This window comes from Pseudoalteromonas pernae (genome assembly GCF_039831865.1).
Taxonomy (GTDB): Bacteria; Pseudomonadota; Gammaproteobacteria; order Enterobacterales; family Alteromonadaceae; genus Pseudoalteromonas; species Pseudoalteromonas pernae.
Window position 1 is genome coordinate 57,672 of sequence record NZ_JBDODM010000008.1, and the last position, 57,671, is coordinate 115,342.

The window sequence follows — 57,671 nt, forward strand, 5'->3', positions numbered from 1 at the left end:
TCTTCAGCTTTCAGGTTGGGATTGCCCAACTCAAGCGAGTTGACGGTGATTTCAGTGCCATCGCCCATACAATATAAATCTGATACTGCTTGGTTAGCACCGCAGTCGAATGTTGACGTTGTAGTGCGTAATTTGACGCCTGCTTGGGTCAGTGACGGCGCTCTGAACGACGTGGACCAAGAGCCTCGCATAACCAAAGAGTCTGTAGGACGATATGTGATGCCCACTTTAGGATTAAAAGTACTGCCGAAATCGCTGAAATGATCATAACGCCCAGCTGCTTGAAAATCGATTTGCTCACTTAAAGGAATATTGAACTCAGCAAACGCCGCATACTGTGTTCGAGAAGCTTCCGACACTGAAGAGCCGAACCCGAATACGTCGACCAGATAGTCGTTATCCGCGCGAGCGCGTGCATTCAATGACGGAATATCCGAGAGTTCTTCGCGGCGAACTTCCACACCAAAGGCGGCCGCAACAAATCCTGATGAGAGCTCCATCAGTTCACCATTGATATTTGCATCCCAGCCATACACCGTGCTTTCGCCTTCACGAGTCGGCTGCTCCTGGGTGAGTGCTAAAATACCATCATTTTCAGCATCACCTACTAAGAATGGGTTGTAGAAGTTGAGTAGTTCCGAGCCTGAGCACGTTAAAGCAGAGCCATCGTAACTGGCTATCTCGCCATTGTTACAAAGTTCACCCGTGAGTGCGGCATGGACTTTGTATCGGTTGTAAACGCCGGCAATCGCTTCTTGCTCCGAAGTAGAGCGAGAAAGCGTGATGCCAGATTGCCAAAGCCAATCACCTATATCACCTTCTAACGAACTGACAAGGCGGATATTTTCAGATTCCACCTCAACTGTGCGCGGTGAGTTAAAGCGAGCGTCGAAGGCAAAGCCCCAGACTTCACGGCCATTCACGGTGTCAAAAGGGTCGATGTAGAGAGAATCGAGTAACGCATTAGAGCCATCTGCTTGGTCAAAAATAAACAAGGCATCTTCGAGAACATAAGGGCCATCGCTGTCGTCGATTTGATTGATTGGCGCTGGTGAAGAAAAGGCTTGGGACTTGGTTTTACTGTAGAAAAAGTCATTTTTCCATTTTAAGTCGCCTAGGGGTTGGCTATAAATGAATCCGGCTGATGCGCTTTCAAACGGCGTTTCAAGATAGTCGTCTTCATTGCCATAATAAGCGCAAATAAGTTCTCCATACTCTGTTTCCACCAATTCTGTTTTACAGCCTGGTGCTGGTTGTTCGTTACCATCACGTGAGCTGTAGTAATAGATATTCGGTGTGTTTTCTAACTTAGGTAAGTAAGAGTATGAGTTAATCAAAGGTGCGTTTGCGGTGTAACTACGGTCACTAGCCTTAAAAGCATTACGGTCGTATAGGTCAGCAAACACAGTAAGATGACCCTCACCTACTGGCGTACCGTATACGAGGTTAAGTTGTTTTTTACTTTCGTCGTGGCTGGCAAAGCTATCTTCAAAGGAGACATTCACTTCGCCGCCTTGATAATCCTCTTTGAGGATGTAGTTAATGACACCTGCGACAGCATCTGCTCCATAGATAGCCGATGCGCCTGTTGCGAGTATTTCGATGCGCTCAATCGCGGCTAATGGAATGGCATTTACATCGACAAAGTTTTCGGTACCAGCTGCAAACGAGCTCGGTGCAACGCGGCGCCCATTCACTAAAGTGAGGGTCGCTGATGGCCCCATACCACGCAGGCTTGCGGCTGCTTGTCCGGCAGGAGTGGAGTTTGATGTACCACCACTTTCTGAGGTGGAAAACGTACCGCTGCCACCTTTTAACTGGGATAAATCTTTAAGTAAATCATGAATCGTGTTCGCACCTGAGCGAGATATCGCATCTTGGTCTAACACAGTTAAGGGCTGTGCCCCCTCGAGATCAACGCCTTTTAAACGCGTTCCTGTCACATCGATTTTTTCAATTTCTTGTAGCTCAGCGCTTGGCTCAGCAGCATACACATGGGGATTAGCTACCAGTGCCGCGTAAACGGCGCTCGCAGTTGTTAACTTACGAAACATCACTTCACCTAGTTGTCTAAATAGATTGGTTGTGACATCGGGATACAGTTATGCCGATAGGCATAGTCCAGCCGATGCTTGAGTTTTTATTGTTTTTAGACGGGGGTTGGGTTGTTAGACACAGCAACGCCCTTACCTGCAACAGGTAAGAGGGCTACTCGTCAAACCACTCCGATAAGTAGTGAGGCGAGTAGAAATATGTCGTAAGCGAAGGAGCTTTTTTTAACATTTTTCCACCTTGGTTTTTGACAAGGGTATGAGCCAGTGTTAGCTTTACCCGCGTTCATAGTCGCTCAAATTTATAGCAGTCTAAAAATCTAACTGCAATATTTTTTAATCATTTTTTTACATGAGTCGACGTCATGATACAGTTTTGTACCTTTTTTAAAGGTTTTCCATTTTCGAAGAAGTTAGCTTCTTTTTTCTGTTTTTTATCTACATTTTCTTTATCTTTACATGCCAAAGAAATACCCAATAGCACCTTGTTAATTGGTGGCAGTTTACACACTTGCTCAAGCATGAGTGACCGATATTGCGTTGGCGGCATCCCTCCATTTGGCAAAGAGAATGCACTTTATTTGCTCAGTAAAGAGCGCATAGAGACAATTGACGCTAACTGGCCTGCAAACAGGGCGGAAAAAGAGAATGTTATCGCGCTGCTCACCCAACTCAGTACTGTGTTGCCAAATGCAGTCTCTCTCAAAACCTTAAAGCAACATTGGTTTCGCCAAGCAGAGGTGATGTATTACTCATTGTCAGATGATGTCTACTATTTTGTACTCGACAACTTAGAAATACAGCAGATAGACAGTGAGGGTGAACGTCTTAGGGAGTCAGTTGATACTTCAAACAATAAGAGTGAAGCGAGCAACCGTATTCTCAAAGTTATCGAGAATGCAGCTAAGCGTCATGCAAAACCGCTTATATTGAGCGTCACAGCGTCCAGCCGAGATCCTTATGAATCTGCTGATTTTTATGAGGGATTGCTGAGTTTTAAGGGCGTCCAAAGCGAGTGGTTGGCGTTAACGCCGGCTTCAGCAAAGGCGCTAGCAAATAGCGATTGTGACAATCTTCGCGCATATAGAGTGGCTGCGAATACGTATAACCGGGAAGACGTTTATCCGGATAGAACGTTTGCCGAGCAGAGATTGTGCCGCGCAGGCATTGATGCGCTCAAAGAAAAGCTCGATAAGGCCAGCGTGATTATGTTTAACGGCGGTGACCAAAGCTTAACTCGACAAGTCTTTTTTGATGATAACAATCACGCCTACCCTTGGACTCAACACATTCTCAATATACCTATGATTGTTGGCACGAGTGCGGGCACGGCTGTGCAAAGTGGCGGAAGTAACCAGTTTGGAACCGTACCCATGATCAGTAATGGAACGAGCATTCAGGCACTCGTGTTGGGTGCTTTAGACAAATCCCCACCCAGTGCGCGATGCTCTCAGGGCGCAGCATGTAAAGCATCAGTGCCTTCTGATGCGCTAACCTATGAACCAAAAGGAGGTCTGGGGCGTTTCAATTTAGGCGTCTTAGATACTCACTTTAGCGAGCGCGGACGTACCCTGCGCTTGTTCACCTTGCTTAAGGATACCCATCAAAAACTTGGGTTTGGCATCGATGAAACAACCGCATTATTGGTCAGTGACACCAGTACAGCCCCTCAATTTGCCGTCATTGGTAAGTCTGGGGTTGTTGTGATCGAAGCAATAGATGAGTCTTCTTTTTATTATTCGTATTGGCCTCAGGGAGTAACGGTCACAAGCCAGTTGCAACAACAAGGTGTGAGCTTTGCATTTTCGACGGGTATGAGTGAGGTTAAGCCTACCAGTGTGGTGCCTTCACCTTCGATGGTTGATGATTTACTGAATAACAGCCGACTTCGCACCGTGACGCAACAGATGTGTCAACGTGGTGGGCATCACATGATAAGCAACATCCAACTCGATGAGAGGCAATGGCGAATTGAATTTAAAAAATCCGAAAAGACCCGCTTTTATACATCTCATCACAGTGAACAGCATTGCGCTATCAACCAACTCAAGGTATCTATAAAAGCGAATTAAAAAGTCTAAATACACTGCCTAGCACGCAAAAGAGATGCCGGGCAGTTCACTTCCTGATTGCAGACAGTTTGGTAGTTTTTGCAACAACTGTCGCAAAATGCATCAAATTGTCCTATTTGTTCCCACCTAATTGCACGTAGTTGAATAAAACATAACCATCGATGAGGGGAAGCCAACTTATAACAACAAATCGGCTTCATTATACAAAAATAAAATAACACCGAAGGTTAAGTATGTTTAACTTGAAGAAAGTCTCCTTTATGGTGGCTTCAGCCTTATACATCGGTAGCTCTGCTGCAAGCGCAGTGAATGTAGCGGCCGATGAATGGGTTGCACCATCATCAGACTATGCGCCAAAACCAATGATGGAAGAAATGCATTGGTCTGGCGACGTAGCTCAAACAATTAAGAAGCAGGGAAAGATCTTCCGAGCGGAAGAAGGCGTGCATGGTGAGCACACATATATCGTTGAACTAGAGGATGCCCCTCTATCTGCATACGACGGTAACATTAAAGGTTTGGCTGAAACAAAATCAGTTGTAACCAATGCGCGTACTCAGCAAGGTCAACCCCTGAACTTAAACACTCAGGAGCTTTCTGGTTATAACAATTACTTGAACACACAGCGTCAAAACTTCATTGCGCAAGCCAGCACATTGCAAGGCTTAAGCGTAAATGTTGAGCGTGCCTACTCAGTTGCGATTAACGCGTTCACCACCACAATGACCCAAGACGATGCTATGCGTCTGGCGAAAGTGCCTGGTGTAAAACGCATCACTCGCTCAAAAGTTTACTCATTATCAACGTTTAACACCATAGAACAAACAGGTGCGAAGCAAATGTGGGCTAACGCTTTTGGTGGCGGCTCTAACAAAGGCGAAGGCATGGTTGTTGGTGTAATTGATACAGGTATCAATTCAGATCATCCTTCATTTGCTGAAGTGGGTGGCGACGGTTATGTTCATGAAAATCCACTAGGTGACACATTCCTAGGTGACTGTGCGACGGCTGCATTCTCAGACAAGTGTAATAACAAGCTCATTGGTATTTACTCTTATCCTGAAATCACCGATACATACTCAGACGCTGCGTTTGCCCAAACGCGCCCTGCTTATGGTGAAGACTACAACAGCCACGGCTCACACGTTGCGGGTACGGCAGCTGGTAACATTCTTTATGATGTACCGTTTAAGTTAGCTGATGCCGAAGCGCAATCGACGGGTGTTGAGACTGACTTGGTATTCAATGAAGTATCAGGTATGGCACCTCACGCTAATATCATTTCTTACCAAGTATGTTGGCCAGGTGGTTCAGGTGACCCTTACGCGGGCTGTCCTACTACGACTATTCTTGCTGCAATTGAGCAATCTATCATCGACAATGTTGATGTACTAAATGCCTCATTAGGTGGTTTAGAAGAAGATCCATGGATTGACCCAATCGAGCAAGCATTCTTCAATGCTGCCAACGCAGGCGTATTCGTAGCTGTTGCTGCCGGTAACTCAGGCCCAGAATTAAGCACAGCTGATCACTCTTCACCTTGGGTAACAACCGTTGCTGCGCATTCTCCATCTTCGATAGTGGATTACGGTGTTAAATCACTGGAAAACATGTCTGGTGGCGATACAGCGGCGCCTGCGGCTATCAAAGGTTACTCTTCAACATTTGATGAAGTAACTGGCCTTATCGTTAAGGCAGAAAACTTTGAGAACCCGGGTACCAATGCTTACAACATCATGGACTGTGATCAACCATTCCCTGCAGGTACATTTGATTTAGCGGATGACCCAGCAACAGCAGATATTGATGAAAGCGCTCAAGACGTGATTGTTACGTGTCGTCGCAGTTCACGTCCGCTGTATGAAAAAGCAAATAACGTAGCGGCGGGTGGTGCTGAAGGCGTCATCATTTATAACCGCTTTAGTTTCCAAGACAGCGCGGCAATCCCTGTAATTCCACATCCACTTCCGGCGATCCATATCACTAACGAAGACAGTGTAGATCTTATGGCGTGGTTGGACTCAGGTTCTGCACACATGGGTACTATGACTGGCGCGCAAAGTGAGATTGTGCCGGTAGATAAAGAGCGCGTTGCTTACTTCTCAGGCCGTGGTCCTTCGTACTTCGGTATCGATACTATGCTAGTAGATATCGCTGCTCCGGGTGTTGATATCTATGCACCTAGCTCGGATGATCAACCATTCACTAACAACCCACGCACAGCAGACTGGCAATCAATGTCAGGTACGTCAATGGCGAGCCCTCACGTTGCGGGTGCCGCTGCGTTGCTACAACAATCACACCCTGAATGGTCTGTATCACAGGTACAATCAGCATTGATGTTGACTGCAGGTAATGATTTAACTAACTCTCGCTTCCTAAGCAACTATAAAGACGACGGCATTAAGTCGAGCTTACAAGACATGGGTGCGGGTCGTATGCGTGTTGAGTTAGCGGATAAAGCTGGCCTAACGCTGCATCAAGACATTGCGGGTATGGTAGATGCGAATCCATCAACAGGTGGCCATGCTGAAGACCTCAACACTGCTTATGTTGTTGATAACACTTGTCCTACTACATGTACGTTTGTTCGTGAATTTACGGCAACAGAAGACGCAAGTTGGACAGTGCACACTGAAGAGTGGATTGGCGCGTTCGAACTGAAAGCTGAGCCTGCGCAGTTTGATATCAAAGCCGGTGAAACACAGCAAATCGTGATCACGGCAACCAGCAAGCCACACTCAAGTGCAGCAAGCTACATCGACTTAAGCGGTAACCAAGGTCAAGTAACATTGGTATCAAGCAACAGTGCTTCACCAGTACTTGAGTTACCAGTATGGACATTTACTGGAGACCGTGGTCTTCCTCCTTATGTGAAAGTTGAAGCGCATCGTACTTCTGCATCTATCGAAGTGGGTCCGTTCAACACCGCAGAAGTAACTGACTTCACAGCCCGTACTTACGGTATGGTTAAAGGCGATGCCAAGACTGTTAAGATGTTCTCTGATCCAACAGCAGGCGACCCGTTCGATCTTCATGACGAAGATGGTGAAATGGTTAACATCAACCACACTGAGTGGACTGCCGTACCTGAAGGCAGCAAGATGTACAGCGCCAGTGTCATTGGTAAAGGTATCACAGAGCGCGTGATCCTATTCACAGGTCACGACGCCAATGGCGATGGCATGGCAAGCATGGATGAAGTGCTATGTATGTCAACCAACTACAATATCAACAACTTCTGTAACATCGTTGAGCCGAATGCAGGTGATTACTTCACTGTGTTCATGAGCACAGCTTACATTCCTTACGGTGAAGTTGACGAAGGTCGTGATATTAATATCGCAACTGGCGTAGTCGGTCAGGATAATGGCGGTTTAGTGGTTTCTGCTGAGCAGCAAATCGCTGGCTACGAGCAATACAACGTAAATCTAGCGTACAACCTGCCAGAAATGGAAATTGGTGATATTTACTTCGGTGGTTTCGACCTTGGTTCAAACCCAGAAGACGCAGGTAATCTTGGTTTTGTGCCAGTACTTGTGACGCAAATTGATGATGATGTTACTTTCACGGCTGACAAGCACAAAGCGAGTCCTGGTGATGTTGTTAACTTCACCGTTGATGTGATTGCTAACAATGAAACGCAAGCTCGTAACTTTGCGTTGACGACTGAATTCCCAGAAGGTATTCAGATTATCGCTGACAGCATTGTAACGACAGCATCTACACCTGTGGCTCCAGAAGTAACAGACAATGTGTTGTCACTTGTGGGTGTGCAGGACACGACAAAAGATGTTGTTCGTAACTACATCATCACGACTAATGTGACAGATCAAAGCTGTTCACTAACTGCTGGTAACTCACCTTACCCAGATTACCTCAATTTACGTGACCTAGGTTGGCGTACGCTTGAGGGTGTGGAAGGTCGTTACTACAACGAACATAAATACTCGTTTAAAGAATTGATGCAAACCGATATGGACGTGAAGTTCCCATTCTTTAACAAGTATCACTTCGACTCAATCAAGCTAAACCCTGCGGGTCTAGTCACCTTCGGTGATACAGGTCGTACAACGCCGTTCCACGTTGAGTTCCCACGTGCTGCGAGCATGCCGCCTCCGCCACCTTACATCATTGCACCTTTCTGGGTGGGTGATAACACAATTCCTGAGCGTATCGATGCAAGTTCACGTACACCTGGCGATCCAAATGCCGGTATTACTCCAACCTTTACTTACTCTCGTGAGTGGTTAGTACTGGAATGGGATAACGTAGAGCGTTATCGCACAGATGGTCAAAGTGTCGACTTCGAAATGTTCATGCGTATGGGTATCAACTATGAGCCAGGCGAGTACGAGCTGATGTTTGCTTATGACAACGTCAACCTTGTTGATAACCAAGGTACTATCGGCTTTAAAGCTGCTGACGGTCGTATCCTAGTCAATGGTGACATTCCAATGGATGTAAACATCGGTGATGGTTTTGCCTATGACAACCTTGATCAAGTAGTTGAAGACGGCCTAGTGGTTTGTATGGACTACACAGGTCCTGAAATCTCTAAATTCAGCGTGAGCTTCGATGCTTATGTATCTGAAAAAGCGGCGAACCAAGTTCATACGCTTTACGTGAACAATGGCCTTGAAGGTTCAGATACAGAACGTCTTAGTCTTGATCTTGAAGTAATGGGTAACATTACTCTACTTGACCTTGATGATCTGACTGTGGCTGAAAACGGCGCTATTAGCTTCGACGTTATCTACGCAGACAAAAATGGCGTAAGTAATGAAATTGAAGTAATGGGTGACAACGTAGCAATCGAAATCAGTGGTCATGACTCTGGTTCAACAGTGACGTTAACACCTGCAGCTCACTTCCACGGTGAAACGCAAATCACTGTGATGGTTAAAGACAGTGTTAATGCAACCGACATGGCATCACAAAGCTTCATGTTAATGGTTGAATCTGATGGTGAAGAGTTAGGTTGTACTGACCCTGCTGCAACTAACTACGATGCATCAGCAAACACTGATGATGGTAGCTGTACTTATCCAGTCCAAGTAACCCCTGAAGAAAAAGTTAAATCTTCAAGTGGTTCAATGGCTTGGATGTTACTACTGTTCATGCCTTTAGCTTTCATTCGCAAAGCTAAAAAAGCGTAACACTTTTCCCTAACGACGATAAAAGCCAATTGGAAACAGTTGGCTTTTTTTCCTTTTAAACATGAGATTAATTTTATTAATAGAGTGTCCAAATTGTTACAAAAGTGTACATTAATTGATTTGACTGATCTTGCCCCAAGAGGGATGCTGCTGTCTCAAATTAATCGAGTTTTTCCATTAACGAGAGTCGGTAACACAGTGTTCAAGGCCAAGTTATTACTGATTGCTGCGCTTTTTAGCGCGATGGCAAGTGCAGACGAGCAAAGCATTTATGCTGCACAATCAGGATGGCAGTTTGGACTTAGTACCGGGTATGGAAAAATCGACAATCCTGTACATAATTCCGACGACATTCCTTTGTATGTCATTCCTAATATTGAAGCTTTTTATGGTGATTTTGCATTTACCAATTTTGAGCTTTCATGGACGCCACTGAGCTATGACCATCATCAGTTGTCTTTCGTAGCGAAAATGAACCGTGATGGTTTGTATTTTATTGATAGTCTTGCAAGTAGTTCCGTCCTCGCATCTTTGACGACATCGGCCTTGCCGGGCGCTCCTCGTCCACCGAGTGCACAGACGCAACCAAACGCCCGAAAGCGAGTCGGTAACATTCAGAACATTGGCGAGCGTGAGCTGTCATTTTTAGGTGGTGCACAGTATTTGTTTGACTGGCAGCAATGGCGTGTTAGTGCCAGTGTGTTTAGCGAGCTTACTCACTACTACCATGGCCAACAGGCTGAGTTAGCTTTGTCTCGCTATCAGCAATGGAACAAACATTTAGTCGTTGCCAGTGTGCAGATGCAATATCAGAGTAATGAACTGACCAAGTACTATTATGGCAGTCAGCGCCCTGAGCTTGCGGCGGGGTTTTCTTATTATCAACCGCAACATGCATTTAACACCAGTGTACAACTGACCTATCAATATCAATTGGACGAAAAGTGGCGAATCATCTCCGACATAAAGTGGCAAACGCTGGACGATGAAATCGCTGATAGCCCATTAGTATCTAAGCAGCATCTGCTGTCTTACTACGCAGGGGTGGCTTGGAGTTACTGATGAGCCGACGCGTAGGATTTCTATTGATACTAGCTAGCAGCTTGCTACCAGCACACGGTAACGAGAGCAAGTTGCTTGATAAACATTACATCAAAGCTAAACCAGAAATCTGCGTAACGACACAAGACAAGTGTCAGGTTGACTTATATCTAAGCTGGCAGGGCGAACCTGCCTCCAGCTATTGCCTCGAAATTGAAACCACCGAATTAGAACGAATTTGTGACATTCCCAATCGCGCTCACCAATTCAAACTCTCATTGGAAGTTGCTTCCGACGTGAAAATTTACCTTGTTCGTCTGCAAGACGTGCAGCGTGTCGCAAACGTCTCCATAGACGTTCAAAGGCACTCGTTAAATCAGAAACGTCGCAAAGTGGCTTGGAGTATTTTTTAATGAACGAACAAAAAAAATCCATTCTATACGTTGAAGATGACCTTAAACTCGCGGATCTAATTACCAGTTTCTTAACCAGTAATGGTCTTTCGGTTACCCATATCAGCTCGCCACATGTTGCGGCATTTGAAATGCTGAAAAAGCGTTATGACTTAGTGTTACTTGATATTGGCTTACCCGAAAGTGATGGCTTTAAGGTCTTTGAAGAACTCCAGCGCCAATATTCGGTGCCGGTCATCTTCTTGACTGCACGCCAAAGTCACGTTGACCATATTCATGCCTTAGAGTTGGGTGCTGAAGATTATCTGACCAAGCCAATTACGCCGTCTATTTTATTGGCGCGTATTAATCACTGTTTGCGCCGCAACGAATTAAAGTATTGTGCAAAGAATGCAGCACAGTCACAAACTTTGACCATAGGTAATCTGGTGATCAACCGTTATCAACGCCAAGCCAGCCTAAATGGTGATCGTTTGGAGCTCACCACGGGTGAATTTGATTTGCTAGAGAAGCTCGCCTTCAATGCCGGTCAAGTGGTGAGCCGTGAACACTTATTCGAAGCGGCAATAGGCCGAAAATATGATGGTCAAAACCGTACTATTGATGGTCGAGTGAGCCGCTTACGTAAAAAGTTAGGTGACGCTGATGAGCAGCCGAGCCGTATTATTACCGTTTGGGGTAAAGGCTATATTCTATCGCCGGATGCTTGGGTTTAAGCCGAGTGTTCAAGGTTTACGCCTATCTTTTTAGCGCGCTGGTGATTTGCTTAGGGGCCAGTGCCTGGGTCATTAATACCCAGCTTAATGAGGCCCCTATTGCCACTGCGGCTGAAACAGCTTTGGCTCGTGTTGTATTACAACCTAATAATGAACAACAGCATGAGTTGGCAAACTTAGTCACCTCAAAGCCCGCCGCTTCATTTCATTTCAGTGAAGGCATTCAAAGGCGTTTAGCGAATGCTGAAGTAGTGGCGATGCTCAATGAAGATCAGCACCTTTATTTTTACTACTTAGACTCTGCCCAAGACCAAGTTCGAGTGCTTGGGCCCTTGCCAAGAGATGCGCGCGATCCGCAGCAAGCTTTTATTAGTATGCTTTTTTATGCCAGCGTTGCACTCGCCGTGTTACTTGTCAGTTGGCCGTTGTTGCGTGACTTAAATCGTTTGCGTCAGGCTAGTAAAACCATATCGAAAGGGGATTTTTCGGCGCAAGCCAGGCTCACAAAGTTCAGCGTTATCTATGGAATAGGTGAAGCATTTGATGAAATGGCCAGAGCCCTTAGAGATCAAAATGATTATCAGCGTCAGCTGATTAACGCGGTATCACACGACTTCCTAACGCCAATTAGCCGAGCGAAATTTGCCTTAGAAATTCACCGAGAAATGCCAGATTCAAACTTGAATGGTGACAGTGTGTTGCAGGATATCACTGAGCTAGAAATGCTGGTGGAAGAGTTTTTAACTTATGCCGAACTCAATCAGTGTCGCCCAGCCATTCGGCCCACAGTCCATAACGCGCAAGATTTACTTGAGCAAGCCTGTGATAAATTCAAAATTTACAGTGATATAGAAATTGAGATTCATTGCCAATGCGATGCCATTGAAGTTGATAGACGCAGTTTCTTACGCATTTTGCAAAACCTCATGAGTAATTCAGTGCGTTTTGCCAAGACTAAAATTCATGTGCATCTAACTGACAATCCTCATGGTATTGAACTGCGAGTAGAAGATGATGGCCCAGGGTTCAGTGAAAAGTTGAGCCCTGAATTGTTGCAGGCGTTTGTGAAAAACCACCAAGTGGCGCAGCGAGAACAAACCGGAGTCGGTTTGGGATTATCCATCGTCAGTAAGCTATGCGCGTGGAATGATGCCGATATTCAATTAGATAAAAGTGCCTCTTTGCATGGTGCCTGTGTGCGAATAGTGTTCTAGCTCACTTGCTAAAAATGACCGCGCCTGTAACTATAGTTCGGTAACGTCACAGGGAACAAAGCACAAAAATGACAAGCCAACACATCGTAGTGATTGAAGATGAGCGCACCATCGCCGATACCTTGATACATGTGATTGAACAAGCCGGGTTTAGCGTAAGTTGGTGTGCGACGGCACAGCAAGGTTTAGCAGCGCTGCATAGTCAGCATACAGATTTGGTGTTGTTAGATATTGGTTTGCCTGATGGCAATGGCTTTGAGCTTTGCAAACAGATCCGCAGCTTTAGCTCTGTGCCGATAATCTTTCTCAGTGCCAGAAACGATGAAATTGACCGTGTGGTTGGTTTAGAAATCGGTGCTGATGATTACGTTACCAAGCCATTCAGCCCCCGCGAAGTGTTGGCCCGTATTAAGCTTCGTATTGCCAAGGTACAACCCCAGCCCACACCCGTGGGACACGTTACAGAGATGGGCCTACATCCGCAGCAATATGACTTTTTTGTTGGCACGCAAGCATTGCAGTTAACCGCGCTTGAATACAAGCTGCTCAATAAGCTATTTAGCCACCCTAAACACGTTTTTAGTCGAGAGCAGCTAATGCAGGCGAGTGACATGGCTAATGGCACACATTATGAGCGCAATATCGACTCTCATATTAAAGCGGTTCGACAGAAATTGAAGGCGCATGATTTAGCGGATGTGATCCACACTAAACGTGGCTTTGGGTATTTCTATGAGCCTAAATAACTCACCTGGCTCACGCATCGATAAACTATTTCAATGGCCAAAAATCCCCTTGGGATTCAGGCTGTTTTTACTTTATGTGGTGGTGGTGATCCTGACGACGTATGTTGTCAGTTCCACGGTGATACGAGAAATTAAACCGACCGTGCGTCAAGTTAGCGAAGAAACCTTGGTTGATATGGCGAACTTACTGGCCACTTTAGCAACCCCTTATATGCAGCAAGGAAATTTAGCGAGCAGTGAATTCTCAAAGCTGCTTGTTCATTTTGGTAAACGTGATCCGCAGGCCGCTATTTGGGGCATGGACAAAAGCAGCATTAATCATCGAATTTATATTACAGACGCTGACGGTATTGTGCTGGTGGACTCGTGGCAACAAGATGTAGGCGCGGATTTTTCGCGCTGGAACGATGTGTACCTGACATTACGCGGTGAATATGGCGCGCGCTCAAGCGCGCAATCAGCCGATGATCCCAATTCAACCGTGATGCATGTAGCCGCCCCCATTAAAGTCGGCGATAACATCATCGGCAGTGTTACTGTGGCTAAAGCTAATCGTTCCGTGCAACCCTTTATCGACAATGCCAAATATCGAGTTTTAACTTGGCTGGTAGTGATGAGTGTGGTGGCCTTGCTGTTGGGGGCGTTGATTGCTTGGCGGATTAATCGCGCCTTGGAAAAATTGGCTGACTATGCAGCCAAAATGGGCCGTGGAGAAAAAGCGAAAAAGCCGGTATTTCGAATCTTTTATGAATACGCCCAACTGAGCGATGCGCTTGGGGATATGCGCGCCAAACTTGATGGTAAAAATTATGTTGAGCAATATGTGCAAACCCTTACTCATGAACTCAAAAGTCCGCTAAGTGCAATTAAAGGTGCGAGCGAGTTACTGCAAACGCCATTATCAGAGCAAAAGTTACACCTATTTGCGGGCAATATTGAGAAAGAAAGCGAGCGTATGCAGGATCTAATCGACAACTTGCTGCAACTTGCGCGGCTGGAAAAACAGCCACAGCTGCAATCTCGCGAGCAGGTCTTACTGGCACCTATGATCACCCAAATTTGTGACTCCATGCTGGCGCGAGTGACCAGAACAGGGGCGTCCTTGAGTCTTGACTGCGATGAACACAGTTATGTGCTTGGCGATGCATTTTTAGTCCAACAAGCGCTCTACAATTTAGTTGAAAACGCGTTTGACTTTGTTGCCGCAGATAGTGATGTGCAGATAATTGTTACCCAAGAGCTGCATGAAACACGTGTTGCGGTGCGCAACCAGGGCCCGCACATACCCGATTACGCACTTGATAAAGTTCGAGAGCGCTTTTACTCCCTGCCAAGAGCTGATGGCCACAAAAGTACAGGCTTAGGGCTGACATTTGTAGAGCAGATCATGCAGCTACATCATGGGCAGCTACATATAGAAAATACCCCAGACGGCGTGTGTGTAACGCTAATTTTTAAAACTCCATAAAGTCTCCACACCCCCTACACCTGAACTCCAAATTAGAGGAATAGGCTTATGCCTATATCATCACATGGAGTTAAATAAATGAGACAAAAATTAGGTAATAAATTACTCATTATCGCGGGATTAACCTTGGTGTTGCTGGTGCCAATAATGTTGATCAAGGGGCTTATCTTTGAACGCTCCGCACGCCTGAGCGAAGTACAACAAGAAATAGCTCGTAGCAGTAGCGGCGAACAAACGGTGATTGGTCCGTTTTTGTATGTGGAGTCATTAGTACAAAAAAATAACGACCAAGGTCAGAGCTACACCATCGTTAACAAGCAGGTGATTTTGCCAGATGAATTAACGTGGCAAGCGGACCTCACTACCTTTGAAAAATACCGTGGTATATACAAAGCTAACCTGTATCGCTCTCAAAACAGCATCAATGCCACCTTCTCAACCAAGATGCTACAAACCTATGCAGACATGAATGTGACCAAAGTAAATTTGGTGATGGCGGTTGAAGATATCCGCGGTATTGGTGTTGGCAGTGAGGTGAAATTAGCCGGTGAGCAGCGCAGCTTCCTACCTGGCACTCAATTAAAGCAACTCGCCGATGGTGTGCATGTGCCATTGGAAATGAGCGCTCTGCTAGAGCTGGAAACGCTCACCACGCAAGTGACTCTGAATCTGCAAGGTATGACACGATTTGCCATCGCGCCTATCGGTGAAGAAACACATTTTTCCATGAACGCAGATTGGCCGCACCCTAGTTTTGTTGGTGATTACTTACCAATCGCAACGGACATAGAAAATAATGGCTTCACAGCAAATTGGCAAACCAGCTTTTTTGCTACGAACATGCAGGATATGTTTGCTAATTGTATGAGTAGTAAGGGCATTTGTAATGACTTACGGGAACGAAACCTGGGTGTAAATTTGGTGGATGGAGTCGATCACTATTTAAAAAGTCATCGTGCGACTAACTATGCCACCTTGGTGTTGTTTTTAGTATTTTCGAGCTTTTTCTTGCTGGAGATTTTGCGCAAAGAGGCTATTCACCCTGTGCAATATGGATTTGTTGGCTTGGCAATAGCGGTATTTTATCTCTTGTTAGTGTCGCTTAGTGAGCACTTTGGGTTTAATTTAGCGTATGGCTTATCAGCGCTGGCATCAGGGGTGTTGCTCAGTATTTATGTGGCTGGCATGCTGCGCAGCAGCAAACAAGGAGGTCTATTCTTCATCGGCATTAGTATGTTGTATGGCGTGCTGTTTAGTCTGTTGTCGGCCGAAGACTATGCCTTGTTGATGGGCGCGATATTGGTGTTCGCAGTATTGAGTCTCATTATGATGCTAACCCGCAAATTCAATTGGTACGGATCCAACGAATAAACCTAACCAATGGCACCTATCTCTGCGTCGAGATAGGTGCGAAATAAACTGCAGTCTTAAATGAACTTAGTCGCCTGCATCAAGGTCTTTAGTACACCATGTGTGTCGAAGACATAAGGACATGTTTTTTAGAACGATTCTCATCTCATTGCTGCTGCATTTAATCGTGCTGTGGTTGTTATTGCGCACGCCGACCCCTGCGGTCATGCACACCATGGATGTGGCGCAAAAAAACCTCAAGGTGGTGATGATCACGCTTCCTACACCGCAGCCTGTGGCTGCCGATACTCCTCGCTCCGAGGTTGAGATTATTGAGCCAGAGGTGAATGTTCCTGAGTTACAAAATGAATCGGGGGAAACATCGTCATTGGCACAAGTTGGTGAGCGTCAGTCTTCACCTAAACCCCTGAGCAATTTGGCAACTGAGCCTCAAGACCAAGCATTACCAGCGTCGCAAATTAAGACCATCGATATTTACACTAATTTGGAGCAACGTGTGGCAAGTGCCTACGCACAATCTCAAGTTCAGGTTGGCCAATATAAAGCACTTGATCAACTGCCTCATAACGCGACAACGGTGCCTAAAGGTGTGTTAAATAATTCCCAACAAATGAAGGTATTGGCCGGTGATGTAGTGTCAGGAAACTATCGATTTGAACAAAATGGTCGTTGTTTCGTGATGCTGGCTTCCTCGCCTATGTCAGATTCGGATATGCCTGCGGGTGAAGTGCCCTGTGCCGATGCTAAGGGTAAAAAACAGGCCGCATTGAATGCGGCCATGGATAAGTGGTTAAAGTAATTTACGAGCGCGACAAGAAGACTTTTAATTTGTCGCCAATGCGCAACGTTTCTCTAGATAAGTTATTCCACTGCTTAAGTTTGGTCACAGTGACATCATAGCGGCGCGCTATCTTCCACAGGCTTTCACCTGATGCCACCTTATGCTCGATTTGCTCGTCCGCCAGCACGGGTAAAATAAGCTTATCACCTACACGAATGCGGTCTGACTTAAGATTATTAAACGCTTTTAGTTGGCTCGTAGTGAGCTCATAACGTTTGGCTATCACACTTAAGCTATCGCCTTTGGCAATGGTGTAATGATGCCACTGGCTGTAATCACTGCTTTGTTGCTTCGCGATAATATCTTGCCATTGCGCTTTTTCATTGGCAGGAACAACTAAATGCGGCGCATCAATTACCGCAGGAAAGCGGATCACCCCATGATTGAGGTTCTCTAACTGCTGCCACTGCGATCTCTGTGCCAATATAACAGCACCTTTAACAGGTAAAGTGGCGATCGCTGGGCTGTTTTCAATCGGTGGGAACACCATTTTTTGATGTTTTAACAAATGCACTGCGGCAAGGAGTTTTGGCACGTAATGACGCGTTTGCTTTGGTAAGTCTAAGGCAAAAAAGTCAGTGCTCTTCCCCGCTTTTTTATTCTTTTCAATGGCTTTGAGAACGCGACCTTCGCCGACGTTATATGCGGCAATAGTGTGATACCAGTCACCATCAAAACGCTTGTGGAGATACTCAAGAAAATCTAAAGCTGCATCGGTACTGTTGATCACATCTTGTCGACCATCGTACCAAGGGCTAATTTTTACTTTAAAGTACTGCGCCAAAGACGGCGTTAACTGCCATAAACCGGATGCGTGCTTGTGCGAGTATGCACTAGCATCAAAATCGCTTTCGATGAGTGGCATCAAAGCCAATTCAATTGGCAAGTTACGTTTTTCTACTTCGGTAACGATATGATAGAGGTATGGCTGCGCACGGCGGCTGATCTCTTCCATATAGTTAGGGTGTGCCAAATACCAATCTACGCGTTTTTGCACGTCTTTATGTTGGCTCTCGGGGAAACTTAATTGCATGCGCACACGCTGCCACACATCATCCACTTGTTGTGGCGATTTAGTTTCTTTGATAACAGCAACGCTAGGTTCAGCGGTCGCAACAGGTTGTTGCGTTACAGTGGATATGGTTTCTTGCTCTTGCGCTGTCTCTTTTGCTGCTGATGAAGGCGGCTGCGGCGTGTTTTGACAAGCAGCAAGCAAGGCAGCGAGAGAAATAATTAAAACTCGATACATAGAAATTCGGTACTCAATTTTACGACTAATGTTTGCTACAAGGTGATAGCACGAAGTGTGAGAGCTTAATCAGTGCACCTGAATACAAAGTGAGCAAAAAATGACCACCAGCTTAAGTCTCTGAGCGACACCTTAATTTATTTTCCACTGAGCCTGTATTTTTGCGACAACTGACCGCACGTTTGCTCATGGATTTTGTTGTTATTAACCCGTTTTCGACCACCAAAATGCCGATTGGTTCACGCAACGCTTAGCAGAAGGTTGCACTTTTTTTAATCGATTTGTTTCATTGATCCGTTAAAAGTAGATGAATCTAATTGAGGAGCCAACCCATGCAAGCAAACGAACTCAAAGCAGCCCTAGCAGACGACCAATACCGAGCAATTATTCTGAGCTATGCCGATGCGAATCATTACCTCGCAGGTGCCCTAGACCCACAGGGAAATTACCACATTTTAGGTGACGCTCGACAAGCATTGAAACCCTTTAATTCATTGCGCGAAGCAGAGCAGGCGCTGGCCAGTTTGGGAGCAAAACAAGCACTCCTCAAAATGCATTCGGCTTACGAAGAAATTGGCCCCAATGATGGGTTGGCGGATCATACCTGCGATATGGAAATTCGTAGCCTTAGCTAGTAACTTGCTCGAGGCGGCAATAGCAGCCTCGAGTGTCACTGACGCGTAAATCACCTTTAAAGCCTTTGCTGTAGTTCGCGATCACGGTGTCAATAATGCCGTCACTAATTGCACACGACAACCCAACCGACAAAGGACCCGCATACATAACCTCCTGATTTTCATCAAGCAATATGGCGGCAGGCACTGCAGGTAGGAGATTACGCAGGTGTGCTGTAACGTCTAGCTGCACTACCGCTATGCCGTATCGTTCAGCATCCGCCTTCACTTTGGTCTGGTGCGGGCGCGAGGTCTCATTGCACTTACAGCCCTTATCCGTAAGCAAGTAGAGTGTGGGTTTACTATGTTCTTGAGGTAATTGCGCGCGTGCTAATTGTGGCCAATTTGGGCCTTGCAGCATGGCCTTAGGGTCAAATGCTATAGCGCGTTGATCAGTTAAAAACCACAGTCCTGCAACAGTACAAATCAGCCAAACAAGGGCGGCAACGGCGCGGCTTGTATTGCTAAGCGCCATGGGTTGAGAATCGAGTGATATGGGCTTTCATCTCTTCTACAGCATCAAGCATACTGCTGATTTGCACGTCAAGCTGAGCGATATTCTGTGCGTCGTGCTCAAAATCCGTTTTCATATGGTTGCTGTAGGTCGCAATATGCTGGGTGTTCTGTGCTTGCTGCGCGACGATGTCATTTACTGCGTCAGATTCGTTGCGAATGTGCTCCATTGTAGTCGCAACCGATGATATCGCGCGGTGCACGCTCGAGCTCAGTGATTCGACAGTGCCAATTTTATCAATGCACTCATCCATCGATTGCACTGAGTTGTTGCTGTTGCTGATGAGCTCTTTGAGTGTCATGGCTATTTTGTCTGTGGCTTGCTTTGAGGTATTCGCAAGCGATCGCACTTCATCAGCGACTACAGCAAAACCCCTTCCTTGTTCCCCTGCTCTTGCGGCTTCGATGGCTGCATTGAGTGCTAACAGGTTCGTCTGTTCTGCAATGGCATTTATGTCATTTAATAAATTTGAAATAAGACCGCAGCTGGTGTCGAGTTCTTTGACCTGTTGCTGGGTATTTTGCAATAACTTGCCGAGTGCGTGGCTCTCATTATCTGTTTGTTGCACCTGTGTCATCGCGCTACTGAGTTCGTTGGTTATTTGGTTGTATTGTGTTACGACTCGATCACTTTGGTCGTGTACTTGTGTGAAACCCTCTGCAACACGCTCACCTGCACTGGCGATTTGCTCATTTTGTTCTCTTTTATGCGCCACGCGCTGTGTCAGATTCGCTTGCAATTCAGCGAGCTGTTGCGCGCTGTTATGCACGGTATGATGCTCTTTTTGTAACGTGAGCAAGGCGTCGTTTAAGGTGTTTAGCAGCTCGTTGAATTGTTGCAGTGCTCTGCTGTTCTTTGCCTCAACACGGACCGATAAATCAAGCTTCATTGGATCTTTGGCGATATCATGAACGGCATCTTCAAGCGCTTTTGCACCGCGATATTCAAGTTGCAGCATGTAAGCAATATAAGCCGCAATTGCCGCTTCAGCAGTTGCGTAAACAGCATGGATGATAACGGTTGAGAAGGCTAAGCGGTCAGGGTCAAACACATACACGGCTATCTGGTTTGTTTGCATAAAATAAAAACTCAAATGATGAGCAGCCACCAGCACAAGGGCGGTGATAAAAATCTTCCAATTGGTAAAGACGACCAATATTGCCATAAGGATAAAGATCTCAAAGTGTACTTCGATCAACCCAAAGCTCTGATGGATATGCAGAAACGAAAATAACATTAGTGCCGCAGCACCAATGTGGTGAGTGAGCCTACTGTACGGTGCTGTCTTTAATAAATACAGTGGTAAGGACGCAATTAAAGCGCCTAGAATGAACCCTTGAACCAGGTTGTTGTAATACAGACCAAGCGCAATGGATTCAATAAAAAGAACAATGAGTAAAGACGATATCAACGAGGATGGTTTAACCACAGAAGCTCCCCACTTAATGCATAAATAGCTATGTTATTGAACTTAGTCAGGGTTCTCTAACAGTGCAACTTTGCGTTGTTAAAAACGAAGTGCTTCTTACGCGGTGTGGTGATGTCGGGATCACCAACGTGACTTATTAGCTTTCTTCCGGCAAGCCCACATGAGCGTGACCAAGCTTGTAGTCGATAGTGACCACGAAATGTTTGAGAATATCGTAGCCGAGAATACCTTCAACTTTGGCAGACTTTATGCGGGTGCCCGTGGTCGAAAATTGGTTTTCCAAATTCGCTGATTGCCCTTCACCGGGAACGCTAACAAGCACATTTTCCAACGTGTACGGGCCAAATGCGAGCTCATCAATGCGCACAGATTGAGTGGTAGCAAAGGTATTGACCCCACGGCTTAGATTTGTGCTGATGTCTTTGTTGTCTAACCATCCTAGGCTGGTTGCAACAGAGCGTTTAATCATTATGCCGCCAGAACTGCCTGTATCTAAGAGTAACCAAGCACTGCGATCGGCTCCCAATGCTACTTTTACGATTGGTCGCCCTGTTCCTCGTTGCGCGCGCATCTCGATGTTTTCGACATTTCCAAGATCTAGGCTGTCTCGGGTAATTAAGCGCATACGGCTGTTGGGGTAGTCTAGCTGCACAATAAACTTATCGAAAAAGCCGGCTCCTAGCAGCAATCCATTAGTATGAAAGCCCAGCTGTGCAGCAACTAATCCATCTATTTTAGTTTCGAAGCCAAACAAGCTTACATTAACCTTGTTGTACGTCTTTTTGTCTTCAATTCCATATACACCTTTGACTCGCGTTTTTCCTGCTGCCACTAAGTTGAGCTTATTCTTTAAGATAAAGGCGCTGTTGATGCCATGTATTTGTGCCCCTGTATCTAGGATTGCTTGAGTTTCAATACCTTCTACTATGACAGGGATTTTTATATGGCCACTCTCTTGGCTAAACTGCACCCAGTTGGATATTGCAGCGTGTGCATGAAAATTAAATAAGATCAGAGTGATGAATAATAGAAAGCGCATAGTATTTACGTCCTTGTATACTAATTTATTACATTTAAAAGAGTACCCAAAATCTTCACTGATGTAAAAATAATCAAGTTATTACATAAAGTCGGAACACAAGTTGTTGAGATCCGCATAAAGTTTCGACTATACTGCGCATCTTTCGAATCGAAACTTATTTCTTTCAGATGACCAAACGCAACACACAGCAGCGCCGCCATACTATTTTGTCTCAAGTTAATGAACTGGGCGAAGTATCAGTAGAGGCCTTGGCTGAGCAATTACAAACATCTGAAGTTACGATTCGAAAGGATTTGGCATCCCTTGAACAAAGTGGTCTTTTATTACGTCGCTACGGTGGCGCTATTTCACTGCCAAGTGAGATTGTTGCTTCTGAGCCGCGGGACTCAGCGCGCAAGGTGGCTATCGCCAAGGCGGCGGCAAATCTGATTAAAGACCATCACCGCATTATTATTGATAGCGGCAGAACCACAGCGGCGATGATCCCAGAACTTGCAACAAAACGTGGCCTAGTGGTGATGACTAATGCCATCAATGTAGCCAGTCGCTTATTGGCGCTCGAGAATGAACCAACATTATTGATGACCGGCGGCACGTGGGATCCCCATTCAGAATCGTTTCAAGGGCAGGTTGCAGAGCAGGTGTTACGCTCTTATGATTTCGATACCCTATTCATCGGCGCTGATGGTATCGATGTTGCCCGAGGCACAACCACCTTCAATGAGCTTATTGGCCTTAGCCAAGTAATGGCTGAAGCCGCTCGAGACGTGGTGGTCTTAGTTGAATCAGAAAAAATCGGCCGCCGAATCCCTAATTTAGAATTACCTTGGCAACGTGTGAGCACGCTAATCACCGACAACAACTTGGCTGCTAATTTGCGCCAAGAAATAGAAGCTCATGGCATCACCGTGATCTGTGCCGAGGTTAACGAATAACGCCTGGCCGACAACACCAGGTAGTAATTTAACTGTACACATACTGTGCAAATGGAGATTTTATGTGTGGAATCGTAGGGGCTGTTGCAGAGCGCCCAGTAAATAGAATATTAGTTGAAGGCTTGAAACGCCTTGAATACCGCGGCTATGACTCAGCGGGTGTAGCGCTTTTACAAGGCAACACACTAAACAGTGTGAAATCTGTAGGCAAAGTGGCGGCGCTTGAAAGTGCATTAAATGAAGCCAATGTATCGGGCACAACAGGTATTGCGCACACACGTTGGGCAACACACGGTGGTGTAACCGAAGCAAACGCGCACCCTCACCTATCAAACAACGAATTAGCACTCGTTCACAACGGTATTATTGAAAACCACGCAAGCCTGCGCGAAGCGCTTAAAGGTGATGGTTATACGTTTGTATCAGAAACTGATACGGAAGTTATGGTGCACTTGATCCATCAGCTGCGTCAGCAACATGATTCATTACTTAGTGCCGTGCAAGCGGCGGTTAAGCAACTGGAAGGTGCTTACGGAACGGTTGTATTTGATAAAGCTAACGATAATGAAATCGTGGTTGCGCGCTCTGGCAGCCCACTTGTAATCGGCCTTGGTTTAGGCGAAAACTTTATCGCGTCAGATCAGTTGGCACTTCTGCCTGTAACGCGTAGCTTTATCTTCCTAGAAGAAGGTGATGTAGCGCGCATTACTCGTAACAGCGTAGAAATTTTCGATGTAAATGGCCAGGCTGTTGAGCGTGAAGTGGTTGAATCAAACATTACCCAAGATGCCTCGGGTAAAGGTGAATATCGCCATTACATGCTTAAAGAAATTTATGAGCAACCTATGGCGGTACGCAACACTCTTGAAGGCCGTTTGCAAGATGACCGCGTTGCGGTAGATGCCTTTGGTGAGAGCGCCACGCAAATCTTCAAAGATGTGAAGCATGTGCAAATCATCGCCTGTGGTACGTCGTATCACTCAGGTATGGTAGCGCGCTACTGGCTAGAGCAATACGCAGGCGTTAGCTGTAATGTCGAGATTGCTTCTGAATTCCGTTACCGTGATTCATTCGTACATGAAAACAGCTTGTTAGTCACTATTTCACAATCAGGTGAAACCGCTGATACACTAGCTGCCTTGCGCTTAGCTAAAGAGCAAGGTTACATGGCATCGATGACCATCTGTAACGTCCCTGGTTCGTCATTGGTACGTGAATCTGACTTGGCATTTATGACCAAAGCAGGCGCTGAAATCGGTGTAGCATCAACCAAAGCATTCACCACGCAACTTGTGGGTTTATTGATGCTAACCGCGTCAATTGCGCAGGAAAAAGGCCTTAACCAGCAAGAAATCGTTAACGCGATTAAAACCTTGCCAAACAAGCTAGAAGAAGCGCTGCAACTCGCTAGCGGCATCGAGCACTTAGCTGAGGAGTTTGCCGATAAGCACCATTCATTGTTCCTAGGTCGTGGTTCGCAATACCCAATCGCAATGGAAGGTGCGCTGAAACTTAAAGAGATCTCTTACATTCACGCTGAAGCATATGCTGCAGGTGAATTGAAGCACGGTCCACTGGCGCTGATTGATGCAGACATGCCTATCATCGTTGTTGCACCAAACAACGAGCTGTTAGAAAAGCTCAAATCAAATGTTGAAGAAGTGCGTGCTCGTGGCGGTATCATCTATGTATTCGCTGACAAAGACTCACACTTTGAATCTGATGAAACAATGCGTGTAATCAACGTTAATCACGTAGAAAATGTGATCGCGCCAGTTGTCTATACAATCCCATTGCAGCTGCTTTCATACTACGTAGCGGTAATTAAAGGCACGGACGTTGACCAACCTCGTAACCTAGCAAAGTCGGTTACGGTGGAGTAAGTTAAGTTCATATTGAAAAGGCGCATTACGCGCCTTTTTTTGTGCCTATAAGGTCAGAAGTTTAGTGCTTTTCCTCTGCTTCTTGTGCCGCAACCTTAGCTTTAGCTTGCTCTAGCAAGGTTTGAATTCGCTGTTGGTTATAAGCCTTGCCACGGCTGAATACTGTGGCGATATCGCGGGTGTTGTTGATGTCTTCCAGCGGATTGCTGTTTAACAGTAACAAGTCTGCTTTTTTACCTGATGCCACCGCACCATATTGCGCTGATTTACCCAACCATTTCGGCCCAGTGAGCACGGCGCTTTGTAAAGCTTGCAGTGGTGTTAACCCACCTTGCACGTATATGGCTAGCTCGTCGTGCAGCGCTTTACCAGGGTAAATGTAAGAGTTGAGGTAACCTGTGTCGGTACCTGCCATGATGGTTACATTGGCTTGAGCCAGTAGCGGCAGTAAATCTCGGGTAGCAGCGAACCGTGCTTTGCGCTCGGTCACTTCATTTGGGTCAGCTGCAGCTTTTTGCTCAGCACGTTCCACTCGCCAGCTGTAGGTAGCCTTTAATCCAGAGCCTAGCAGTGCAAGTTCAGGGTCGCTTTGGTGGTTGTCTTCATCGATATGGGCAATGATTTGGCTGCCGATCAGAGTGGGTACAACGGCGGTGTCGTTTTCTGCCAATACGCGGTATTTGCTGAGCGCGACTTGCTCATCAAAATTGGCGCGGATGATTGGCAGTGCGCTCCAATAACCTAATTCTCCGCTTTTCACTTTTGCGGAAATTTCCGCTTCGTTACTGGCACCGGCTTTGAGTAGGTACGGCATGTGTTCAATACCATCTAACCCAGCTTCTGAAACATCGGTAACAGACAGCGCAAAAGGAATATGGCCACTAATGGGTAAGCCGCGCTTTTTCACTTCTTTCACGGCTTTAAGATAAAGCTCTGGCGTCAGTGCGCTGTCTGTGATCTTAATAAAGTCCACATTCATTGCTTGCAGCTGATCGAGTGCTGCATTCATTTCTTCTTCGGTCTCAACTTCAAGGTCACCAGCCCAAATAGACCCTTTCCCTTCAAGCTTGGGGCCAGACGTATACAAAGTTGGACCAACAAGAGTGTTGTTGTTGATTTGTTCGCGCCACTGTAACACCGACTCACTGATATCTGCCGCGGCATCGCGCACTGTGGTTACGCCGTATGCGAGATACAATGGCAATAAGTCGCGGTTCTCTGCGATGAGTTTTTCGCCGCCACCAAAGTGCACATGCATGTCCCACAAGCCCGGCATAATATATTGATCAGTGCCATCTAGGGTTTTGAGTGCTTGGATATGCTCGGCGTTGTCGCCAACCCAAATAATCTCTTCACCACGAATAGCGACGTATTGATCTGGGCGTATTTCGCCACTTTGCACGTCAATGATATCGACGTCGGTGATAAGTGTGTCGGCGGTAACAGAATCTAACGTACTCGAGCAGGCTGCTATCATCAGCGAAGCGCCCAGCACAGGGAAAAGTTTTGTCATGTGTGTCTCCTCATTTTTTTCGAGACTACCAATGAAGCGCAGGCGCAGATACCGTGTTGCGGCCAAGTGCAAAAAGATGAGCTAAAGCGATTTACCTGTCTAGAAAACTAATGAAAAAGTGTGAAACACTAACCTTTTTGCTTCTTTATGTGCGCCATGACTGAGCGAACATGTCCTTCAATACTTTGTGTATCCTCAGGAATACTTAATGCGCCACTGGCCGTGGTTAGGAGCCGCTCCGTCACCTTGACGGGGATACGACCATCATTCTGTGGCGTGGGTTTAAACTTTTCGTATGCGTAACGGCTGTTTTCTAGGTCTTCTTGGGTGATTAAGTTATCTGGAATGGTTTGTAGTAGCTTGAGGTTGTGTGCGTTACCGTTGGAATCTATTTCATACTCAAAAATGACCACACTGAGGTTTTTGGTTATGAGTTTTTTTCTGGCACTTTTAGTTTTCGTAGAAAGAGTATTCTTCCCTTTTATAGGGTCCCAGTAGTCAAACTTTCCAAAGTAACCCACATCAACAATGGGTTGGGCATAATAAGGTTCATCGGGCACTGATTTACAGGCACTTAAGGCACAGAGTGCGCCAAGGAGTATGGCTTTTTTTATCATATTATTTTTATTATTTATCGTTTTGGGTGGAATATGCATCGCCAATTATTAGCAATGCATACAAGGCTTATAGGTGACGATTAACTGCATTCGGCTTGAGACTGTTTTAAGCACATTTCTACCACTTCACTGCGACTAGCTACTTCTTCAAGGCAGTAATCAAGGCGCATAGTGAGCTCGATTTCTTGCTCCTGCTCAGGCCATTGCCAATCACGTAGTAGCTGTTTGGTCGCTTGTCTTAAAGCGCGCGAATAGCGTTTTGGATCGGTAGCTTGGATATCGAAATCTTTGGCCATGCCGCTTTGTGAAATCGTAAAGCGTGTTATCGCGCAGCCTTTGCCCTCTACATTTAATAACTCTAGCGGGTAAGCACGATTAGGAATACTCTGTAAACGCAGCCAGTTTCCCTGCGGGTCTAAAATTTGAGCCTGAATATCGCCAGTTGGGCGTTTGTCAGAGATGTCGGTATTGTTTGCTTGCGCAGTGGCGGCTACCAACATTAATGCGCACCCTAGAATCTTTTTCATACACTTCCTTGTTATTTTGTGTGACAAGTTACTTAACCATAAAGACTACACGGCACTAACTCAAGCCTAAAAATTGTACCAAAGTGTCTGCCCGGTTTTTCCATAACACTTGATGTTGAAACGAATTTAGTATTTAAAATAGGGAATTAATGATGTTGCGCAAAGCAAAATCAATTTCTTCTACTAGCATTAGTAGAAACACTAAAAAGAGCAACAAAAGGAAAACAATATGCGCATAAATCAAGCAATGGTTGATGAGATGGAATTGCTGGCTAAATTTCCTCGAGCTAGCCACATGCAAGGGATCAAAGTGCATAGCGATGCTGATGACGCGATGCGTGAAGCAGCCATGCGTTTGTTTGAAAAAGGCATTACTGACAGCCCAGACGGCGGCTACTTAACAGACCTAGGTCTTGATCTCGTTACTCACCTCGACACCCTTCATTCAGCGCTGAGCTGATCCCATAAAAAGGCAACTCCTAGAGGTTGCCTTAAATAATTTATCTCGCCTACTTGCCTTGGAGCCAGCTCCAAGGTTTATGCTGTACGGAGTTTGATTCACCTAATGAGGAAGTAATGAACTTCACACAGGCTATTAAATTCTCGGTGCTCAGAGAGCTGAGTAAGGCACGTAAAGCAGAAAAAAGTGGGTTTTGGGCGGCGCAATTCAGTCATTATGAGAATGCCCATATTCTTGGGCAGGGATCTACATACTGGCACACCTACACACATTGGCTGATGCTGTGTTGGGGCTGGCAGCACAGGGTTTATCCTGAGGTTGCTGGGCAGATTTTACGAATTGTCGGTGCTGTCACCAAAACCGCAATCGGTTTATTACCGCACGGCAACACGGGGGCGCTAACGTGAGCCCATTTAAACCTATGGCGCTTTCTCGTGCACACAAGCGCGCTATCTTGAGCGCTAATCGCAAGATGGTTAGAGAGCGATAAATAACTTAGTGAATAAAGTAAAAGCTAGCAAAAGTAATAGCCAATTCATGACCTTAACAAACTTTTTAGTGTCAAATCGCTGTTGAATACGCACTCCCAACCAGTTGCCAAGGATGGCGATGGGTGTGAACGCCAATGCAGTGAGCAATATATCCCAAGTAAAGAAGCCTTGAGAGACGAATGCTACCAACTTAATGGCATTCATAAATGCGAATAACGCCGCAGCGGTTGCAACATAGTGTAAAGGTTTAAGTTGTTTGGCACTAAAATACATGATTAAGGGAGGGCCACCCGCATGCACCAAAGTGCTGGCAATGCCAGAGAGTAAAGCCATTGACCTGGCGCCCCAGTTGCTTGCCAATAAGGGGTATTGAGCATTGCCCAAGAACAAGCTGCGAACAGCAAATAAAATACTAAAGGTGGCGATTGCCGCGGTGAGCATGGTGGGTGAAAGAACCGTTATAAACCACTGAGCGACGACGACCCCAATAAAAATGCCCGGCATAAGCAAACGCACCAGCTCGGGTCGCCATTGACGCCAATAGCTTCTGAGGCTAAACACATCAGCAATAATCAGAATGGGTAACATCAAAGCGATAGCATCGATAGCGGGCATCACCAGCAGCAATAAGGGAACTGCAAATACCCCTAAGGCACCGGCAAATCCCGACTTGGATATGCCCGTGAGCAATACCACAAGAGCTATTACTGCAATGGTAGTAAGCGTCATTATGCTAACTCAAACCATAATGCGACAAGGTGTTCGCGAGCACGCAAAGTGACAGTCTCCTGTGCATCGATGGCGAATGCATCCCCGCTTGAGAATGTCTCTTCAGCAGCATCTGCCGAGCCAGAAATGATATGCAAATATCCTGTCCCTGACGCCACTTCAAGATCAAGCTTTTGACCTTGCTCTAGCACTACACGCGAGAGCTTTGCATCTTGGTTTATGCTCAGCGTACCTTCTCCACCCGTTGGCGTGACCAGTGGCGTAACAACTTCTTTTTGCGCAATTGAAAGCTGCTCATAGCTAGGGGTAATACCTCGGAATTTCGGCTGAATCCATATTTGTAAAAAATGCGCAGCTTCTTCAGTCGAAGCATTGTATTCACTGTGCATAATACCGCTGCCAGCGCTCATGCGCTGTACGTCTCCCGCTTTAACAACAAATTCATTGCCGCGGCTGTCTTTGTGTTTCAGCGCGCCGCTCAACACGACCGAGATAATTTCCATATCGCGGTGGCCATGGGTGTCAAAACCCATACCCGGTTGTACTTTATCTTCATTGATCACTCTTAAGGTGGAAACACCCATATGTTTTGGGTCGTAATAATGGCCAAATGAAAAACTATGTTGGCTGTGCAACCAACCCAAGTCCACGGTGCCACGTTCGTTTGCTCTGCGAATATATTTCATGGTTTAGCTCCTAGGGTCTGTTGACCTTTGAAGTATGAATTTTGTTCAAATCAAAGGCGTTCAATGCAAGGAATGGGTTATGTTGCATAGTGAACTATGTTAATAGCCCATGACAGAGCAGTGTAAGCCTTTGGTTGAACCCTTTGGGCAGCGCCATTGGGGTATTTTTTCGGCGTTATCACCTGACTTACATAGAATGACTATGTGACGCAGGCTCTGCCTTGCCAAAATACCCCGATGACTGCAGCAAAAACACACAGCAAAGGTCAACAGACCCTATTAATCGATGAAACAAGTTTAATAGCCTGCAAGGTAGAACAAAATGAGTAAAAAAAGGACATAACATTCCATTAAAGCGAATGAATCTGCGTACCTTTACACTCGGCTACGTAGCTCACCCAATAAAGTACGCGCCGCTGGACCAAGGTTATCTCCATCTTTAAACAGTAAATAAAGCGGATGTGTACGCTGAGTTCCTGAGACCAGAGGCAACGCTTTGAGCGATCCTTGGCTAAGATGCTCAGTAATGGCATGTTTGGGTAACCAAGCGAAGCCAAGACCGTTGGCAATCATATCGATTGAGGTATTGATTTGGCTCACTGTCCAACGTTGATCTGCCCCTAACCAGCCAGCGTCTTGCTTGTCTTGTTGTGCCGAGTCGCGGATGACAATTTGCCGATGGGCCTTTAAATCCTCTGGTGTGAGTTCGCGTCCCATGTGATGAAGTGCATGCTGAGGATGAGCTACCGCAATAAACTCTATGCTACACAGTTGCTCACTGAATCCTTCTCCTGAAAAGGGCGAAATAGCGAGTTCAACTTGGTTTTTAGTCAGTAACTCATTAGCGCCTTTGAGCACAGACTCAACGAGTTCTATGCGCAGCAGAGGATACTGTGCGCTGGTGGCATCGAGCACATCGTAAAGAAGCGTTTTTGGCAGCGTTTGGTCTATTGCGATACGCAGTTGTGTTTCTACACCTTCCCCTAGCGTGTTACCAATGGCCTCTATTTTTGCGGCTTCTTCTAATAAGTACTCTGCTCGGCGCAACATCATTTCGCCAGCTTCAGTTAGATGAGTGCGCCTACCTTCAACATGAAACAACTTCACCCCTAAAGAGGATTCAATTTTGGCCACCGCGCTGTGAATACTGGATTGGCTTTTGTGCACGCCTTGCGCGGCTTGGTTAAATCCACCGTATTCAACAACGGCACGGAACATGCGCCATTGTTCTAACGTGATGCGTAGCATGGGACTTCCTCAAATCAATGTGATGACAACAGTGTACTCTTTGCGCCTTGAGTGGCAAAGAAACGCAAAAAAGCGACCTCATTGTTGAGGCCGCTTTATGTATTTGTTTAGCTTAGGCTTTGTTACGACTTAGTAGCCATTGGTCAAGGCTAAACTTGCCTGCGCCTGATGCCGCAAGGGCTAGGAAACCACCGGCAATGGCTATGTTTTTATAGAACATTAAAAACTGAGTTTGGTCGTCCAATTGGAAGTGGAACAACAAGGCGCTTACGACGCTGAATCCGGCAAAAGCAAGAGCCGTTAAGCGGGTAAACAAACCGGCGATAATCATGATGCCGCCAAGTACTTCAAGCAGGATCACCAAAGGTAATAACATGCCGGGTACGCCAACCGACGCCATATATTGTGCGGTTGCATCGTAGTATTCAATTTTGCTCAAGCCTGTTAGTACAAACAGTGCGCTTAAACCAAAGCGAGCAAGAAGCGCGCTGATGTTAGAAAGAGTGTCGTTGCTAGAGATTAGGTTAGTTAAGTTCATTTTCATTTCCTCAAATTAGGCTGCTGTATCGCTGACAAGGAAATAGTAGTATCAATCTAGAAGAATAAAAATTAGCAAAAATCGCACTTATCATTCTTTAAAATAGAATGATAAGTTGCGTTGTTGTCCCTAAAGAGTGAGTTTAGTTGCAGCTATGCAGCTACCGGCCTTCTTGCTCGATAAAAATCTTGCTCGCTTGCGTGCGATTGCTGACACCTAATTTCGCAAAAATGGCGGAAATATGATTTTTGACCGTCTTCTCTGAGATATTCAACGCAGACGCTATTTGTTTGTTGGCATCGCCATTAGCCATCAAATGCAGCACCTTAAACTGTGACGGGGTAAGACTTGCTAGTAGCTCGTAATGTTTTTGCTGAGAAGAAGGTATAGAAGCAGTGCTAAAAGGGGTTGGAAATTGATAATCACCGGCAAAGATGCGAGTCAGGCTCGAAACCAACTCATTGATGTCTACCGACTTTGACAAAAACTCGGATGCACCCGCTTGTAAGCATTCTTGGCGCACGTCTTGAGTATCATGGGCGCTCAACACTACGATGGGCAGCTCGGGGTAAGTTTGACGCAGAAAGTAGATACCGCTGGCACCGGTGGCACCGGGCATGTTCAGATCCATAATCACTAAATCTAACTCGCCATCGTCTTCTTGCAGTTTGGAGAAAAGTGCGAGGTAACTGTCGGCACATTCGATGTAAGTGTCTTGCAGGCGGTTCAGCAATGCGCCTTTGAGGCCAGCTAAAAAAAGCGGGTGATCATCGGCAATAAGAATTTTATTCATTGTTTGGTCCGTCTCCGAGCTGCTGGATAAGCCATGATAAGCGGCTGTATTTTATTGGTTTATTTAAAAATCGATAACCGAAGTTTAGTTTTATTTGATCTCTCACGCGGATGTCTTCCGACATGATGATGATGTTGTTTTGCGACAGTGAGAAGCGCTCTGCCAGTTGCCCCGCGATGTCGCTGCCCAATAACCCATTATCGAGGTGATAGTCACTGATAATGAGTTCTGGCTTCAAACCATTGTATGCCAATGCCTGTTCGCTACTGAGTGCAACTTCAGCTTTTAAGCCTCTTCGCTTAACCATATTGGCAACATCATTGGCGTAATTCGGGTCGTCATCAATGATCAGCACGGTTCTGGATGCCAGTGCTGCCATGGCGTTATCTTGGCGCTGGCTATTGTTTGGCATTGTCAGCGTAAACGTGCAGCCTGAAGACGTGTTTTCTAGTTGTATAGACAACTGTAGTATGGTGCAAATTTGGTGCACTATGGTGAGCCCTAAGCCGCTTCCTGCGTAGCTTCCTGTGCCGCGCACAAAGCTATTAAATACTTTCTCTTTCAGTGCTTCATCAATGCCTGCTCCTGAGTCTTTAATCGCGAGCGTATAGTGATCATCAGCCGCACAGAGAATCACATCTATGTGGCCGTTCTCGGGGGTGTTTTTTATGGCATTGTCGATAAGGTTGTTAATTACCCGAGCCAGTAAAAATGGGTCGGTATGGACCCAAGCGTCAGCTATATCAGTTTTGAGCGCCAAGCACTGTGCTTTGCGATTGGCCATGTCGCTAAAGCGTTGCAAGCTTTGCGTAATGAGTGTGCACAGTTCCACATCTGAGTTCGCAGGTTTCACCATGTTGGCGTCAAATTTGGATAGGCTCACAATTGAGTCAACGAGCTGATCAAGCAAAGTAATTTCGCCTAATATCGCATCGCTGTTAGGGCTGTGAGCAGGCAGAATATCGAGTAACTTCAAGCGAATCGCGTTCAATGGCGCCCGTAAATCGTGACTGGCAGAGGCAATGAAGCGGGTCTTGTCCAAGTTGGCTTTAACCGCTATTTGTTGTTGTTCTTTGTACAACTGAGTTTTGGCTTCAACTTGCTGAGCCAGTTCTTGTGCGTATGACTTTTGCTCTTGGTGTTTGAGCTCTGAAACCGCTAATTCAGCGTTTTTCAAACGCAGTTTAAAGGCAAACCCAAGCGCCACGGCAATAAATGCCAGTGTGATGTAGATAGCTATCATTGATGGGCGCAAGTAAAAAGGCGGCTGTACGTGAAAATGAGAGTCAACGTACGCTTTTTGTGCGCCATCATAGCCAATGACTTTGGCTTGAATCGTGTACTTCCCTGGCTTGGGCTTGATTAAAGTGACGTATCGCGAGCGGCTCGGTAACCATTGCGATGATTTTGACTGTGTACCTTGTAATCGATAAAGCAAAATGTCGCTGTCGGCGGGGGGTAATGCCGTACTCATCGTAAATTCGACAAGGCTCGGATCCGTTATCTCTATGCCATCGTGCAAAGCAGCTGATGCGCCATCTATGGTCAGGTTGGTAAGCGTTAATGACGTTTGGGCATTGTGATGATTGAGGCTGTTAGGGTCGGCCATCAGCAAGTCTTCACTATTGGCGAAATAAACTAATTGCCCAAGTCGACCGCAATAGTCGGTAGCAGGAATAGCCCCCAAACCATTGGCACCGGTGTAGCTATGCAGTGTTTGCTGTGCTGGTGAAAATACACTGACGCCATGACGAGAGCTTATCCAAATACGTTTAGCAGCATCCTCAGTAATGCAATTCGCCGAAGGTATAAATTCACCATGAGGCAGTGACAATGGCACCATTGATGGCTGCTTTGCTTGGGTATCAAGGGTATAAATACCCTCATCGAGGGTTGTAATCCATAGTTGTTGTTGGCTATCTAAAAACAGACTGGTGACCGCTTGGGCACCAGCGAGGGTTTGTAGTTCAGCCGTATTGCCTTGATTAAATTGTGCAGCGGACAGGGCCATCACCCCATGGCGCTGACTGGATATATAAAGCTGGCCGTTGGCATACGCTGTATCAACCACGGATGCCAACTCGAGCGGTATGCTCAATTGGGTAAGCAAAGCCCCCTCTTGTGAACGTGCAAGATGTAGGTGCTTGTCGTCAACAAGTACAAACAGGTCGATGGCTTCAATGTAAGCTGAGTAGGTAATGGGCGCACTTGAATCAGGGCGACCGACCACCGAATAAGATTGCTTAGCTTCATTGAGTAAGATTACTTCACCAAAGTTTTTTACCGAGTTTGCTTGCCCTGGGAAATAACGCATACCCGCAGTGGCAGTCTTGTTTTGCTGTGTCCGCCAGCCATGAGAGTCAGAAAATCGCAGTTGCTGTGTGGGAGTTAGAATGACTAACTCATCCTTGTCGATAAATTGCGTCAGAATTGGCGGTGCGAATTTGGGGATTTGTTGGCTGAGAGAGTGAAATTCGTAAGCCAGAGGCGATACATGGTAAAAGCCGTTGGTGGTGCCAATGAATAACTCATTATCTTCTCCGACCTCGGCTGATAAAGCCATATTTGCTTGTCGATAGTTATTGTTGACGCTGGTGGGGGATACGCGTTGGAGAGGTCTAGCCGATACGCTATCTAAGATCATCACACCTTGCTGAGTAACAGCAAAAACACGGTCACCTTTTACTTGTAAATTGGAGACCATGTTTGAAGGAAGCGTGTTTGTTTGTTCATTTAAATGCGCTTTGAGGCGATTTTGTTTGTCGAATACATACACTCCCTTGTTGAAGATACTGAGCCATACGTTTTGGTTAGCTAAATCCACTGTAATTGCGCGTATATCCTCTTTACCTCGTGCTAAGTTTTCTAAATTGAACAGTCGATGCTTATGCTGTTGCCAGTTATAGAGCACAAAGCCATTTGAGGTCATTAGTAATAGGTGTTCTTGGTCGTAGCGAGCGAACGAATTAACTTGCGCGCCCTGATAGAGTTCGCTGGTAACATGACTTAAGGTATTGTTTGTTAAGTCAATTCTGACAAGCTGTCTATTGGCGATGGCGTAGGCCAAAGAGTCATTGATAAACAGCATGTTAGTAACGCGCTGCAAGAGGTTGTTAGGATCAGGAAAAGGTGTTGCTTTAAGGCTTCTCGGGTCTACGAGTTCGATGCCTCCAAGCCCCAATAACCAAACGGTTTGTTTGTGGGCATGAATCTGTGTAACAGGATTAAAGCGGATCCCTTGGCCTTTGTGGGTGCTTTTTTTAAGTTGAATTACGCCCAAACCGTCGACAATACTCACACCGCCTGGACTGGCTAACCATAATCGCCCAAATTCATCTTTTTCTATATCGTATACACTATTGTGAGCGAGACCTTTAGTTGAGTCCCAATGGCTTGCATAGGGAGTGAGCTGCTCAATTCCTTGAACATGGCAGACCCAAAATAAACATAACAGCAGTAGGCGAGACGACATAAGCAAATGAGCTCCCCAGCGGGGAGCTCCAGAAGGGTTTAAATAAACTTTCGTCTAACTATGACTGGCGCCATCAGAATTAGCAACCAAATGAGACTACCGGACGATGAGCGGTTCGCCACTTCCACATTCACTGTTGAAGTTGAGGTGAATTCACCATCACTCACTGACACTTGGAATACCAGCGTTGCATCACGTTCAACGTCAGGCGTATCCAAAGTAAGTTGCAATCCAGAAGTGGTTGATGTCATCGCCGCAGGGCCTTGCAGTTGCTGCCACACCACTTGGAGTTGGTCTCCATCTGGGTCAGAGCTTTGGCTAGCGTCCAAGGTAAAGTTTTGACCCTCTTCAACACTGATGGTCGCATTGGCTATTGTCGCTGTTGGTGCATGGTTCGGGTTAACGTGAACCAATTGACCAGTGTGTTTATCGCCTTTTGAGTTCGTTAGTTCAAATTGATGGGTGAACTCACCTTCTAACGGCGTTGCTAGTGTTACAGTCACAGGGATTGTCAGTGGCTCTGTGGTCTGCGCACTTTGCACTGCGCTCACAGTGATGGTGTTATCAGTTACTTGCACCATGGCATCATCTGAGCTGGCAGTAAAGCTATGTGCCAGTGTTACCTTCGCCTGATAGCTAACATCCTCGTTAAGCGGATTTGGCGCCACAGTTAGCGTCAGTGTTGTTGGTAGTCCAGTCGTCACTTCAGTGCTCTGGGCCGCTATCGCCATAGCGTCAGATAGTTGGTTGATGATCAGGCTGGTTGAGCCATGAGAAACTGACATACCTGTGTATTTATCTTGTTCAAACACTTCGATGCTGCCGTAATAGTTGGTGTTGGCATCTAGTTGTTTGTCCCACAAGATGTTGAAAGGCATGCTGCTAAAGGCGGCGCTGCTGGTGTCAGGCAACACGTTCATCGATACACGATTTTCAGGTGTATTACGTACCACATCTACAGCAATCGTGTCTTGCTCCTTGCCAGAGCCCTCATAGTTCCAAGCCATTACCCAGTATTCACCTGGGGCATCACCTGATAGCGTACATTGCTCACCGACGTTACGCGTTGAAGCGGCAACACACACACGCTCGACAGCTTGAGGCTGACCGTCACCATTGGTGTCTAAACCAACGAATAAATCGGCATCAATAGCCTCTGAGCGACCGATAATAATATCCAGTGGCTCGCCTTCCGTTACTTCCAACATGAAGAATCCAGCACCTTGGTCAAAGCTATCGAACGGCGTGTTGTTGTCATCCGCTGATACCTGTAACTCGGTTGTCAGACCTTTTACGAGCGGGCTATGTGTTACATAAATTTGCTCTGGGCGGCGAAATGCATAGTCAGTGATATCGAAGCCCGCTTGTTGCCAATAGTACTCTTGAGCATGTGCAACCGGCACCTGAGCAACCAAGGGTTTGATGCGCAGCGGCAAGGTTAGTTCAGGTTGCTGCGCTTGCCCTGAGGTCACGCGCACATTGCCATCAATCCACTCGTCAGCAGCCCATTCACTGATGGTTGCAGAGATAGTAACGGCAACTTCTTCACCGGCTTCTAGGGTAACTTCTGCTGGCGAAAAGCTCATATCACTGAGGTAATAGTTGTAGCCTTTTTGACTAAAACGATACGTGCCCGCTTGTGTCGCTTTGAAAGTACGTTCCCATGTACAGGTTCCTGGGCAGTTGCTGTCAATTAGGTAAGGTACGTTCAATGCTTTTACATCGCCTTGAATAGCAGGGTTTGCCGCCAGGAAAGCTTCTGTTGTGACTGGCAGCACCAAGCCTGCATTGGCTGCTTTATCGACTTGGATCATGCCAGCACCGCGGTCCCAAATATTTGCTACTTGACCATCTTCCGCGCGTGTCATCAGGCTGTTGGCTGTCATCATCAAGGCTGATTGAATTTCCGCAGCACTCCACTGTGGATTAAGCTGCTTCAATAGCGCAGCGGCACCTGCAACATGCGGGGATGCCATCGACGTGCCCGATAAGAAACTAAAGTCACTCGGCGCCGGATTAGCGCTAAATGGTTGCTCATCTGAATACGCCGCGTAAATATCCGTGCCCGGTGCAGCGACATGTGGCGACAATAGCTCAGGCAGGAGGCTTGTTGGTCCGCGTGACGATGACGCATTGACGATATTACCTTTGTTGCTTTGGCGTGTTGCAAGACCTGCATCGATGTTGATTACTGGAGATGCTTCTGCACGTGCCCAGGTTAATAACTCTTCACCTTGTACTTGAGACACCTGCATTCCCGCAATCGGGTAAGGAATCGAATATTGTTCGGTGTTACTGCCTTCGACATTGCGGATCACGACACCCACACCGCCAAGCTGGCGGATGCGGTCAACTTTATCGTACAGACTAATACCACCGCGGTCACATAGTACAATCTTGCCTTCTAGTTCTGGGTAGTCACGCCATGTGAAGAAGTTACATTGCTTACGTAAGCTATCTACGTCACCCGCATACACGAGTTCAGCACTGACGGCTTCACTAAATCCGCCTAAGCCTTTTATGTCGTTGAAAGTCACCGCAACCCCTTCACCGGCGCTGATGGTTTTTTCTACCACGCGATCATGGCTGGCATTGGCGACTTGAGTGGTCCATGGTGCAAGGTGCCCTACAGTATTACTCCCAGGACCTGAGTTTCCTGCCGATAGAGATACAAACACTCCCGCTTGTGTTGCCGATAAGAAAGCGAGATCAAGTGCTGAATTCCATGGCTGTGGACCTTCGGCGCTTGGACCGATAGACATATTGATAACATCAACGCCTGCATCAATCGCGTCTTCAACCGCTTTGACCATAGCGCCCATATCGCAACCAGAAACCGGTAAGCACACTTGGAATGAGACGATATTGGCGTGTGGGGCAACACCAGATATTTGTGCTAAATTAGAGCCAGCAATCGGTGTACCATCGCTTTGTTCAGTGTTACCCGGTTGATAAACAGCAACATTATTAAGTATGTTACCCGCCGCCGTTGATGCTACGTGGCTACCGTGACCGTTGTAATCTTCACCTACGTGAGGGCGCACATCGCCGAAGTTATCGGTGATGCTGTCGTAACTAAATACCCCGATGAGTTTGTCATTACACAGGTTTTTATTTTCAACACAATCACCTAGGTAGTTACCATTGCCTAATGGGTTTGTATGAGTATAACCATCACCGCCGGTGGCTTGGAATGAAGGGTGATCGGTATTGATACCTGAGTCGATGATACCGACTACAACGCCCTCGCCTTTAGCGCCTACCGCTTGAATGGTTTGTGCATTCCAAATTGGTTTTGCACCAATAAATTGTGGACCGACATCAGATTGCATTTCATAGGCTATTTGGCGCTCTACTTTTAACACATTCGGCAGGCTCAATAACTTTTCAGCTTGCTGTTCTGTCAGCTCCATCGCCACACCGTTAAACACGGTGTCGTAGCTGTATAGTATTTCTTTTTTCTCACCTAATACGTTTTGTGCAGCCTGCATAAATACTTGCTGCTGGGTTTTTACTTGGGCTTTGAACTGCTGAGCAAACTGCGTTTGCGTGTCTAGTTTACCTTTGAAGTTAGGCTCGCTTTGCACCGCAAATGCCAAAGGTTGGCCACGAAGGTGCACGAAATAGCGGTTAGTGGCGCCTTCATGATCTTTATTGAGTACTGTATTTACCTTGTCTTCAAATGAAAACGGTTTACTAAATAGAGCGGGTGCCGTTGATGCATTGGCAACGCAACTCATCGCCATACTCATGGCTATTAATGACTTCTTCATAATAATTCTCTTCACTGGTTACTTCATACGGCGTGGGCGACGGCACAACAACATGCCAAACAGTGCTATTAGACTCAGGCCAAAAGAGCCGCTGGACTCATTGTTGGTTACATTGACTTCAATTTGACGCGTTGCAGTTTCACCGTGGGCATCGGTTACGCTAATAGCCAACGTCGCTAGCTCGTCACCATCTACAAAGGGAGCGCTTCCTTGAGTGACTAACGATTGCGGATTACTCAGCGTAATTGCTGGACCGCTTAATTGTTGCCATGAGATAGAAACTGGACCTTTGGTTGCGCTGAGCGATAAGTCGATGGTGAAGTTGTTACCTTCCTCGACATTGACGTTTGTGGTGCCTGACAGACTGGGTTGTTTGTCGTTGTCGATGGTTACAACAGTGTGTGCGGTTGTTGTTGACTCGCCGTCATCAACCACTAGAGAGAATGTCAGTTCTACTTGCTCACTCACCACAGGACTGAGGAAACTAAGCTCCATAGCTGAGGGATCAAAATCCACAGCTGGTCCGCCAGTTTGTAGCCACTCGATATTCAATGAGCTGTTATCTGGGTCGGTTATTTCGGCTGACACAACCACAGTTTCATCTTCGCCAACTAAGGCTTGCTGAGGCATGACAATGCTTGGCGCATCGTTTATTTGCGCGACATTGAGGGTATATGTCATGCTGTGTGCGCGATTGTTATCTTTGTTATCGGTCAGCGTGACAACGAAAGGAATTTTGCCAGAGAACTCAGCAGCGGGAGTGATGTTCACCAAGACTGAATTGGCGCCAATCTCAGCACTGTATTGTGAGCCATCATCAGCATTTGCACTGTCAACGCTGATGCTATAATTGCTTTGCAGGTTATCCACAAACGGTAAGCTGAGCGAGAATGTTTCATCTTCATTGGTGTGCAGTGGTCGATTTGGCCATGCGAGGCGTAAGCCCTCTTCTGCACCTACTTCACCATTTTGCTTGATACTTTGCACTTGAACTTCAGCGTCTCTATCAACCGTGGTGCGTAAACTGGCAATGGTTTCTCCAAATTGTGAATGAGCAATGCTTTCACCATTGATGACTTGGTCAACTTTAGCGATGACTTGGTCATTCACTACTTCGCCATCAGCTTTAAAATCAACACGGTAGAGATTTTCAGTCTGTGATGTGTAATCGTCAGACTTTAAGTAAACATAGGAAAAGGTATCGTTATAGCGGCTAAGGTAACCTGCTGAGTAATAGCCTGAGTCTTGTTTGTCGCCATATAAAATCGGCACTAAAGACACAGGTTCAGAACCCAGAGTTAATGTGCCATCATGAGCGATGTGCTGCATGAACAGGCCATAGTTCCCAAAGTTAGTATTTGAGTATTGGGCGGCCCATGTGATGACATAACCGTCGTCCGTCGCGACCAAGGATGGTGAGGCGACATTATTAAATTCAGAGTCATCGCCATGAGAAATGCGTAGACCTGAGTTAGGAAATTGCAAATTGCCATCAGCATCAATGTGCTGGAATAAAATGTTGCTGTTGAATAGCGTCGGGTGTGACCACGCGAGCGTAACGCCGCCATGACCATCAGCCACTATAGAAGCGCCACCAGATGAACGTGCTGGAAGACTAACTTCACCAAACATGATGGGTTGAGGTGAGTCACCCCATTGCGGCTTACCTTCAAAGTCGTACTTTTGCACGAACATTGAGTTCTCACCATCTTCACGGATACCGCTAAATAAAACGACCAAGCCATCTTTGACTGGGGTAAATGAAGAAAAACGCGTTGTTTGCATTTGTTCAGCGGTTTGCCAAAGCTCATTGCCGTCTTTGTCGATCATGCCCACAGCCACTTTAGCAGAGCGGCTTTTGGTGTCGTAATCTAGTGCGTAGAAGAGTTTGTCGCCTGCACTGGTTAAGTGAATCGGTAGCGTGCGGCCGGCGTCTTCAGGAGCTGGGATAAATGGAGTTTCCCATCCGGCACTGCCATCGGCATTGGTTTTGAATACCATGGTACCGTGAGGAAAGACATTTAAATCCTCGAATCCGGTGTAGATTGCCCCTTCGTTGTCTACCATCATCGACCAAGTGAGAATGAAAGACTGTTGGCGGTCATAAAGTGTTTTTGCACCTTGCTCCCAGGCAAAGTCGCCATTTCGGTCTAGCTTGTTGACGAGGAAGTCATAGCCAGTGCTTGGGTCCGAATAGCCAATAATGATGTTGCCTTGATGATCGACCATGGTTTTATGTGATGCAGAGCTTGCTGTTGCAGTAACAAATGTGGAGGTGTCATTTCCCCACTGTGCTGCAACAGGCGCTGCCATACTCATACTCACGGCAAATGCCGTGGCTGATAGAAGAAACCGCATAGATACTCCTGTTGATGACTTGTTGTAATGAGAACTGAACGATTATTCATCAGCAGTACAATGGATGTAATCGATCAAAGGTCCCAAATCATCTGGGAAATAAGTCCTATGCGGCGTTAATTAATTGTCATGATCGTGCGCAAAAAACACAGTGAGATGTTATCCATTAGTAACGAATTCACGGCTTGAAGCGCCATATTAGGGGGGGCGAGTAAGGTTCTATGAATTTTTACTAATACCTTGTTATATATAGAACTAGTAAGTTGGGGATGACAAATGCCATTACTAAAGTTGCGGTAATATGTGGGGAGCAAGCATACAAGCGCACTGCACAGCTAGGGCGACGGATCAGGTAAGTGAGCACGCACGCTTCAATCGCCGTCACTAAGATGATGGCGAAGCTTGGCGCCGATGACAGCATCATCATGTACAGGCCGATACTCATGCCTATGGCTGCAAACCACTTGGCGCGTGTTGGCACCACTTTGTGTTCCCGCCACGCGAGAAGACTGGGCCCCACTTTAGGGTGATTGAGCAACCAAGATTCTAGACGCGCTGAGGAATGGGTAAAGCACGCGAGCGCCATAATAAAAAACACAGTGCTGGGCATAACCGGCAGTGCCACGCCAACAAGCCCTAACGCCACGCAAAGCAGGCCAATTCCTTGTAAGGCAAGGCACTTATAGCGCTGAAAAAACGATGCACTTATAGCTGATTGAGACACTCGGCGACCCTGATAACCTTATTATTTTTAAGTGTACTAAAGGACTGCTTAAGCCGCTAATTTTTAAGTGCTAAATAAAATTCTCGGCGAGTCGACGCGAACATATTGAATATTTAAGTAAAGGCTTTGAAGGCATCATCCACCTTCATTGCTTTTGGTCATAGCTGAATGCGTGGGTAAGCAATACGGGTTCGTAATAGCCAAGCGAAAGGCATTAAAAAGGGCCTTGCGGCCCTCTTTCGAATTTAGAAGTAATATCCTAGGTTGATATTAAATCTACGCTCTGTTTCACCGCTGTTACCGGCAATCGAGCCACCCACAAAGGGTTGGTTTTTGGCATGAACTAAGTCGATGTAAGTAAATAACCCGCCCGATGCGACTGAGAAACCAGTGACGTTCATCCACGTATCGGCACTGTTATCAGACTTATCATAAATAATGCCGTAGTCATTGTAGAACTGCAGCCCTGTCACCGCCCCCCACTCTACAGGCAAGCTATAAGCAATGTTGGCATTGGTCATAGTCGCTTCGGCAGCGATACTGTCATAAAACGAGTAAGCTCCGACCGCCATGCGATTAACGTTGTCGATATCATAGTCGTATTCACCATGTTGCAGTTGGAAGTTCCAACGACCAATTGTGCTGTTTAGGTGTACTGCCCATGCTTGGTAATCACCGGCGCGGTCATTACCGTCATGTAAGCCCCCAGCTAAGGCCGAAAATCCCAGCTCAGTTTTGCCGCCTTCATGTTCTAGGTGATATGCGTAGCGACCAGAGAAGGTGTTGTATTCACCTATGGCATTGCCAGGCTCTGCGTATACACCCTCATCAGCGCTGCGCCACCCTACTACATCATACGAATAACGGTCACTGCGGTTGTCAACGTAGCCATCGACGCCGCCAAGTTCATCGTTTTTGAAAAAGCCCAGATCCAGCTGCCAGTTGTCGGCGAGTTCACGCTTAAACAATACCCCCATATCATGATCGTCTTCTAAACCAACATAATAAGTTGTGCCAAAGAAGTAGTTATGGGAGTTATATGGCCAGTTGCCAAATGGCACCTTGGTAATACCTGCTTGCACTTGCCAGTCATCGGCAAAGTCATAACCCACATAGGCGTATTTGACGGCGGTCATGTAATCGAAGAAGCGAATTTCAGCGTTTAACGATACATCGCCTATTTCACCGGCGAAATTGACGCGGAAAATATCGAAGTCGAAATCGCCGCCACGGTTTTTACTGTCATCGTCATAGGAGGTGTGGCTGAAGTTAGTACGCACTGCGCCCCCAACTCGTATGCCATCTTTCCTTTCTTCGCTGTGTTTAGCGACTGTTTCTTCGAATTTCTGTTCTTGTTTGGCAATGCGATTATTGATTTGCTCTTGTTGCTTCGCTTGCTGTTTGTCTTGCTCTTTTGCCTTTTGTTCGGCGTTTGCAAGTTGCTCCTGAAGCTGTTGCATTTGCTGCTGCAACTGTTCGAGCTGTTTCTTCATTGCCTCCAATTCTGGGTTAGCCAGTGCTGAGCTCGAAACCAAAGCTAAAGCCACCGCAACCGTTGTGCTGTTTAATCTAGTCATAATAACCTTATGTTTCTTGGGTTAACCCTTAGCCTAGTCCAAGAGTGTTAACTTTTCGAAGATGTTGAGCTGTAAAATAGGTACGGCTCATGGGTCCATGCACGCTCGCTGTATCTCATGCGAGTACACATAAGGTTATTTAGTCTAGCAAAAGCAGAGGCTTAGTGTAAGTGTACCTGAATTGGGTGGTTGTTATTCGGCCTTCGTTTGCTCTGGTGCTTTAGTGATTGCACCGACTTCAAGCAAAGGTGAAGCATCGATGTTATCAGCGTCCATCATGGCTGCAATACGCTGCATTGAGGATAGTAAAAGTGTTTGTTCCCACTCTTCTAAGTTGCTGAATTTATGAATAAAGTGCTCTTGTAAAGGTTGTGGCGCTTTTTCTAATAAGGCTTGCCCCTGCTCCGTCAGGTATAAGCTTACGCGGCGTTTATCAAGCTCACTGCGCACACGGCTTACAAGAGCACGACTTTCGAGGCGATCAAGGATGTTGGTAACGGTTGCAGGGCTTAAATTGACGTTTTGTGCGATACGACTGGCAGTAATTCCATCTGTTTGGGCGACTTCATGCATGATAAGCAGCTGAGGACCCGTTAGGCCGGATGTTTTGTTGAGCTGCTTTGAATGCAGATCAATCGCACGGATCACTTTGCGCAGGGCAATCAACAACTCATCGTATTTTTGCATTTCCAAGCTCCAACATTTTTACCCCGCCATTATATCGCTAATTTTCATCCTAAACACAACCGTGACATGTATATGACTATTTATACATTCAAATTACGGAAAGCTTGCCGATTTCATAGGGGGTTAACTAATGTATAAAGATGAACTTTCTGCGATGACAGATTATGAGCATTAGAAGCAAACTACTGATTGCGCTAATCAGTGCAATTATCATCCCTCTAGGTATTGTCGCTGTGATTGTGATTGCGCAGGCTCGCGAGCAGGCTTTGAGCCACTTTCAGAATCTCACTAATCGCGAAGTTGTTCAAATCGATAGAGGGCTAAGTACTTTTTTCTCTGAGATCAGTAAGGATGTTGACTTCCTAGCGTCTCATCAGCGGGTTCTTGATGCGCAGACGAACGTAACCCTTTATCGCAATAGTACAAAAGCCAGTCAGCTAGCTGCTGAAAAAGGCTCAGAAACGGAGCGTGCAGCCTACACACTGTTTAAGCATTTCGGTCAAACCCATAACGGTTTGGCGTATGTGTACATGGGGAATGAGGAGGGCGGATATATTCAATGGCCGCAATCTGAAGTGGGTGCTGGTTACAACCCCATAGAGCGACCTTGGTATCAGCGCGCAGTGCAAGCTAATGGCCGCACTGTAAGAACGAATGCATACTATTGGGAACCCGACGACACGGTCATCGTGTCGACTGTCAAAGCCATAAAAGATAATGGTCGCGTAGTGGGTGTGCAGGGGATGGATGTATCGCTCAAAGCACTGACAGACATGGTAAAGGAAATTACGCTAGGAGAGTCGGGGTATTTAATGCTGGTAGAGGACAGCGGGACTGTCTTGGTGAATCCTCAGCAACCAAGCCACAACTTTAAAGCATTTAATAGTATTGAAAATGGCGCGTTCGAAGCGTTAGCAAAAAACAATAATGGCGACTTCGAAGTAAGAGTAAATGGGCAAGATTACTATGCTCACCTGTATACTTCACAACAGCTTGGATGGAAGTTTATAGGATTGGTCCCACAACAAGAAGTGATGGCGTCAGCGAATAGAATGACCTGGATAATCCTTGGCGTATGCTTGATTCTTGCTGCTATTTTCGGCTTCTTAGGAAACACTATTTCAGGGTTAATTAGTAAACCTATTCTCACGGTAAGCATGGGCCTTGAAAGTATCGCCCAAGGTGAAGGGGACTTAACACAGCGGTTAGAGGTAACCGGCAAAGATGAAACGGGTGCGCTGGCTGCTAATTTTAATGCCTTTCTTAATTCCATTTCCGAGTTGGTCGATCAAATTAATGACACAGCTAAGGCAGTCAATGAAGCAGCTGCACATTCAGTGTCGCTTTCAAGTAATTTAAACAGTAATACAGACCAGCAACAACAAGCCCTAAGCATGGCCGCTACGGCAATCAATGAAATGGCTGCTACAGCAAATGAGGTTGCGCAAAGCTGCGCCAACGCAGCCGACATTGCGCAGCAAACCAAAGACGCATCCGAACAAGGAGAGCGAGTGGTGACACAAGCAGTGGCTAGTGTTACTGAGCTTTCTGAGGCAATCACTTCTGCTGCAAGCGATATAGCTCAATTGGCCAATGAAAGTGAAAATATTATGTCTATCTTGGATGTGATAAGAGCCATTGCCGAACAAACCAATTTGTTGGCGCTAAATGCCGCCATTGAAGCGGCAAGGGCGGGTGACCATGGACGCGGGTTTTCGGTTGTTGCTGATGAAGTCAGGGCACTGTCACAGCGAACTTCTCAGTCAACAGAGGAAATTGCAAAGCAGTTAGATAAGCTGCGCGCCATGAGCGAGCGAGTCGCGCAGGAAATGAATCAGAGTTTGTCACGCAGTGAGCAAACCGTAGCTCAGGCTGATGCCGCACAACAGCAGTTTGTAGGTATTAACCAATCGGTAATGACCATTAGTGATTTAAATACGCAAATCGCAACTGCAGCAGAAGAACAGCAGCATGTCGCCGAAGACATCAACCGAAATGTGGTTGATATCAAGAATGCTGCTGACGAAGTCAATGAGGTCGCTACACAAACTGATGCCAGTGGGCAACAATTGGAAGCTTTGGCAAGACAATTATCCGGCTTGGTAGGGCGATTTAAAACTCGTTAAAGGGGTACAGTAACACGCTGAAAATGAGATGAATTATTTTCGTGATAGGTTTACTTCTACTGCGCAATTTAGGTAAGGTGAGGCTGCATCTTTTCTGTCAGTTAAGGATTTAAACATGCAGCTTTCCGAGAGTGTTTCTATTGCTCATTGCGATTCAGGACTTGAGTACATCAATGTTGATTCGCCGCTTTGTCAGGCGCGTATTTTTTTGCAAGGCGCGCAACTCACTCAATACACTCCTGCTGGTGGAAAACCGCTTATTTGGGTTTCTCAAGAAGAAGATTTTCAGGTTGGAAAAAGTATTCGTGGAGGTATCCCGATCTGTTGGCCATGGTTTGGTGTACACCAAAACCCTGAATGGCCAATCCACGGTGTGGCACGAGTATTATTGTGGCGTGCGCAAGAAGTGAAAGAAACAAGCGATGAAATCCGCATCAGCTTGTCCTTGCCTATGACACTCGTTGACGACACTTACTGGCCGCACAAAACGTCGTTACAAGTAGAGTATGTGTTGACGGCGAAACAGCTAGAAGTGCGTTTAACGAATACCAACTTAGACGACCATGAAGTACAACTCACTCAGGCGTTACATACCTACTTCCCAACACCAGATATCACGCAAACGGAAGTAGATGGTTTGCAAGGTGCACAGTATATTGAATTTGGCGAAGGCCCCTTTGAACAAACAGAAGTGGTCAAATTCGGTCGTGAGACGGATATGGTTTACAGTGATGCGAGTGATTTGCAGCGTATACGTACGCCTGATGGCACAATCGAAGTGGGTCGTGAAAACTCTCGCTCATGTGTACTTTGGAATCCATGGGTTGATAAGTCTAAGCGCCTGTCAAACTTCGCAGATGACGAATACCACACCATGTTGTGCCTTGAAGCAGCTAATGTGTTGGATGACAAGGCGACGATTGCGCCAGGTGAAAGCCACACCCTCGCGACTATTATTCGCTGGGGCTAGTGATACCCAGTGAACACCTTTAGCAATGAACAAATCACCGAGATGCCATGTTACCAAAACGTGGCGTTTCGGCCTTTAGAGCGCGAAGCGCTCCACCATCGCATAGCCAGTGCTATGATTTGGCTACTGTTACTCGCTTCTATATTTGCTGCTTTAGCGTATGTGAATGCTGAGTTGTTCGCCCACATAAAACCGTATTTGCCGTTTGCTTATCCTGCTTACGCGGTGCTTTATTTAGCTTGGCAATATATGAGTTATCGCCGCACCGGATTTGCAATTCGTGAGCATGATATTCTCTATCGCCGTGGCGTATTCTGGCAGACCACGACTATTTTGCCGTTTTCGCGTATTCAACACAGTGAGATCCATCATGGGCCGCTGCAACGATTATGGCAGCTCAGTACTTTGCAGTTATTCACTGCTGGAGGCCATGGTGCTGACTTGGCGATAAATGGCTTTACACAAGAGCAAAGCCAGTCATTACGTGATGTTATTGGGCAAGCTAATCGTGACCACAATCAGCAATGAGTTGCGCCAAGATACTTGGCATAGATTGAGCCCTTGGGCGATCCTTTATTTTATTCTTACCTTTGGCTATCGCTTTATTTTCAATGGGCTACTTAATCTACTGCCTGTTGTTGTGGTTTTCATCGTAAATGTTGAGCGAAAGCTTTTTTGGGGTTCGCTGGCGATTGCGGCAGGGCTGTTGTTCTTAGTGGCATTTGGCGTTGCTTATTATCTCACGTTTCGCTTTCGCATCAGCAGTGATGGACGCTTGCATGTACATAAAGGCGTGTTTACCAAAGAGCGTTTAGTATTGCGCTTTGGCCGTATCCAGAACATCAACCTGACCACGCCGATATATTTTGCGCCGTTTGCCCGAACTAACTGCCAAGTGGATGCCGCAGGCAGCTCTGGCAATGAAATTGTGTTGCCTGCGTTGGCAGTAGAAGCTGCGCAGCAAATGCGAAGTTATATTCTTGCGGCAAAAGAAGGGCATATTGAGCCGCAACTAGAGCAGGAGACCTCCTCAGAGTCTGACGCCAGCCCTTATCTCACACTCAGCAACGGCGAAGTCGCTAAGTTTGGTTTGATGTCGAATATGGCGCTATTGGCCTTGGCGACCATGATGCCGGTCATCAATATGTTGGACGAGGTATTTTCCGCCTATTTGGTTGACCCCCTTGAAGCATTTTTTGCCGATCAAGCTGCTGTGGCTGTTCACGCCAGTATGCTGACTATTGCCGTGCTTGTTTTTGCTGCCGTTTTTGTCACTGTAGGTGCATCGGTGATCATGTCGCTACTGCGCTTTTTTAATTTTGAGTTCTATGTTGAAGCAGAGCGTTTTCGTCGAGTCGCCGGCCTACTAGAGCGACAGCAGCTGACAATGCGATTCAACAAAGTGCAAACTATCACGTTAAAACAGAACTGGGTGGGCGTATTGCTCAAACGCTTTACCCTAGAGATCGCGCAGGTGGCGACCAACAAGGTGCCGCAAAAGGCTAGTAAAGATAAGCAATCACTGCTGTTACCTGTGCTCACACAGGCGCAATCAGAGGATGTAATTCATACTTTGTACCCTTGGTTTGATTTAACAAAGTTAACATTCAATGGTGTCTCAAAGCGTTATTTATGGCACCGTATTTGGTTGTTTGGTGTGCTTCCTATCGGTGTGATAACAGGTGTTTTAGTGGCCTTGAATGGCTGGCAATTTGCTGCGGTCTTACTCGGTGGAGTGCCTCTATGCTGTTATCACTTTTATGTATATAAGCGCCTGGGTTGGCAGCTTGTAGAGCATGATGGGCGGGTATTTTTATGGCATCGCCAAGGTTTGGTTGGTTGTCGCTATAGCGTATGCGAGTTGTACAAAGGCCAGCAAGTGCATGTCACGCAAACGCCTTTGATGGTGCGTGCGAATGTCGCCAGTGTCAGCATTCAAATGGCGTCAAAATCTTTGCACTTGCCTTTCATGCCTATGGCCGACGCGACCTTACTGGCTGACCACATTCTTTATCAGATGGAAAGTAACCAGCAGGCGTGGTTCTAGCCTGAGTCGCTAATCTCACTGAGCTGTATTGGAATGCTTAGTGAGATTGCAGCTTTTGCAGTGCCTGATATTTGGCTTGATAGCGCGTTCTGACCTCATTGGCACCAGATTTTTCAATGGCAACCTCCATTTCACTCAAGGCCTTGTTGATATGACCTTGCTGATATTTGAGCAATGCCATATCTGCATGCGTTTGCGGCAGGTAGGGAGCGATTTCACGCGCCTTTAAAATGTAACTGGATGCTTTGTGATAGTAGCCTTGTTGCGCCGAATTACGCGCCAGTTGTAGTAAGTGAAATGGGTCTTTCGGGTTCAAAGCCGCGAGCTTACTTTGCAGACTGAACAATAAATCCTCATCTCCTATAATTTTCGCCAATACTGCATAGTTACTGATAGCGATAGCATGTGTTGGCTCCTGCTCAATAATATACTCATACAGCGCTTTGGCCGTGTAGTTGTCACCGGCGCGCCGATGTAAAACAGCAGCAATATTAAGAAGCTCAAGACTGTTAGGGGTGAAGCGCAGTGCTGCGTTTAGGTAATTGAAGCTGGTATTGATATCTTTATCGATAAGCGCTTGTGCAGCATGATTCGAGTAGTATTTGGCGATCAAATCATCACGACTGGCACTGCCAGACACGATTCCTGAGCTCGAAGGGAAGTAATCTACCAATGTGCCGGCACGTAAAGCATAAGTATTCTCAGGGAGCTCGACTTTAGGTGCGAAAAGCTTGGTACGAAAGTGACTGGCAAGCAGTACGACATCATTTTGCCCAGCAAAAACAGGTTCCTCGGTGATGACTTGGTAGCTCGTGTCAACATCAATCAAATCGGCGTAAGCCTGAACGAGTAGGGCCAATGATATGCAATTGCCTTCCTCATGTTGTAACGACTCTGACGCAGTATAAGTCGCACCATCGTAACGAAAATCACTTAATAAGCTTTCTACGAAGTTGTAGACAATTTTATCGTCGCGCATGCCTTGTTTCTGAGCATGCTGAACATATTCATAAAAGGCTGCTTGTTGCTTCATGTCTAACGAAAACAACTGCGTGTGAGGCTCAATATCGATAGGTTGAAACAAGCTGTGATTGAGCGCTGGAGGGGGGAGTTTAACCAAAACGGCATTATCTTCAGTGCTAGAGCACGCGCCAATCAAAGCGCACATAACAATTACCAGAAACCGCATGTATTCTCCTTTTCTTTCATTCACCCAGCGGAACTATGCATTGTTAAACACTCACAAGAGTTGTTTGGGGCGCAGCAGCACGAATGCAGTGAACCCACAGCTAACAAGCATCGACACTCAGTTATACAGAATTCTTACGCGTTGTTACCTAGTGTACATATTTTGAGTTTTCCGTATATAAATATTTACACTCACTGGTCAAGTTGATCACTTTTTACCCTTGCTATTTTGAGGTGCAAATATACAATGCGCGCCCTATTTTAAGCCCTTAAAAATCAATGGTTTACATATTTTAAATTGGTTTTTAACGGGTTTTGCTGTTAATTAACGTTTTAATTACTAAAAGAGGTTGTTTTGGCTGAGTTGTTGCCCGTCTTGTCGTGTTTTATATTGGCTTTTAGCTTTTTGCCTATGCTTAAAAAGATACGTAAGAACCGCAGTGTTTCTGGGCTTTCTTTGCTTATGATGAGCTTTGGTGTGGCGCAAAGTGCCTACTTTATCTCGTTTAACATCTTCTTTGAGCGCTACTATATGGTTTTGCCATTTATGGTCACTGGGATGCTAAGTGGTTTAATTTTATACTATTTTATTCGTTACGATGCCAGTGAGTCCCAACGACGTCAGATTATCAGTATGTTGGCGTGTAGCTTGTTGCCATTCACTTTGCTGTTCAGCGATATGTTTAGTGTTGAGCAACTACTAAGTGGGCTAACTTATGTGGGCTTGGTGATGAGCTCGATTCGAGTGATGCCGCAAACCTATAAAACGTTGCGTAGCGGCGATGTGTCAAACCTCAGCGCGCGATACTTTATGTTGCAATTCGTGGCTGGACTGTGTGGTTTGGCAGCTGAGTTGGCAATGGCAACACCGAGCGTCTCGCATGTGCTGACCTTCGTGATGATCTTATTGACCAATGCCGCGCAATTAGGCTGCATCCAATATTATCGTCTGCGACCTGTTATGGTTTAGTCCAAAAAAAAGGCCACTGTTCGAGTGGCCTTTTTTGTATCTACCTATGTGCTTAAGCTTCTAAGGCTTTGTCGATTAGCAAATCAATGTAGCGTTTGTTCGCTTTGGTTGCATCACTGGCACCCCAAGACGCTTTGCTGTCGCGAATGTTCATTAACTGCGATAGAGCTGACGCTTTGGCCAAGTTATCATGTTGACTTGGCTTTTTGATATCAGCAATGCTTATTAGCTGCTTCACATATTCAATCTGTAGGTTGTGGCTCAGGCTGCTCGCCTCGTCCGACTCTACAAAAATAGCCGCTGTCAGATCTTGCATCATGCTATTTAAGTCATACTCGTTTCCATACAAACTAGAGTCTGAAATACGCTGTAAGACATTTGGATGCAGTAGCTGCTGCAATACAGATGTTTGCATCGCTAGAATCATCGCATGTGCTTTAGGATCTTCATTTTTGCCATAATGGTTGAAGCCACGGCGCTGTTGTTGCAAGTAGTTGTATAGAGGCTTCATATCAGCCAAAACGTTTGGCGCAAATACCTTGTCTGCCAACACCTTCATCGCTGCCTTCTGGCGCTCAAATGGAACAGGTGTAAACGGTGCTTTCTCGCTGCTGCCAACCACGTTGCGCTCTACATATACCCCACCGATTTGGCGAGAGATAATCTCAGCTTGGCGCTTATATTGACCGGCTAAAATATTTGCAGAAATAACCAACTGTTGATAACTACTGCCTTCAACTAGGGCTTTGGATTTCAAATCAGCTAATAGTGATTCAACTAGCTCCATGCGATCGGCGCCATAGGCGACTGGGTTTGAAGAGAGATCACCAATCATCACACGTGGGTCGATATGGCGACCTGGTGCGCGCATATCATCAGCGTCATTGCCAAAGGCAAGCTGATGCTCTGTTGAGCGTGCTAAGATTTTTTCCAATCGAGCTTGTTCAGCTGCATCGTCTGCCAAAGCGGTGCTATAACCAAATTCAATTGCCCAATCATCATATGGTCCAGGTTTAGTCTGGAAGAAATCGCCTTGTGTCATGCCTTTAGGGGCAATGTTCGCAGGCGCGTAGTCCATGACCGAGCCAGTAACGATGCCTTGTGTCAGGCTCTTATCGTGCACTTGTTTTTCATCCCACAAAATTGAAGACTTCATGTTGTGGTTAAGACCTAAAGTGTGGCCGACTTCATGCAATACGAGTTGGACTAGGCCTTGATGCAGGATTTCTTTGTTGTCGATGTCTGCACCCGTAGCCAGTGTGCTGGCAAGAATCATATTTTGCTGCAGTTCATGGCCCAGTGAGCAGTTCAATGCGTCTTTAGTTTGCGCAGCTTCATTGCTCAGGCTTGATGCGCCTTGTGAATACAGAGTGTCATAAATCCAGCGGTTCTTCATGAACACGTACTCTAACATGATGTCAGAGCCAAGGATTTCGCCGGTGAGAGGGCTTGCCAAAGCTGGACCATAGCCGCCAAATGGAGGTGTTGGCGAAGACGTCCAGCGCAACACGTTGTAATTAATATCACCGGCATCCCAATCTGCATCGTCCGGTTGTACTTTGACAACCAGTGCATTTTTGAAACCTGCTTTTTCAAACGCCGAGTTCCAAGCGAGTACGCCTTTTTCAATAGTGTCGCGCCATTCAACAGGGGTGGTATTTTCAATCCACCAAACGATCGGCTCGACTGGCTCTGAAACCGCCGCAGCTGGGTCTTTTTTCACAAGATTCCAGCGCTTGATCACGTCTTTGTACGGTGCCCAATCAGGTGAAGTCATATCATCGAATTGATTGGTGAAAAAGCCTATGCGAGCATCATCGTAACGAGGTTGGTAGTCATTTTCAGGTAATGCCACGAATGAATGTTGTACTTTAATTGAAACTGAGCGAGGATCGCTTATCGCTTCTGAGCCTCGTACGCTCGGGTTGTCGTTGTCGAACACATAATCAACAACGATATCAATATTGTTCGGGTAAGGGCGGTGTTTGATAATGCGTGATTTCTTGTCATCCAACTTGCCGAGTTTAAAACGTTTTTTTGCGTTTTTGTCGTCTGGATTCGCCCACGGCGATACTTTGTGCAATGCTTCGCTCAAGAACAGTTTATCGACTTTAAACGCGATTTTTCCTTCTTCTTCGACTTCAATCGGCAAGCTTGCTAGCACTGCTTCACTGATGTTGGCATCAGCTGCGCGAGAAATAGCGCTGTCGTCATCAAATTGATAACGAGGTGTTTTACTAATGATGTCGACGCGGTCGAAGTAGCGGCGGAATTCAATGAGTTTGGTTTCACGGTATGCACCGCGGAAGTGACCTGCGTCAGTCACACCGTCAACGGTATGCGCGAAATATACAAACGGTTTGTCCAATTGCTCAGCGGTAATAACCATGAGGTTATCGCCGCTTTTCGGATCTTGGTAAAAATCAAATACACCGTCGTAAAGAGTTTGCTCAGCGGTTGTTTCAGCGAATGTTTTTGTCTTTTTTTCTTCTTTTTTGTCTTTCGCTACAGCTAGCTGGCTGCTCAGGGCAATGCTTAGTGCAAGCGTGAGGGTAGAAAGTCTCATTTGTATTCCTTTGAGTTAGATTGTTAACAAAACAGTCTACTTAAACTTAACAAGGATTGAACGCTGGATGAGATAGATGTCGATAAATGACGCCATAAAAGCAATTAATTTTATGTTTTGTATGGGTTTTTTCTTTGTAACAAAGTATGGCAAAGGCAGTTCAACGCAATCAGTAACTTAATGTTAGCTGTGCTACTGGGCACTGATCTTTCTGTCGCGCGCAACAGTATGACTATTAATACACAGACCTAGGTCGAAAAAACCAGCAATCTTGCTAATTTTAATACTTATTTACAAATGAATTCTTACCAAAATGCAGCAACTTGTTAATATAGGCTGAATATAGAATTGTCAGGGTAAACAGACATGCATAGAGCATTGAAAAAATCGTTGGTTGTGGTCGCGATTCTTGTCGCAACAGGGGTTGTTGGTTCTGGAATTATGGCTACTGCAAAAAAGCCAGATGAGACCAAACAAGTTGATACGCGTCCTATTGTTGAAGTGGAGTCACTGTCTGCTAGCGATCATCAGGTGTTGCTGACCAGCTACGGTGAAGTACGCCCGTTGGAAAATACGATGCTAGCTGCACAGGTGAGTGGCGAAGTTGTGAGCTGGAACAAGCGTTTTGTCGCCGGAGGGATTGTTGCCCGCGGTGAAATCCTGTTTACCATTGAAAAAGATAATTACGAAGCGGCTGTGTTGCAGTCTGAGGCGGAGCTTGCTCGAGCGCAAGCAGCCTTGATTGAAGAGCAAGCGCAGCAGCAAGTGGCAAAAGACGAAGCCGCGCGAACACCGGGTGTTAAACGCTCGGCGCTATTTTTACGTGAGCCGCAAGTGCTAAGTGCACAGGCTGCCGTGAAATCAGCAGAAGCAGCATTAAAGCGTGCGCAGCGCGATTTAGATAATTGTGAAGTTCGCGCTCCATACGACGCACTGATTGTCTCGCGCGATGTTGGTCAAGGTCAGTTTGTAAGCCCTGGCACTAAAGTTGCGCAAATCAACAACATTGAAACGGCCGAAATCATTGTTCCGATAGCGGGCTTTGATAGCGCATTTTTACCTAACAATGTCAGTGGCATTGCCGCGACCATCACTCAAGAAGGATTAGGTGGTTTCACACGCACTGCAGTAGTCGACAGGGATTTGGGTATTGTCGATAGCGCGACGCGTATGAGCAATTTGGTGATTCGCGTTGAAGACCCTTACAGCGTTCACAATCAGCAACCAAAAGTGAAATTCGGTAGTTATGTTCAAGTGCAATTTACAGGACAAACGTTGAAAGAAATTTTCCGTCTGCCGCAGGAGTTGGTGAACAACAAAACTGTGTGGGTTGTTAACAACGAAAACTTGCTTGAGCCGCGCAAAGTGCAAGTTGTTCGTGAAGAGAACGAATTTTTCTTAATTAACGATGGCCTAGACAGTGATGATCGTATTGTTTTGACCTTACCTGAGTATCCTCAGCAAGGCATGGAAGTACGAATTGCTGGTCAAGTATCTACCCCAACCGGCAACGATCAGCTGTAGGAGCGCGTACCATGCAACCGCAAAAGGAAACCGGCATTATCGCGTATTTTGCCAATAACTCAGTTGCTGCCAACTTGATGATGGTATTCATCATCATCATGGGCATCGTGAGTTATTTCACCATTCAGCGCCAGATGTTCCCTAATGTTGAAGTGAACTACATCAACATTTCAGCCTATTACCCAGGGGCATCACCGCAGGAAATCGAAGAAAGTATTCTTATAAAAATTGAAGAGTCACTAAAAGATGTGACAGAGATCGAAAAGGGCGTTTATCGCGCTTTTCGTAACTCAGGGCGAGCCTCATTGGAGATCGATCCAGATGTTGAACTGACGGACGTGCTCGATAAAGTCAAACTGCGCGTTGATGGTATCGCCACATTCCCAGCAGGAATGGAGCCAGTCACCATCAGCCAAGTTGAGTTTCGCCAAGACGTAATCGGTATGTCACTGGTTGCGGATATTCCACTGACAGAGCTAAAGCCGATCGCCAATGAAATTGAAGATGAGCTGTTGCAGCTCAACAACGTTTCTTTGGTGCAAAACGATGTGCCGCTTGATGAAATTGCCATTGAGATCAAGCCAGACACTCTGCGCCGTTACAACTTAACCCTGAACGATGTTGCCAGTGCAGTGCGCCGCTATTCAGCGAACTTTTCGGCGGGACAGCTGCGCACCGATGCGGGTATTATTTCGGTGCGTGTTGAAGCCCAGTCCTACACAGGTGAAGAGTTCCGCAATATTCCCGTGAAAGTGGGTAATAACGGTGCCAAAGTCTTGCTTCAAGACGTGGCTGAAATCAAAGATGGTTTCACCGAAGGTGAGCGCTACTTTAAGTTTAATGGTAAGAACGCTGTCTATTTGAGTGTTAAAGCCACTAAAGAACAAAATATGATTCCGGTAGCGGAATCGGTCAAAGCCTATATTGAGCAGAAGAATAAAACCCTACCAGCAGGGGTCACCATTGAGCCATTAATGGACATGACCTACTACCTTAATGCGCGTCTGGATATGATGCTTAAGAACTTGTTTCAGGGTGCGATTCTTGTAGCCTTGATGTTGACTCTGTTCTTACGCTTTAAGCTCGCGCTATGGGTAATGATTGGCTTACCTGTGTGCTTCTTAGGGGCGTTAATGATGATGCCTCTGCTTGGTATCAGTATCAATATCGTTTCCTTATTTGCCTTCATCATGGTGTTGGGTATTGTGGTCGATGACGCCATCGTCATAGGGGAGAGCGCCTACACCGAAATTGAAAAACACGGCGGTG

42 protein-coding genes and 1 pseudogene (2 of these 43 cut by a window edge) are annotated in these 57,671 nt (G+C 46.2%); 22 read left to right on the plus strand and 21 right to left on the minus strand.

From position 1 onward, the window contains the following. Positions 1-2,054, minus strand: the 5' portion of a protein-coding gene (locus V1358_RS16300; protein WP_347394213.1) for a TonB-dependent receptor domain-containing protein. Its footprint begins 877 nt before the window's first position; only the first 2,054 of its 2,931 coding nucleotides appear in the window; it begins with the start codon at positions 2,052-2,054; the stop codon falls past the left edge of the window. A 362-nt stretch (positions 2,055-2,416) separates the two neighbouring features. Between V1358_RS16300 and V1358_RS16305 the strand changes: the two genes are divergently transcribed. The 10 genes from V1358_RS16305 to V1358_RS16350 all read left to right on the plus strand — a co-directional run bounded on the left by V1358_RS16305 (position 2,417) and on the right by V1358_RS16350 (position 17,050). Continuing rightward, a complete protein-coding gene (locus V1358_RS16305; protein ID WP_347394214.1) occupies positions 2,417-4,123 on the plus strand; it encodes a cyanophycinase in 1,707 nt (568 codons plus the stop codon). Between the two features lie 233 nt (positions 4,124-4,356). Continuing rightward, entirely contained in the window at positions 4,357-9,282 is a 4,926-nt protein-coding gene (locus tag V1358_RS16310) for a S8 family serine peptidase (protein ID WP_347394215.1), read from the plus strand. 198 nt (positions 9,283-9,480) lie between these two features. After that, positions 9,481-10,344 (plus strand): MipA/OmpV family protein, encoded by an 864-nt coding sequence (locus tag V1358_RS16315; RefSeq protein ID WP_347391445.1) that lies wholly within the window; start codon positions 9,481-9,483, stop codon positions 10,342-10,344. Further along, a complete protein-coding gene (locus V1358_RS16320; protein ID WP_347394216.1) occupies positions 10,344-10,736 on the plus strand; it encodes a DUF3019 domain-containing protein in 393 nt (130 codons plus the stop codon). The genes V1358_RS16315 and V1358_RS16320 overlap by 1 nt, the downstream gene beginning before the upstream one ends. Beyond that, a complete protein-coding gene (locus V1358_RS16325) occupies positions 10,736-11,452 on the plus strand; it encodes a response regulator (RefSeq protein WP_347391447.1) in 717 nt (238 codons plus the stop codon). The genes V1358_RS16320 and V1358_RS16325 overlap by 1 nt, the downstream gene beginning before the upstream one ends. A gap of 5 nt (positions 11,453-11,457) precedes the next feature. Then, on the plus strand, positions 11,458-12,666 hold the full coding sequence (locus tag V1358_RS16330) for an ATP-binding protein (RefSeq protein WP_347394217.1): 1,209 nt from the start codon (positions 11,458-11,460) through the stop codon (positions 12,664-12,666). 68 nt (positions 12,667-12,734) lie between these two features. Then, a complete protein-coding gene (locus V1358_RS16335) occupies positions 12,735-13,412 on the plus strand; it encodes a response regulator (protein ID WP_347394218.1) in 678 nt (225 codons plus the stop codon). Then, complete coding sequence (gene creC, locus V1358_RS16340) at positions 13,399-14,880, plus strand: two-component system sensor histidine kinase CreC (RefSeq protein WP_347394219.1); 1,482 nt, start codon at positions 13,399-13,401, stop codon at positions 14,878-14,880. Before V1358_RS16335 ends, creC begins: the two co-directional genes overlap by 14 nt. A 78-nt stretch (positions 14,881-14,958) precedes the next feature. Then, the gene (creD, locus tag V1358_RS16345) at positions 14,959-16,251 is read left to right on the plus strand and encodes a cell envelope integrity protein CreD (RefSeq protein WP_347394220.1); all 1,293 of its coding nucleotides are present in this window, start codon (positions 14,959-14,961) and stop codon (positions 16,249-16,251) included. A gap of 121 nt (positions 16,252-16,372) precedes the next feature. Beyond that, complete coding sequence (locus V1358_RS16350; protein WP_347394221.1) at positions 16,373-17,050, plus strand: hypothetical protein; 678 nt, start codon at positions 16,373-16,375, stop codon at positions 17,048-17,050. A gap of 1 nt (position 17,051) precedes the next feature. Here the strand turns inward: V1358_RS16350 and V1358_RS16355 are convergent, their stop codons facing one another. After that, complete coding sequence (locus tag V1358_RS16355; protein WP_347394222.1) at positions 17,052-18,341, minus strand: LysM peptidoglycan-binding domain-containing protein; 1,290 nt, start codon at positions 18,339-18,341, stop codon at positions 17,052-17,054. A gap of 332 nt (positions 18,342-18,673) precedes the next feature. On the opposite strand from V1358_RS16355, the gene V1358_RS16360 reads away from it, so the two are divergent. After that, entirely contained in the window at positions 18,674-18,976 is a 303-nt protein-coding gene (locus tag V1358_RS16360) for a DUF6482 family protein (RefSeq protein WP_347394223.1), read from the plus strand. On the opposite strand, the gene V1358_RS16365 is transcribed toward V1358_RS16360, so the two are convergent. The 3 genes and pseudogenes from V1358_RS16365 to V1358_RS16375 form a co-directional block, all read right to left on the minus strand. Further along, the gene (locus V1358_RS16365; protein WP_347394224.1) at positions 18,969-19,490 is read right to left on the minus strand and encodes a DUF6436 domain-containing protein; all 522 of its coding nucleotides are present in this window, start codon (positions 19,488-19,490) and stop codon (positions 18,969-18,971) included. The genes V1358_RS16360 and V1358_RS16365 overlap by 8 nt on opposite strands. Beyond that, a pseudogene (locus V1358_RS17775) lies at positions 19,480-20,037 on the minus strand (methyl-accepting chemotaxis protein); the annotation flags it as partial. The pseudogene V1358_RS17775 and the gene V1358_RS16365, both read right to left, overlap by 11 nt. Before the next feature lie 1,057 nt (positions 20,038-21,094). Then, positions 21,095-21,997: an aspartyl protease family protein gene (locus V1358_RS16375; protein WP_347394226.1), complete on the minus strand. Its 903-nt coding sequence runs from the start codon at positions 21,995-21,997 to the stop codon at positions 21,095-21,097. 170 nt (positions 21,998-22,167) lie between these two features. On the opposite strand from V1358_RS16375, the gene V1358_RS16380 reads away from it, so the two are divergent. Beyond that, complete coding sequence (locus V1358_RS16380) at positions 22,168-22,935, plus strand: DeoR/GlpR family DNA-binding transcription regulator (RefSeq protein WP_347394227.1); 768 nt, start codon at positions 22,168-22,170, stop codon at positions 22,933-22,935. Positions 22,936-22,997: 62 nt separating this feature from the next. Then, entirely contained in the window at positions 22,998-24,818 is a 1,821-nt protein-coding gene (gene glmS, locus V1358_RS16385; RefSeq protein ID WP_347394228.1) for a glutamine--fructose-6-phosphate transaminase (isomerizing), read from the plus strand. 61 nt (positions 24,819-24,879) lie between these two features. Here the strand turns inward: glmS and V1358_RS16390 are convergent, their stop codons facing one another. The 3 genes from V1358_RS16390 to V1358_RS16400 all read right to left on the minus strand — a co-directional run bounded on the left by V1358_RS16390 (position 24,880) and on the right by V1358_RS16400 (position 27,475). Further along, entirely contained in the window at positions 24,880-26,331 is a 1,452-nt protein-coding gene (locus V1358_RS16390) for an amidohydrolase family protein (protein WP_347394229.1), read from the minus strand. Between the two features lie 128 nt (positions 26,332-26,459). After that, complete coding sequence (locus V1358_RS16395; protein ID WP_347394230.1) at positions 26,460-26,948, minus strand: hypothetical protein; 489 nt, start codon at positions 26,946-26,948, stop codon at positions 26,460-26,462. A gap of 80 nt (positions 26,949-27,028) precedes the next feature. Beyond that, entirely contained in the window at positions 27,029-27,475 is a 447-nt protein-coding gene (locus V1358_RS16400; RefSeq protein WP_347394231.1) for a hypothetical protein, read from the minus strand. 229 nt (positions 27,476-27,704) lie between these two features. Here V1358_RS16400 and V1358_RS16405 point away from each other — a divergent pair, with 229 nt between their 5' ends. Both V1358_RS16405 and V1358_RS16410 read left to right on the plus strand, forming a co-directional pair. Further along, positions 27,705-27,935 (plus strand): TIGR02647 family protein, encoded by a 231-nt coding sequence (locus tag V1358_RS16405; RefSeq protein ID WP_347391463.1) that lies wholly within the window; start codon positions 27,705-27,707, stop codon positions 27,933-27,935. Between the two features lie 116 nt (positions 27,936-28,051). Then, a complete protein-coding gene (locus V1358_RS16410) occupies positions 28,052-28,342 on the plus strand; it encodes a DUF3703 domain-containing protein (protein WP_347394232.1) in 291 nt (96 codons plus the stop codon). A gap of 69 nt (positions 28,343-28,411) precedes the next feature. On the opposite strand, the gene V1358_RS16415 is transcribed toward V1358_RS16410, so the two are convergent. From V1358_RS16415 to V1358_RS16465, 11 genes are all read right to left on the minus strand, one after another. Continuing rightward, complete coding sequence (locus V1358_RS16415; RefSeq protein ID WP_347391465.1) at positions 28,412-29,155, minus strand: sulfite exporter TauE/SafE family protein; 744 nt, start codon at positions 29,153-29,155, stop codon at positions 28,412-28,414. Next, complete coding sequence (locus V1358_RS16420; RefSeq protein ID WP_347394233.1) at positions 29,155-29,841, minus strand: pirin family protein; 687 nt, start codon at positions 29,839-29,841, stop codon at positions 29,155-29,157. The genes V1358_RS16415 and V1358_RS16420 overlap by 1 nt, the downstream gene beginning before the upstream one ends. Before the next feature lie 375 nt (positions 29,842-30,216). Then, on the minus strand, positions 30,217-31,089 hold the full coding sequence (locus V1358_RS16425) for a LysR family transcriptional regulator (protein ID WP_347391467.1): 873 nt from the start codon (positions 31,087-31,089) through the stop codon (positions 30,217-30,219). Between the two features lie 112 nt (positions 31,090-31,201). Next, entirely contained in the window at positions 31,202-31,627 is a 426-nt protein-coding gene (locus tag V1358_RS16430) for a DoxX family protein (protein WP_347394234.1), read from the minus strand. A gap of 160 nt (positions 31,628-31,787) precedes the next feature. Next, positions 31,788-32,420, minus strand: coding sequence for a response regulator transcription factor (locus V1358_RS16435; RefSeq protein ID WP_347394235.1), 633 nt, complete (start codon positions 32,418-32,420; stop codon positions 31,788-31,790). Further along, positions 32,413-35,892 carry a hybrid sensor histidine kinase/response regulator gene (locus tag V1358_RS16440; protein WP_347394236.1) on the minus strand — a complete coding sequence of 1,160 codons (3,480 nt, stop codon included), beginning with the start codon at positions 35,890-35,892 and terminating at the stop codon, positions 32,413-32,415. The genes V1358_RS16435 and V1358_RS16440 overlap by 8 nt, the downstream gene beginning before the upstream one ends. Positions 35,893-35,930: 38 nt before the next feature. Further along, positions 35,931-39,665 (minus strand): S8 family peptidase, encoded by a 3,735-nt coding sequence (locus tag V1358_RS16445; protein ID WP_347394237.1) that lies wholly within the window; start codon positions 39,663-39,665, stop codon positions 35,931-35,933. Positions 39,666-39,683: 18 nt separating this feature from the next. Further along, a complete protein-coding gene (locus V1358_RS16450) occupies positions 39,684-42,023 on the minus strand; it encodes a hypothetical protein (protein WP_347394238.1) in 2,340 nt (779 codons plus the stop codon). Positions 42,024-42,255: 232 nt separating this feature from the next. Beyond that, on the minus strand, positions 42,256-42,747 hold the full coding sequence (locus tag V1358_RS16455) for a YbaN family protein (RefSeq protein WP_347394239.1): 492 nt from the start codon (positions 42,745-42,747) through the stop codon (positions 42,256-42,258). Positions 42,748-42,992: 245 nt separating this feature from the next. After that, positions 42,993-44,324 (minus strand): putative porin, encoded by a 1,332-nt coding sequence (locus tag V1358_RS16460; RefSeq protein ID WP_347394240.1) that lies wholly within the window; start codon positions 44,322-44,324, stop codon positions 42,993-42,995. A gap of 192 nt (positions 44,325-44,516) precedes the next feature. Next, positions 44,517-45,011: a MarR family winged helix-turn-helix transcriptional regulator gene (locus V1358_RS16465; RefSeq protein WP_347391471.1), complete on the minus strand. Its 495-nt coding sequence runs from the start codon at positions 45,009-45,011 to the stop codon at positions 44,517-44,519. A gap of 164 nt (positions 45,012-45,175) precedes the next feature. On the opposite strand from V1358_RS16465, the gene V1358_RS16470 reads away from it, so the two are divergent. The 4 genes from V1358_RS16470 (at position 45,176) to V1358_RS16485 (ending at position 50,154) form a co-directional block, all read left to right on the plus strand. Next, positions 45,176-47,137, plus strand: coding sequence for a methyl-accepting chemotaxis protein (locus V1358_RS16470; RefSeq protein WP_347394241.1), 1,962 nt, complete (start codon positions 45,176-45,178; stop codon positions 47,135-47,137). Between the two features lie 115 nt (positions 47,138-47,252). Next, positions 47,253-48,107 carry a D-hexose-6-phosphate mutarotase gene (locus tag V1358_RS16475; RefSeq protein WP_347394242.1) on the plus strand — a complete coding sequence of 285 codons (855 nt, stop codon included), beginning with the start codon at positions 47,253-47,255 and terminating at the stop codon, positions 48,105-48,107. 9 nt (positions 48,108-48,116) lie between these two features. Continuing rightward, positions 48,117-48,635, plus strand: coding sequence for a PH domain-containing protein (locus V1358_RS16480; protein ID WP_347391474.1), 519 nt, complete (start codon positions 48,117-48,119; stop codon positions 48,633-48,635). Continuing rightward, the gene (locus V1358_RS16485) at positions 48,559-50,154 is read left to right on the plus strand and encodes a PH domain-containing protein (protein WP_347394243.1); all 1,596 of its coding nucleotides are present in this window, start codon (positions 48,559-48,561) and stop codon (positions 50,152-50,154) included. Before V1358_RS16480 ends, V1358_RS16485 begins: the two co-directional genes overlap by 77 nt. Positions 50,155-50,191: 37 nt before the next feature. Here the strand turns inward: V1358_RS16485 and V1358_RS16490 are convergent, their stop codons facing one another. After that, complete coding sequence (locus V1358_RS16490) at positions 50,192-51,343, minus strand: tetratricopeptide repeat protein (RefSeq protein ID WP_347394244.1); 1,152 nt, start codon at positions 51,341-51,343, stop codon at positions 50,192-50,194. 354 nt (positions 51,344-51,697) lie between these two features. On the opposite strand from V1358_RS16490, the gene V1358_RS16495 reads away from it, so the two are divergent. Continuing rightward, positions 51,698-52,312, plus strand: coding sequence for a PQ-loop domain-containing transporter (locus tag V1358_RS16495; protein WP_347394245.1), 615 nt, complete (start codon positions 51,698-51,700; stop codon positions 52,310-52,312). A 52-nt stretch (positions 52,313-52,364) separates the two neighbouring features. Here V1358_RS16495 and V1358_RS16500 read toward each other — a convergent pair whose 3' ends face one another. Beyond that, on the minus strand, positions 52,365-54,878 hold the full coding sequence (locus V1358_RS16500; protein ID WP_347391478.1) for a zinc-dependent metalloprotease: 2,514 nt from the start codon (positions 54,876-54,878) through the stop codon (positions 52,365-52,367). Positions 54,879-55,244: 366 nt separating this feature from the next. Between V1358_RS16500 and V1358_RS16505 the strand changes: the two genes are divergently transcribed. Continuing rightward, entirely contained in the window at positions 55,245-56,402 is a 1,158-nt protein-coding gene (locus V1358_RS16505; protein ID WP_347391479.1) for an efflux RND transporter periplasmic adaptor subunit, read from the plus strand. Positions 56,403-56,413: 11 nt separating this feature from the next. Continuing rightward, positions 56,414-57,671: the beginning of an efflux RND transporter permease subunit gene (locus V1358_RS16510; RefSeq protein ID WP_347391480.1), read on the plus strand. The gene runs 1,901 nt beyond the window's last position; 1,258 of the gene's 3,159 nt are visible here — the first part of the coding sequence; its start codon is at positions 56,414-56,416; the stop codon falls past the right edge of the window.

Coding starts and splice junctions, on each gene's coding strand:
- V1358_RS16305 (WP_347394214.1), top strand. CDS start 2,417: ATGATACAGTTTTGTACCTTTTTTAAAGGTTTTCCATTTTCGAAGAAG.
- V1358_RS16310 (WP_347394215.1), top strand. CDS start 4,357: ATGTTTAACTTGAAGAAAGTCTCCTTTATGGTGGCTTCAGCCTTATAC.
- V1358_RS16320 (WP_347394216.1), top strand. CDS start 10,344: ATGAGCCGACGCGTAGGATTTCTATTGATACTAGCTAGCAGCTTGCTA.
- V1358_RS16325 (WP_347391447.1), top strand. CDS start 10,736: ATGAACGAACAAAAAAAATCCATTCTATACGTTGAAGATGACCTTAAA.
- V1358_RS16335 (WP_347394218.1), top strand. CDS start 12,735: ATGACAAGCCAACACATCGTAGTGATTGAAGATGAGCGCACCATCGCC.
- creC (WP_347394219.1), top strand. CDS start 13,399: ATGAGCCTAAATAACTCACCTGGCTCACGCATCGATAAACTATTTCAA.
- creD (WP_347394220.1), top strand. CDS start 14,959: ATGAGACAAAAATTAGGTAATAAATTACTCATTATCGCGGGATTAACC.
- V1358_RS16350 (WP_347394221.1), top strand. CDS start 16,373: ATGTTTTTTAGAACGATTCTCATCTCATTGCTGCTGCATTTAATCGTG.
- V1358_RS16355 (WP_347394222.1), bottom strand. CDS start 18,341: ATGTATCGAGTTTTAATTATTTCTCTCGCTGCCTTGCTTGCTGCTTGT.
- V1358_RS16360 (WP_347394223.1), top strand. CDS start 18,674: ATGCAAGCAAACGAACTCAAAGCAGCCCTAGCAGACGACCAATACCGA.
- V1358_RS16365 (WP_347394224.1), bottom strand. CDS start 19,490: ATGGCGCTTAGCAATACAAGCCGCGCCGTTGCCGCCCTTGTTTGGCTG.
- V1358_RS16375 (WP_347394226.1), bottom strand. CDS start 21,997: ATGCGCTTTCTATTATTCATCACTCTGATCTTATTTAATTTTCATGCA.
- V1358_RS16380 (WP_347394227.1), top strand. CDS start 22,168: ATGACCAAACGCAACACACAGCAGCGCCGCCATACTATTTTGTCTCAA.
- glmS (WP_347394228.1), top strand. CDS start 22,998: ATGTGTGGAATCGTAGGGGCTGTTGCAGAGCGCCCAGTAAATAGAATA.
- V1358_RS16390 (WP_347394229.1), bottom strand. CDS start 26,331: ATGACAAAACTTTTCCCTGTGCTGGGCGCTTCGCTGATGATAGCAGCC.
- V1358_RS16395 (WP_347394230.1), bottom strand. CDS start 26,948: ATGATAAAAAAAGCCATACTCCTTGGCGCACTCTGTGCCTTAAGTGCC.
- V1358_RS16400 (WP_347394231.1), bottom strand. CDS start 27,475: ATGAAAAAGATTCTAGGGTGCGCATTAATGTTGGTAGCCGCCACTGCG.
- V1358_RS16405 (WP_347391463.1), top strand. CDS start 27,705: ATGCGCATAAATCAAGCAATGGTTGATGAGATGGAATTGCTGGCTAAA.
- V1358_RS16410 (WP_347394232.1), top strand. CDS start 28,052: ATGAACTTCACACAGGCTATTAAATTCTCGGTGCTCAGAGAGCTGAGT.
- V1358_RS16415 (WP_347391465.1), bottom strand. CDS start 29,155: ATGACGCTTACTACCATTGCAGTAATAGCTCTTGTGGTATTGCTCACG.
- V1358_RS16420 (WP_347394233.1), bottom strand. CDS start 29,841: ATGAAATATATTCGCAGAGCAAACGAACGTGGCACCGTGGACTTGGGT.
- V1358_RS16425 (WP_347391467.1), bottom strand. CDS start 31,089: ATGCTACGCATCACGTTAGAACAATGGCGCATGTTCCGTGCCGTTGTT.
- V1358_RS16430 (WP_347394234.1), bottom strand. CDS start 31,627: ATGAACTTAACTAACCTAATCTCTAGCAACGACACTCTTTCTAACATC.
- V1358_RS16435 (WP_347394235.1), bottom strand. CDS start 32,420: ATGAATAAAATTCTTATTGCCGATGATCACCCGCTTTTTTTAGCTGGC.
- V1358_RS16440 (WP_347394236.1), bottom strand. CDS start 35,892: ATGTCGTCTCGCCTACTGCTGTTATGTTTATTTTGGGTCTGCCATGTT.
- V1358_RS16445 (WP_347394237.1), bottom strand. CDS start 39,665: ATGAAGAAGTCATTAATAGCCATGAGTATGGCGATGAGTTGCGTTGCC.
- V1358_RS16450 (WP_347394238.1), bottom strand. CDS start 42,023: ATGCGGTTTCTTCTATCAGCCACGGCATTTGCCGTGAGTATGAGTATG.
- V1358_RS16460 (WP_347394240.1), bottom strand. CDS start 44,324: ATGACTAGATTAAACAGCACAACGGTTGCGGTGGCTTTAGCTTTGGTT.
- V1358_RS16465 (WP_347391471.1), bottom strand. CDS start 45,011: ATGCAAAAATACGATGAGTTGTTGATTGCCCTGCGCAAAGTGATCCGT.
- V1358_RS16470 (WP_347394241.1), top strand. CDS start 45,176: ATGAGCATTAGAAGCAAACTACTGATTGCGCTAATCAGTGCAATTATC.
- V1358_RS16475 (WP_347394242.1), top strand. CDS start 47,253: ATGCAGCTTTCCGAGAGTGTTTCTATTGCTCATTGCGATTCAGGACTT.
- V1358_RS16485 (WP_347394243.1), top strand. CDS start 48,559: ATGGCTTTACACAAGAGCAAAGCCAGTCATTACGTGATGTTATTGGGC.
- V1358_RS16490 (WP_347394244.1), bottom strand. CDS start 51,343: ATGCGGTTTCTGGTAATTGTTATGTGCGCTTTGATTGGCGCGTGCTCT.
- V1358_RS16500 (WP_347391478.1), bottom strand. CDS start 54,878: ATGAGACTTTCTACCCTCACGCTTGCACTAAGCATTGCCCTGAGCAGC.
- V1358_RS16505 (WP_347391479.1), top strand. CDS start 55,245: ATGCATAGAGCATTGAAAAAATCGTTGGTTGTGGTCGCGATTCTTGTC.